This is a genomic window from Streptococcus cristatus, assembly GCF_003944225.1.
In the GTDB taxonomy this organism is placed as follows: Bacteria; Bacillota; Bacilli; order Lactobacillales; family Streptococcaceae; genus Streptococcus; species Streptococcus cristatus_K.
On sequence record NZ_RJPN01000001.1, the window covers coordinates 1 to 57,671 of the forward strand.

55 protein-coding genes, 4 pseudogenes and 1 riboswitch are annotated in these 57,671 nt (G+C 42.5%); of the genes and pseudogenes, 15 read left to right on the top strand and 44 right to left on the bottom strand.

Translation table 11 applies throughout. The features are described from left to right. The 8 genes from D8797_RS00005 to D8797_RS00045 form a co-directional block, all read right to left on the bottom strand. Positions 1–918: hypothetical protein (locus D8797_RS00005; RefSeq protein WP_142999727.1), on the bottom strand; the 918-nt coding region annotated here is incomplete at its 3' end. A 74-nt stretch (positions 919–992) separates the two neighbouring features. Beyond that, positions 993–3,644: a valine--tRNA ligase gene (locus D8797_RS00010; RefSeq protein ID WP_125378801.1), complete on the bottom strand. Its 2,652-nt coding sequence runs from the start codon at positions 3,642–3,644 to the stop codon at positions 993–995. Positions 3,645–3,935: 291 nt separating this feature from the next. Next, the gene (locus D8797_RS00020) at positions 3,936–4,346 is read right to left on the bottom strand and encodes a hypothetical protein (RefSeq protein WP_125378802.1); all 411 of its coding nucleotides are present in this window, start codon (positions 4,344–4,346) and stop codon (positions 3,936–3,938) included. A 6-nt stretch (positions 4,347–4,352) separates the two neighbouring features. After that, the gene (locus tag D8797_RS00025; RefSeq protein ID WP_125378803.1) at positions 4,353–5,243 is read right to left on the bottom strand and encodes an SMEK domain-containing protein; all 891 of its coding nucleotides are present in this window, start codon (positions 5,241–5,243) and stop codon (positions 4,353–4,355) included. After that, positions 5,240–5,818: a GNAT family N-acetyltransferase gene (locus D8797_RS00030; RefSeq protein ID WP_125378804.1), complete on the bottom strand. Its 579-nt coding sequence runs from the start codon at positions 5,816–5,818 to the stop codon at positions 5,240–5,242. Before D8797_RS00030 ends, D8797_RS00025 begins: the two co-directional genes overlap by 4 nt. A 245-nt stretch (positions 5,819–6,063) precedes the next feature. After that, a complete protein-coding gene (locus D8797_RS00035; RefSeq protein ID WP_125378805.1) occupies positions 6,064–6,318 on the bottom strand; it encodes a DUF1912 family protein in 255 nt (84 codons plus the stop codon). A gap of 26 nt (positions 6,319–6,344) precedes the next feature. Further along, the gene (locus D8797_RS00040) at positions 6,345–7,706 is read right to left on the bottom strand and encodes a DUF438 domain-containing protein (RefSeq protein WP_125378806.1); all 1,362 of its coding nucleotides are present in this window, start codon (positions 7,704–7,706) and stop codon (positions 6,345–6,347) included. A gap of 2 nt (positions 7,707–7,708) precedes the next feature. Beyond that, positions 7,709–7,939 carry a DUF1858 domain-containing protein gene (locus tag D8797_RS00045; RefSeq protein ID WP_061422459.1) on the bottom strand — a complete coding sequence of 77 codons (231 nt, stop codon included), beginning with the start codon at positions 7,937–7,939 and terminating at the stop codon, positions 7,709–7,711. 292 nt (positions 7,940–8,231) lie between these two features. Here D8797_RS00045 and D8797_RS00050 point away from each other — a divergent pair, with 292 nt between their 5' ends. Then, positions 8,232–9,164, top strand: coding sequence for a nitronate monooxygenase (locus D8797_RS00050; protein WP_125378807.1), 933 nt, complete (start codon positions 8,232–8,234; stop codon positions 9,162–9,164). 77 nt (positions 9,165–9,241) lie between these two features. Here D8797_RS00050 and rlmD read toward each other — a convergent pair whose 3' ends face one another. Then, positions 9,242–10,600: a 23S rRNA (uracil(1939)-C(5))-methyltransferase RlmD gene (gene rlmD, locus D8797_RS00055; RefSeq protein WP_125378808.1), complete on the bottom strand. Its 1,359-nt coding sequence runs from the start codon at positions 10,598–10,600 to the stop codon at positions 9,242–9,244. Between the two features lie 159 nt (positions 10,601–10,759). On the opposite strand from rlmD, the gene recX reads away from it, so the two are divergent. From recX to D8797_RS00070, 3 genes are all read left to right on the top strand, one after another. Then, positions 10,760–11,536 carry a recombination regulator RecX gene (gene recX, locus D8797_RS00060; RefSeq protein WP_125378809.1) on the top strand — a complete coding sequence of 259 codons (777 nt, stop codon included), beginning with the start codon at positions 10,760–10,762 and terminating at the stop codon, positions 11,534–11,536. Positions 11,537–11,622: 86 nt separating this feature from the next. Next, complete coding sequence (gene ntdP, locus D8797_RS00065; RefSeq protein WP_005590859.1) at positions 11,623–12,156, top strand: nucleoside tri-diphosphate phosphatase; 534 nt, start codon at positions 11,623–11,625, stop codon at positions 12,154–12,156. Between the two features lie 187 nt (positions 12,157–12,343). Further along, entirely contained in the window at positions 12,344–12,661 is a 318-nt protein-coding gene (locus D8797_RS00070; protein ID WP_125378810.1) for a DUF960 domain-containing protein, read from the top strand. A 55-nt stretch (positions 12,662–12,716) separates the two neighbouring features. On the opposite strand, the gene D8797_RS00075 is transcribed toward D8797_RS00070, so the two are convergent. Next, positions 12,717–13,151: a GNAT family N-acetyltransferase gene (locus D8797_RS00075; protein ID WP_125378811.1), complete on the bottom strand. Its 435-nt coding sequence runs from the start codon at positions 13,149–13,151 to the stop codon at positions 12,717–12,719. A gap of 62 nt (positions 13,152–13,213) precedes the next feature. On the opposite strand from D8797_RS00075, the gene D8797_RS00080 reads away from it, so the two are divergent. Next, positions 13,214–13,639 carry a MarR family winged helix-turn-helix transcriptional regulator gene (locus D8797_RS00080; protein WP_125378812.1) on the top strand — a complete coding sequence of 142 codons (426 nt, stop codon included), beginning with the start codon at positions 13,214–13,216 and terminating at the stop codon, positions 13,637–13,639. Positions 13,640–13,759: 120 nt separating this feature from the next. Here the strand turns inward: D8797_RS00080 and D8797_RS00085 are convergent, their stop codons facing one another. The 4 genes from D8797_RS00085 to D8797_RS00105 form a co-directional block, all read right to left on the bottom strand. Beyond that, complete coding sequence (locus D8797_RS00085; RefSeq protein ID WP_125378813.1) at positions 13,760–15,301, bottom strand: ABC-F family ATP-binding cassette domain-containing protein; 1,542 nt, start codon at positions 15,299–15,301, stop codon at positions 13,760–13,762. Positions 15,302–15,555: 254 nt separating this feature from the next. Next, entirely contained in the window at positions 15,556–16,212 is a 657-nt protein-coding gene (locus D8797_RS00095) for a CBS domain-containing protein (RefSeq protein ID WP_125378814.1), read from the bottom strand. Positions 16,213–16,489: 277 nt separating this feature from the next. After that, positions 16,490–17,344, bottom strand: coding sequence for a bifunctional methylenetetrahydrofolate dehydrogenase/methenyltetrahydrofolate cyclohydrolase (locus D8797_RS00100; protein WP_125378815.1), 855 nt, complete (start codon positions 17,342–17,344; stop codon positions 16,490–16,492). A gap of 139 nt (positions 17,345–17,483) precedes the next feature. Next, entirely contained in the window at positions 17,484–17,714 is a 231-nt protein-coding gene (locus D8797_RS00105) for a DUF1797 family protein (RefSeq protein ID WP_005592360.1), read from the bottom strand. Positions 17,715–17,954: 240 nt separating this feature from the next. On the opposite strand from D8797_RS00105, the gene D8797_RS00110 reads away from it, so the two are divergent. Then, the gene (locus tag D8797_RS00110; RefSeq protein WP_125378816.1) at positions 17,955–20,228 is read left to right on the top strand and encodes an ATP-dependent Clp protease ATP-binding subunit; all 2,274 of its coding nucleotides are present in this window, start codon (positions 17,955–17,957) and stop codon (positions 20,226–20,228) included. Between the two features lie 125 nt (positions 20,229–20,353). Here D8797_RS00110 and D8797_RS00115 read toward each other — a convergent pair whose 3' ends face one another. From D8797_RS00115 to D8797_RS00150, 8 genes are all read right to left on the bottom strand, one after another. Further along, positions 20,354–22,408: a cation:proton antiporter gene (locus tag D8797_RS00115; protein ID WP_125378817.1), complete on the bottom strand. Its 2,055-nt coding sequence runs from the start codon at positions 22,406–22,408 to the stop codon at positions 20,354–20,356. Between the two features lie 12 nt (positions 22,409–22,420). Then, positions 22,421–22,675, bottom strand: coding sequence for a hypothetical protein (locus D8797_RS00120; RefSeq protein ID WP_125378818.1), 255 nt, complete (start codon positions 22,673–22,675; stop codon positions 22,421–22,423). After that, positions 22,668–23,270, bottom strand: coding sequence for a tRNA 5-(aminomethyl)-2-thiouridylate-methyltransferase MnmM (mnmM, locus tag D8797_RS00125; protein WP_125378819.1), 603 nt, complete (start codon positions 23,268–23,270; stop codon positions 22,668–22,670). Before mnmM ends, D8797_RS00120 begins: the two co-directional genes overlap by 8 nt. Further along, positions 23,264–24,211 carry a tRNA modification radical SAM protein MnmL/YtqA gene (mnmL, locus tag D8797_RS00130; protein WP_125378820.1) on the bottom strand — a complete coding sequence of 316 codons (948 nt, stop codon included), beginning with the start codon at positions 24,209–24,211 and terminating at the stop codon, positions 23,264–23,266. The genes mnmM and mnmL overlap by 7 nt, the downstream gene beginning before the upstream one ends. A 62-nt stretch (positions 24,212–24,273) precedes the next feature. Continuing rightward, positions 24,274–24,573, bottom strand: coding sequence for an MGMT family protein (locus D8797_RS00135; protein ID WP_185780812.1), 300 nt, complete (start codon positions 24,571–24,573; stop codon positions 24,274–24,276). A 102-nt stretch (positions 24,574–24,675) separates the two neighbouring features. After that, positions 24,676–25,326, bottom strand: coding sequence for a phosphatase PAP2 family protein (locus D8797_RS00140; RefSeq protein ID WP_125378822.1), 651 nt, complete (start codon positions 25,324–25,326; stop codon positions 24,676–24,678). Next, positions 25,316–25,873 (bottom strand): ECF transporter S component, encoded by a 558-nt coding sequence (locus D8797_RS00145; protein ID WP_048766230.1) that lies wholly within the window; start codon positions 25,871–25,873, stop codon positions 25,316–25,318. The genes D8797_RS00140 and D8797_RS00145 overlap by 11 nt, the downstream gene beginning before the upstream one ends. A 144-nt stretch (positions 25,874–26,017) precedes the next feature. Beyond that, a riboswitch (FMN riboswitch) is annotated at positions 26,018–26,236 on the bottom strand. An 81-nt stretch (positions 26,237–26,317) separates the two neighbouring features. Further along, entirely contained in the window at positions 26,318–26,827 is a 510-nt protein-coding gene (locus tag D8797_RS00150; RefSeq protein WP_061910590.1) for a tRNA (cytidine(34)-2'-O)-methyltransferase, read from the bottom strand. 305 nt (positions 26,828–27,132) lie between these two features. Between D8797_RS00150 and trkA the strand changes: the two genes are divergently transcribed. After that, a complete protein-coding gene (gene trkA, locus D8797_RS00155; RefSeq protein ID WP_125378823.1) occupies positions 27,133–28,482 on the top strand; it encodes a Trk system potassium transporter TrkA in 1,350 nt (449 codons plus the stop codon). A gap of 4 nt (positions 28,483–28,486) precedes the next feature. Beyond that, on the top strand, positions 28,487–29,926 hold the full coding sequence (locus tag D8797_RS00160) for a TrkH family potassium uptake protein (RefSeq protein ID WP_125378824.1): 1,440 nt from the start codon (positions 28,487–28,489) through the stop codon (positions 29,924–29,926). 48 nt (positions 29,927–29,974) lie between these two features. Here the strand turns inward: D8797_RS00160 and tnpA are convergent. Next, positions 29,975–30,314: pseudogene (gene tnpA, locus D8797_RS00165) on the bottom strand (IS200/IS605 family transposase). A 209-nt stretch (positions 30,315–30,523) separates the two neighbouring features. Then, positions 30,524–30,766 (bottom strand): annotated as a pseudogene (locus D8797_RS00170) (hypothetical protein); the annotation flags it as partial. Between the two features lie 126 nt (positions 30,767–30,892). On the opposite strand from D8797_RS00170, the gene D8797_RS00175 reads away from it, so the two are divergent. Together D8797_RS00175 and D8797_RS00180 are read left to right on the top strand one after the other, a co-directional pair. After that, a complete protein-coding gene (locus tag D8797_RS00175) occupies positions 30,893–31,687 on the top strand; it encodes an ABC transporter ATP-binding protein (RefSeq protein ID WP_125378825.1) in 795 nt (264 codons plus the stop codon). A gap of 50 nt (positions 31,688–31,737) precedes the next feature. Beyond that, positions 31,738–31,944 (top strand): annotated as a pseudogene (locus D8797_RS00180) (hypothetical protein); the annotation flags it as partial. Between the two features lie 274 nt (positions 31,945–32,218). Here the strand turns inward: D8797_RS00180 and D8797_RS00185 are convergent. From D8797_RS00185 to D8797_RS00205, 5 genes and pseudogenes are all read right to left on the bottom strand, one after another. Further along, positions 32,219–32,995 carry an ABC transporter permease gene (locus D8797_RS00185; protein ID WP_125378827.1) on the bottom strand — a complete coding sequence of 259 codons (777 nt, stop codon included), beginning with the start codon at positions 32,993–32,995 and terminating at the stop codon, positions 32,219–32,221. Then, complete coding sequence (locus D8797_RS00190; RefSeq protein ID WP_125378828.1) at positions 32,982–33,935, bottom strand: ABC transporter ATP-binding protein; 954 nt, start codon at positions 33,933–33,935, stop codon at positions 32,982–32,984. Before D8797_RS00190 ends, D8797_RS00185 begins: the two co-directional genes overlap by 14 nt. Beyond that, entirely contained in the window at positions 33,935–34,531 is a 597-nt protein-coding gene (locus D8797_RS00195) for a TetR/AcrR family transcriptional regulator (RefSeq protein ID WP_125378829.1), read from the bottom strand. The genes D8797_RS00190 and D8797_RS00195 overlap by 1 nt, the downstream gene beginning before the upstream one ends. Before the next feature lie 239 nt (positions 34,532–34,770). Continuing rightward, positions 34,771–34,881, bottom strand: a pseudogene (locus D8797_RS00200) (SAM-dependent methyltransferase); the annotation flags it as partial. 98 nt (positions 34,882–34,979) lie between these two features. Further along, positions 34,980–36,593, bottom strand: coding sequence for a ribonuclease Y (locus D8797_RS00205; RefSeq protein WP_061422435.1), 1,614 nt, complete (start codon positions 36,591–36,593; stop codon positions 34,980–34,982). A gap of 277 nt (positions 36,594–36,870) precedes the next feature. On the opposite strand from D8797_RS00205, the gene D8797_RS00215 reads away from it, so the two are divergent. Next, positions 36,871–37,353, top strand: a complete 483-nt coding sequence (locus tag D8797_RS00215; protein ID WP_125378831.1) for an S-ribosylhomocysteine lyase — start codon at positions 36,871–36,873, stop codon at positions 37,351–37,353. A gap of 87 nt (positions 37,354–37,440) precedes the next feature. On the opposite strand, the gene D8797_RS00220 is transcribed toward D8797_RS00215, so the two are convergent. The 6 genes from D8797_RS00220 to D8797_RS00245 form a co-directional block, all read right to left on the bottom strand. After that, on the bottom strand, positions 37,441–38,130 hold the full coding sequence (locus D8797_RS00220; protein WP_125378832.1) for a response regulator transcription factor: 690 nt from the start codon (positions 38,128–38,130) through the stop codon (positions 37,441–37,443). A 9-nt stretch (positions 38,131–38,139) separates the two neighbouring features. After that, positions 38,140–39,564: an NADP-dependent phosphogluconate dehydrogenase gene (gene gnd / locus D8797_RS00225; protein ID WP_125378833.1), complete on the bottom strand. Its 1,425-nt coding sequence runs from the start codon at positions 39,562–39,564 to the stop codon at positions 38,140–38,142. Positions 39,565–39,726: 162 nt separating this feature from the next. After that, entirely contained in the window at positions 39,727–41,190 is a 1,464-nt protein-coding gene (locus tag D8797_RS00230) for a flotillin family protein (protein ID WP_125378834.1), read from the bottom strand. A gap of 181 nt (positions 41,191–41,371) precedes the next feature. Next, positions 41,372–42,055 carry a Bax inhibitor-1/YccA family protein gene (locus D8797_RS00235; protein WP_045498897.1) on the bottom strand — a complete coding sequence of 228 codons (684 nt, stop codon included), beginning with the start codon at positions 42,053–42,055 and terminating at the stop codon, positions 41,372–41,374. A 19-nt stretch (positions 42,056–42,074) separates the two neighbouring features. Further along, the gene (locus tag D8797_RS00240; protein WP_048766208.1) at positions 42,075–42,566 is read right to left on the bottom strand and encodes an HDIG domain-containing metalloprotein; all 492 of its coding nucleotides are present in this window, start codon (positions 42,564–42,566) and stop codon (positions 42,075–42,077) included. 44 nt (positions 42,567–42,610) lie between these two features. Further along, positions 42,611–43,351, bottom strand: coding sequence for a TrmH family RNA methyltransferase (locus D8797_RS00245; protein ID WP_125378835.1), 741 nt, complete (start codon positions 43,349–43,351; stop codon positions 42,611–42,613). Positions 43,352–43,492: 141 nt separating this feature from the next. On the opposite strand from D8797_RS00245, the gene D8797_RS00250 reads away from it, so the two are divergent. Together D8797_RS00250 and yidC are read left to right on the top strand one after the other, a co-directional pair. After that, positions 43,493–43,771 (top strand): acylphosphatase, encoded by a 279-nt coding sequence (locus D8797_RS00250; RefSeq protein ID WP_005590906.1) that lies wholly within the window; start codon positions 43,493–43,495, stop codon positions 43,769–43,771. Positions 43,772–43,853: 82 nt separating this feature from the next. Continuing rightward, positions 43,854–44,774, top strand: coding sequence for a membrane protein insertase YidC (yidC, locus tag D8797_RS00255; RefSeq protein WP_125378836.1), 921 nt, complete (start codon positions 43,854–43,856; stop codon positions 44,772–44,774). Between the two features lie 270 nt (positions 44,775–45,044). Here the strand turns inward: yidC and D8797_RS00265 are convergent, their stop codons facing one another. Continuing rightward, on the bottom strand, positions 45,045–45,980 hold the full coding sequence (locus D8797_RS00265; RefSeq protein ID WP_125378837.1) for a dihydroorotate oxidase: 936 nt from the start codon (positions 45,978–45,980) through the stop codon (positions 45,045–45,047). Between the two features lie 222 nt (positions 45,981–46,202). On the opposite strand from D8797_RS00265, the gene gdhA reads away from it, so the two are divergent. Next, positions 46,203–47,549, top strand: coding sequence for an NADP-specific glutamate dehydrogenase (gene gdhA / locus D8797_RS00270; protein WP_000199516.1), 1,347 nt, complete (start codon positions 46,203–46,205; stop codon positions 47,547–47,549). A gap of 97 nt (positions 47,550–47,646) precedes the next feature. Here gdhA and D8797_RS00275 read toward each other — a convergent pair whose 3' ends face one another. From D8797_RS00275 to D8797_RS00305, 7 genes are all read right to left on the bottom strand, one after another. Continuing rightward, entirely contained in the window at positions 47,647–48,291 is a 645-nt protein-coding gene (locus tag D8797_RS00275; RefSeq protein WP_125378838.1) for a TetR/AcrR family transcriptional regulator, read from the bottom strand. A 15-nt stretch (positions 48,292–48,306) separates the two neighbouring features. Then, positions 48,307–49,311, bottom strand: coding sequence for an NADP-dependent oxidoreductase (locus D8797_RS00280; protein ID WP_125378839.1), 1,005 nt, complete (start codon positions 49,309–49,311; stop codon positions 48,307–48,309). Positions 49,312–49,576: 265 nt separating this feature from the next. Beyond that, positions 49,577–50,209 (bottom strand): M15 family metallopeptidase, encoded by a 633-nt coding sequence (locus D8797_RS00285; protein ID WP_376739404.1) that lies wholly within the window; start codon positions 50,207–50,209, stop codon positions 49,577–49,579. Positions 50,210–50,313: 104 nt separating this feature from the next. After that, a complete protein-coding gene (locus tag D8797_RS00290; RefSeq protein WP_045498873.1) occupies positions 50,314–51,003 on the bottom strand; it encodes a histidine phosphatase family protein in 690 nt (229 codons plus the stop codon). Between the two features lie 116 nt (positions 51,004–51,119). Beyond that, the gene (locus D8797_RS00295; protein ID WP_125378840.1) at positions 51,120–51,812 is read right to left on the bottom strand and encodes a histidine phosphatase family protein; all 693 of its coding nucleotides are present in this window, start codon (positions 51,810–51,812) and stop codon (positions 51,120–51,122) included. A gap of 111 nt (positions 51,813–51,923) precedes the next feature. Beyond that, positions 51,924–53,261, bottom strand: a complete 1,338-nt coding sequence (locus D8797_RS00300) for a PFL family protein (protein ID WP_125378841.1) — start codon at positions 53,259–53,261, stop codon at positions 51,924–51,926. 11 nt (positions 53,262–53,272) lie between these two features. After that, positions 53,273–53,539, bottom strand: coding sequence for an ACT domain-containing protein (locus D8797_RS00305; protein ID WP_048766186.1), 267 nt, complete (start codon positions 53,537–53,539; stop codon positions 53,273–53,275). A gap of 244 nt (positions 53,540–53,783) precedes the next feature. Between D8797_RS00305 and D8797_RS00310 the strand changes: the two genes are divergently transcribed. Beyond that, positions 53,784–57,053 carry an LPXTG-anchored zinc carboxypeptidase gene (locus D8797_RS00310; RefSeq protein ID WP_125378842.1) on the top strand — a complete coding sequence of 1,090 codons (3,270 nt, stop codon included), beginning with the start codon at positions 53,784–53,786 and terminating at the stop codon, positions 57,051–57,053. A gap of 227 nt (positions 57,054–57,280) precedes the next feature. Here D8797_RS00310 and D8797_RS00315 read toward each other — a convergent pair whose 3' ends face one another. Beyond that, a complete protein-coding gene (locus tag D8797_RS00315; RefSeq protein WP_062006382.1) occupies positions 57,281–57,637 on the bottom strand; it encodes an inorganic diphosphatase in 357 nt (118 codons plus the stop codon). Between the last annotated feature and the right edge of the window lie 34 nt (positions 57,638–57,671).

Sequence of the window (57,671 nt, forward strand, 5' to 3'; positions counted from 1 at the left end):
ATTAAGTTCTGTTTCAGAAATTAAGGTTCCGTTCATATCTTTAACTTTGATCAATTCCCAGAAATCTCGTTTTTTAAAATAAAATTTATATTTATCATTATTTTTCCAATGAAGGACTATATCTCTATCACTATCTTCATCTTTAAAATAGGTGTTACATAGCATATGTGTCTCCGAGATAGTCGCAGGAATATAAATATTGAATTCATCTTTTGAACGAGTAACATTTATATTAAACAGAGGAATATTTTCATCTTCTAATTGAAAAATTTCGGAAGTTATATCGTTATTAAATTGTTCATAGTACCTAGAGAAGTCTTCTACAATAGCTTCCATTTGACTTTCTTTTGAATATTTTATAACATTTGAATCTTTGTCCATTCTAGCAAAAAACACTGTCAAAACTATACATATCAATAATAGGAGGATTGGAGGAACGATATTAATTAATAATCCTTTAATACCTGCAATCTCTCTCCAATAATTCGATAGAGTCTTCCATAGTTCAGATAAGCCATTTTCACCTAATAAACTATGTAATTTACTCAACTGTTCTATAAAATTACTAAAATTCGTGAGTCCGAAGAACACAAAAGAACCAGATAAAAAAGCAAAGAACGTATTGTTTTTTTTTAGGTTTATACTTTTATTAACTTGTTTAATTGTATCACTATCAATTTTTTGTTTTTGACATTCGATAGCCATAGCATTGTATATATGAATCAAACCAGGATAATTCCCTGACCCCTTAAGCCAATAAAAATATAACTTATAGTATTTAAAAAATATATTTTCAAATATTCTTATTCTAGGTTCCACATTTGATTCTCTATTTTTTCTTCTTTGATAAAAATAGAAAAATATAAATAACATAGCAATTTGAATATACAAACTACTTTCTTTAAACAAACTAATCATCTTCCAATATCCTTTTTACACTCTTATTAATACTATTATACCAAAAACCCCAGCAAATTGCCGAGGTTTATAGCTTATTTCACGAGTTTCTTCATCTCATCAATCCGTGCTACGGTCGCATCGTACTTCGCTTGGTAGTCGGCTTGTTTGTCGCGTTCTTTTTGGACGACTTCTGGTTTGGCATTGGCTACGAAGCGTTCGTTAGAGAGTTTCTTGCCGACCATATCCAGTTCTTTTTGCCATTTAGTCAATTCCTTGTCGAGACGAGAGAGTTCTTCTTCGACATTGAGGAGATCTGCCAGTGGCAGGTAGATTTCTGCTCCTGTGATGACACTTGACATAGCCAGTTCAGGTGCAGGGATGGTTGATGCGATTTCCAAGTGTTCTGGATTTGTGAAGCGTTTGATGTAGTTGACATTACTGTTAAAGAAGGCTTCCAAGTCGCTATCGCTAGTTTTCACGAGAATGGTGATAGGCTTGCTTGGTGCAACGTTTACTTCCGCACGCGCATTACGAACAGCGCGGATCAAGTCTTTGAGGCTTTCGACACCAGTGTGAGCCGCCAGGTCCTCAAAGGCTGGATTAACAGTTGGGTATTCTGCTGTGACGATAGAGCCTTCGGAGATTTGTCCAAAGATTTCCTCTGTCACGAATGGCATGATAGGGTGAAGGAGACGAAGGATCTTGTCTAAGGTATAAAGGAGAACAGAACGTGTGATGACTTTTTCATCTTCGTTATCGCTATAAAGGACTTCCTTGGTCAACTCAACGTACCAGTCCGCAAACTCGTCCCATATGAAGTTGTAGAGGATGTGTCCAGCCACACCAAACTCAAACTTGTCAAAGTTTTCAGTAACTTTGCCGATCGTTTCATTAAGGTTGTGGAGAATCCAGCGGTCAGTGACATTGCCAGCTTCCTTGTTAACAACTTTTTCCACATTGGCTGTTGCTTGCTCAAGGGTCAAACCTTCGTTATTCATGAGGATGTAACGAGAGATATTCCAGATCTTGTTAATGAAGTTCCAAGAAGCATCCATTTTCTCGTAAGAGAAGCGCACGTCTTGACCTGGTGCAGAACCGTTTGAAAGGAACCAACGCAGGCTATCTGTTCCGTACTTATCAATAACGTCCATTGGATCAATCCCATTTCCCAGTGACTTGGACATCTTACGTCCTTGCTCATCACGAATGAGACCATGAATCAAGGCATTTTTGAATGGCGACTTGCCAGTAAATTCCAAACCTTGGAAAATCATCCGAGATACCCAGAACGGGATAATATCATAACCAGTCACCAAAGTTGATGTTGGATAATAACGTTTGAAGTCTTCTGAGTCAACATCAGGCCAGCCCATAGTTGAGAATGGCCAGAGGGCAGAACTGAACCAGGTATCCAAGACGTCTTCATCCTGAGTCCATCCGTCACCTTCTGGAGCTTCTTCGCCGACATATATTTCACCCTCAGCATTGTACCAAGCAGGGATTTGGTGACCCCACCAGAGCTGACGAGAGATAACCCAGTCGTGGACATTTTCCATCCATTGAAGGAAGGTATCGTTGAAACGTGGAGGGTAAAATTCTACCTTGTCCTCTGTGTCTTGGTTGGCAATGGCATTTTTCGCCAATTGGTCCATCTTGACGAACCATTGGGTAGACAGACGCGGCTCAACCATAACGCCAGTCCGCTCTGAGTGACCAACGCTGTGGACACGTTTTTCGATTTTAACCAGAGCACCGATTTCTTCCAGTTTCTTGACAACCGCTTTGCGGGCTTCAAAACGGTCTAACCCAGCAAATTCGAAGGCCAAGTCATTCATGGTTCCGTCGTCGTTCATGACGTTGACTTGTGGCAAGTTATGGCGTTGACCAACCAAGAAGTCGTTTGGATCGTGAGCGGGCGTGATTTTCACGACACCCGTACCAAACTCAGGATCAGCGTGTTCGTCGGCAACGATTGGGATTAATTTATTAGCGATTGGAAGGATAACGTTTTGACCAATCAAATCCTTGTAGCGCGGGTCTTCTGGATTAACCGCAACCGCAACGTCCCCAAACATCGTCTCAGGACGAGTTGTCGCAACTTCAAGGGCGCGTGAGTCATCTTCCAGCATGTAGTTCATGTGGTAGAAGGCACCTTCGACATCCTTATGAATCACCTCGATATCAGACAGGGCTGTGCGAGCTGCTGGGTCCCAGTTGATGATAAACTCACCACGGTAAATCCACCCTTTCTTGTATAGATCTACAAAGACCTTGCGAACGGCTTTTGACAGACCTTCATCAAGGGTGAAACGCTCACGCGAGTAGTCTACAGAGAGCCCCATCTTGCCCCATTGTTCCTTGATAGTAGTGGCATATTCGTCTTTCCATTCCCAGACTTTCTCTAGGAATTTTTCACGCCCCAGATCGTAACGGCTAATACCCTCACCACGCAAGCGTTCCTCAACCTTAGCTTGAGTCGCAATCCCCGCGTGGTCCATACCTGGAAGCCAAAGCGTATCAAAGCCTTGCATACGTTTTTGACGGATGATGATATCCTGCAAAGTCGTATCCCAAGCGTGACCAAGGTGAAGTTTACCAGTCACGTTTGGTGGTGGAATGACGATTGAATAAGGCTTAGCTTTTTGATCTCCAGAAGGCTTGAAAACATCAGCATCAAGCCATTTTTGGTAACGACCAGCCTCAACCTCGGCTGGATTGTATTTAGGTGAAAGTTCTTTAGACATGTGTGTGCTCCTTAATATATTTTCAAATAATTTATTTGTTCTAAAAAATTTTTTTCATTTTCTTCATTTTCTGACAAAACAGTGATATCAATGTTTTTGTGATATTGCTTATACAAATAGTCTTTAATACTTCTTTTTAACATTAATATTTCACTTTGNTTGTTTTTTTCACTATTGTTATAGATTAACAATAAATCAATATCATTGAAAAATTCTTTATCTAACGAAGATCCAAACTGATAAAGTTCAAACCGAATCTTAATGTTTAATATTCTTTTTAATTCTAAATCATCAATCAAATTTATACCCATGATCTCCATACATCCTTTTTCCATCTTCTTCATCAATTCCAGTATAATATTGAGACGGATCTGGGTAGTTTAATGCGCCCATAAATTCACGAGACTTGAATAAGCCAAAATGGTTTTTCAAAGCATATTCTTTTGCTTCATATGTATAGTCATTCCACCCGCTAATAGTCACTAACGCATCAAAATTTTCATCAATTTTTTCAACAATATCATGAATAGATACAGTGTATTTATTTGTTAACCAAACTAAATATGTCTTACCACTATTAAGAAATAAGTTATAAACGAAATCTTCTAATTTTTCATATCTAACAATCTTAACATGACTATCCAATATCTGTTCAAAATAAACCACTGACTCTGGTCTTGGTACGTCACTATAATTTGACATATTATTTTACTCCTTGATTACTTTACTAACAATCTTTTCCAACATCTTAGGAAATTCTTCTGGAAATGGTTCATAAGCATTTGAATCTAATCTCTCTTTATTATTTTGTTCAAATGATTTCACATTTAATTCAAACTTATGAAATAATAACTTTTCTTCCCGACTAAAAAGCAACTTATGCTGTTGATATATATTTAATATTTTCTTATTATTGCCAATAATTTTCATCCTGGATTCACACCATATTTTAAATGAAGCTTCGCTCATTGGACTATTTAAAGCAACGTCTGACTTTGGACCATACTTATAAAATATTTGGCTATTTTCATCTAAAATTTCAAGTATCATTTCTGATATTTCTATTTTTGAAATACTATTATTTACTTTATTTTCTTTAGTTAGATAACTTCTAATAATATCAAGTATCTTATCTTGAGCACTTGGATTTAAATCTTGATAATATTTTATTAAATCATCTGTCAGAAGAATATTCGTGTTAGGATTAAAACTTAGTTGTGGAATACAGTTATATTTGCCTTTTTTTACATTACTATTTTGTTTGCCAATAAAAACAAAATAAAGCTCAAATCCTTTATAATCTTCTTTCGATAATTCTTTTTTGGAAATTGTACTATGTATTTTTTGATTCTCACATGTACAAGAAACTTGAACAAGAATATTATTAGATTTATCAATTAAATCAATTGCTTCAAAGTTAGACTGAGCTATGTTTAAATTTTTTAATTCCCAAGAAAACAATTTATTCAAAATTTCTTTATAAAATGACTCAGCTAATACAGCTTTATCAAGTAAATTAAGCTTTGCTCTTTTCTCAATAATCTCATTTAAATCTCTTAATGCTAATATGAAGTCATCAATATTATCACTTGTATTCATATATTCCACTCCCACTCACTCCTCAGCAATCCATAAGCCAACTCTGCACAGCGATTGCCTTGGGCATCTTTGCGGTCTCGGATGCGAGCTTCAAGGGTGAAACCAAGTTTCTCAGCGACTCGTTGACTTTGTTTATTGTAATCAAAACATCGAATTTCAACCTTGTGGAGTTTAAGAATGGTAAATGCAACTTCTATCAAAGCACTGACGGCTTCTGGTACATAACCCTTCCCCCAATAATCTGGATGCAGGAGGTAGCCAATTTCAAAGACATCTTCCTCATGACGATGATTGAAGTCACAAGAGCCAATAACTCGGTCATCCCCCTTAACTGTAATGCCATAGCCAGACGGAAGTTCCTTCTTTTCTAAATTTTCAAAATAGCGATTTTCAAAATATTCACGCTCTGCTTCCAAGCTATCTACAGGAGGAAATCCAGCTGGATAACAGACTTCAGGCAGACTAGCATAAGCAAACATATCCTCCACATCATCTGCCGTTCTCTGACGCAATATCAAATGCTCAGTTTCCATCTTTGGCAACTCTTTACCATTATAAGATTCAAGAAGCTTCATTCAACCCTCCTTTCCGCTATATAAAAATAATCCCTTCCTAGTCAGACTAGAAAGGGACGAATGTGTTTATCCGCGGTACCACCCAATTTCGGGCAAGCGCCCGCTGCTCTGTTTATTTCATTTTTTCATCTCATCAGCAACCAGTTTTGACACATCTGTGGACTTCTCAGCGCCGCCACTTTCTGTAAAATGCTTGACTCAAAACACCTCTGATGAACCTATTCTATCACCTTTCCAGCGAAAAATCAATAATTTCTCTCACCGAAAAGTCCATCTGGCAGATCGTGAAATCCTTTGCCCGCCTGATAGTTGGCGAATTTCCCTAAAAGGAACTGGTAGGCATCTAGACGACTCTCATAGCGAATGGCTGCTTCCTTGGCCCTCTCGTCCTTGTCCGCCTCGTAGACCGCCTGACTCTCCTTGAGGGCCATCTCGTTAATCATGATCTGGGTCTTGACCCAAGCTTCAAACTCCTGTAAAAATTCCTGTTCGTAACTCATTTTTCTCACTTTCTAACTGCAAATACCTAGTCCAAATCTCGGTAAAAATCACTGTCAATGTCACGGAAGGGCTGAATGTCCTGTACATACTCCAGCACCCCCTGAAATTCACCGGCCTCATCCCGCACCGCCGCATAGGTCACATGGACAAACTTGCCCCGCGATTCCGACTTGAACCACATCTCAAACTTGTCCCGCTCTCCCTCACGCAGAGCCTTGAAAATCCGACGCACCTTGTCCAAAAGCTTGGGCGGGTGACAGAGCTCAACATTGCGTCCTATCTGAGAAGGCGTTCGCTTGAAAATCATCTCGTCCGCCGGCACACTGTCATTATAATACTGGAAAATATCATCCTTATTGACAAAGGTAATCTCCATGGGTAAATGGTCCAAAATCAGATTGGCTTCCGCCACCGACAGATAGCCATGACCAAAAGGCTGCTGAGAGTCCCGATTAAAGGCTTGCTCCTTCTTTTCCTTAGGCTTAAAGGAAATAGTGACCTGACCATCCGGCGTATCAATGACCTGTTGAAACCTGCCATCACTAGTCTGCTCCGTGCTGGCTGGCGCTTCGCTTCCTTCATCAGCAGCGTCCTCAGCTTCCTCCTCCGAGAATGAGTGCCGCGCAGGAATCCATTTTTCCGTCGGCTTGATGATGGCATAGCCGTAAGCATCACTCTCCTCAGCAATCTTGAGCCAGTCATCCTGAGTAAAGGATTCGAGGAGTATCATGAGAAGGATGGACTCTTCCTTAAAAATCATAGCTTCAAACTCAGCTGCAAAAGACTCAAACTTGTCCTTGACTTCTTGAATCGAAGTATCCGGCAACTGCTCAGCAGCAGCCTTAGCCTCTTGGAAAAGGTCTCGAATCTGATCGTCTACGCCCCACATGACCTTGGGCGGCGAATCGTGGCCGTAGCTCTCCATGATAGGAAACATGAGCTCTTCCTTACGCTGATAGTGGATATCAAACTGTCCCACCAAACCCAGCTGGCGCTGGAGTCCCTTGCGGATTTCAGGAAGAAGCTCCTCATCTTCTGTGCTTTCATAGGTAGATAGGAGCCTGCGAACCCGCATGAGGGCAGCCCGCAGCGCTAGATTTTCCTGCTTGAAGATCTGAACCGGATGGCCTGGATGGTCGGTATCAACCACCTCCACATTCTGAATGGCACCTTTAAAGAGGTTGGCATGGACATTGCAGAGGGACATGACATCTTCGAAGGTCACTCCCGTATCTGAGTTCATCAGCTCATGCTCCATCAGGCTGATCTCGATAGCAGACACACCAGCAAAATGCTCGTTGAAAAGCTCCTGAACGGACTCTGCAGAAGCTCCGTTATGTAGGTCCAACAAGATAGACTTGAGGACCTCAATGCGTTCAGTAGCCATTCCTAAATCCCCACCACTTCATAGCCGTTTAATTCCAGCGTTTGCTTGATTTTATCCAGGTCAATGCCATTCATGCTGGCTCCTTTTTTGATCGAAACCACGCGCCCGACTGTATTGCGCATGACAGGATTGGCCAGAGGCTTAAAGCCCAACTCGACCAAGACATCTAAAACTTCAGGCTGCTTCTCAATCACTTCTGCCACTGGAATAGACAAATCAATCACATTATCCATATGCCCTACCTCCGTGTATTTTATATTATTATATCACAAAAGATGCGTCCAATAAAAATCCTTTCCACGCTTGCTCAAATTCGATCTTAGAGAATATAACAAATTCTAATAGGCTATAAGTTATTTTTATAAGGACACTGATAAATTTAGTTTCACAAGGAAAAGCCAGTCCTATCAAGAATTTCTGAGATTTCTTTCACAAACTCCTGCCTTTTGCCAGATCACAGCTTCATTGAAAACGCTTTATTATAGTGATATAATGATTTTAAATACAGAATAAAGGAGATGCCCTATGTCTATTACAAAATTGTTGAACATCAAGTACCCTATTTTCCAAGGAGCGATGGCTCAGATTTCCCACTACCAACTGGCGGCAGCTGTTTCAGAAGCTGGCGGACTGGGAATCATTGCTTCAGGAGGAATGACGGGTGAGCAGTTGCGCGAAGAAATTCGTGAACTGCGTAAATTGACTGACAAGCCATTTGCCGTCAATGTTATGCTCATGATGAAAAATATCAAGGAGATTGTGACAGTCATCATTGAAGAAAAAGTTCCTGTCGTAACGACTGGGGCTGGTACACCAAAATTCATCATGCCTTATCTGAAAGAGGCAGGTATCAAGGTTATCCCTGTTATCGCCAGTGTCAAACACGCGCAAAAAATGCAAGAGCTCGGAGTTGATGCCGTGATTGCCGAAGGTTCTGAAGCTGGTGGCCACATCGGTGAAACCAATACTATGGCTCTCATTCCTCAGATTGTTGACTCAGTTGATATTCCAGTCATCGCTGCAGGTGGAGTTGCCGATGGTCGTGGTCTCGCTGCCGCTTTTGTCCTCGGTGCGCAAGGTGTTCAGATGGGAACTGTCTTCCTAGCTTCTGAAGAATGCCCAATTTCAGCAGGCTACAAGGATGCCATTGTCGCAGCCAATGACACTGCTACTGCCGTTACTGGTCGTATTGCTGGTGCGCCGGTTCGTTGTATCCGCAATGAAATGACTGACCACTATATCGAACTAGAAAACAAAGGCACCAATCGTGACGAACTCGAAGAAATCACCATCGGTTCTCTTTCTAAAGCTGTTTACGAAGGAGATACCGTGCATGGCTCTATGATGAGTGGCCAAATCGCAGGCTTAGTCAAGGAAATTCGTCCATGTAAAGAAATCCTCGACACAATCGTTTCCGATGCTCAGAAGGTTCTCCAAAACACTGAAATCAAGCTATAATCCTCTAACTCAAAAACCTGCAGAATTCTGCAGGTTTTTGCTGTTCATTTAGGCTTGTTTTTCAACAAATTGCTCTTTTACTTGACTTTTTTGACCAATTTCACCACCGCTTCCGTCCGAGCGGTATGGGGAAACATGTCAACTGACTGGATGTAGTGGACATCGTAGACCTGACTGAGCTTGACCAAATCCCGAGCCAGAGTTGAGACATTGCAGGAAACGTAAACCATCTTCTCAGGTGCATAGCGGACAATCGTCTCCAACAACTTATCGTCCAGACCAGTTCGCGGCGGATCGACAATCAAGGCATCCGCCCGATAACCCTCAGCGTACCAGCGAGGAATAATCTCCTCTGCCGTCCCAGCTTCGTAGAGCGTATTGTCAAAACCCATCCGTTTCGCATTGCGCTTAGCGTCTTCAATAGCCTCAGGGATGATGTCCATGCCCCGCAGAGACTTAACCCTTTTAGCAAAGGCAAAGCCGATGGTCCCCACTCCGCAATAAGCGTCAATCAAATGGTCTTCTTTCGTCACATCCAGCGCTTTAACCGCCTCCCCATAGAGCACCTCTGTCTGTTCAGGATTGAGCTGATAAAAAGCCCGAGGCGAAAGGGAGAACTCATAGTCCAACACTCCTTCTTGAATAGCTTCCTCGCCCCAGATAATCTCTGTCTTATCCCCATAAATCTCACTGGACTTGCTCGTATGATAATTGACCGCCACTGTCTCCAGCTCGGGAAATTCAGCCACCAGGTCTCGGACGACTGGAGAAAAGTCTAGCTTGCGACCTGTTACAAAAATCATCTGCACCTGACCCGTTTTTCTGGCCCTGCGAATCATGACCGTGCGTACTCCAGTTGTCTTGCGCTCATCGTAGATGGGCAGCCTGTATTTACCTAAAAGCCGAGCCACCTTATTTATGATCTGTTGTGTCACCTTGTCCTGAACCAGACAGTTTTTCAGCGAGACCAGATAGTGGGAATTCTGAGCATAAAGCCCCGCCTTGACCTCATCCTTAAATTTCCGAGTCTGAAACTGCAGCTTAGCCCGGTAATAAAGGGGCTCCTGCATGCCAATGGTCGGACGGATTTCATAGTTTTCATAGCCAGCTGGCGCAAACTTTTTCAGAGCCTGACGCAGCAAATCTTCCTTAAACTCCAACTGCTTGTCATAGTGGAGATGCATGATTTGACAGCCTCCGCAGCTTTCATAAATCTCACACGGGGCTTCCACCCGAAATTTTGACCGCTTATTGATGGTCAAGAGCTTGGCTTCAATAAAATTCCGCTGCACCTTGGTCACCTGACAGTAGACTTCCTCGCCTTTCAAAGCACCGGGCACAAAGACCAGCGTTTTCTTATAAAATCCAATCCCTTCACCATTAATCCCCATTTTCTTAATTTTCAAAGGGATTCTTTGTTTCACTTTTACATTCATGCCTCTATTATACCACGCTAGAGTCGATTCGTTGAGAATATGTTACAATAAAGATGAGAAAATAGTCTAAATCATAAAAATCTCTCGGCAACTGCGAATAGAGTCAGAGAGACGATGAATGACTCTACACTAAAATATCGTCCAAGTGAAAGGACTAGTATGAAAATCACAAAAATCGAAAAGAAAAAACGGCTCTACCTCTTGGAGTTGGACGACAGCGAAAAGCTCTATATTACAGAAGACACTATTGTCCACTTCATGCTGTCTAAAGGAATGGAAATCACGGAGCAGGAACTAAAAGAAATTCAAACTTACGCCCAATTTTCCTATGGAAAAAATCTAGCCCTCTACCATCTCTCCTTCAAGCAAAGGACTGCCAAGGAAGTTAAGGACTACCTGACCCAGCACGATATCCAGCCAGACATCATCAGCCAAGTCTTGGACAATCTAAAAAAGGATAATTGGATCAACGACAGAAAATATGCCAATTCTTATATCCAATCCAACCTTCTCACTGGTGATAAAGGCGCTTTTGTTCTCAAGCAAAAACTCAGTCAAAGAGGGATTCCAAGTACTATCATAGAAGAGGAATTAAACCAGTTTGATTTCACTGAAGTAGCCGAGCGAGTTGCCGAAAAGTTGCTCAAAAAATACCAAGGAAAACTGCCCAGCAAGGCCTTGCAAGATAAACTCCTCCAAGCCCTGATAAACAAAGGATTTTCCTATAGCCAAGCCAAAACTGCCTATCAGCATTTGGAAATCGAAGAAGACCAGGAAAACCAACAAGAACTGCTCTATAAAGAGCTAGACAAGCAATACCACAAGTACTCCAAAAAGTACGAGGGCTACGACTTAAAACAGCGTCTGACCCAAGCTCTGGCCCGCAAAGGCTATGATTTTTCGGACATTACCAGCGCTCTGAGAGAATATCTTTAAGATTTTCTATGAAAACTTAGGCATTTTTATGAAAATATGTTACAATAAAGAGGATAAACTTAAAAATTGTAGAAAGTTGGTAGGTTATGAAACTTCCCAAAGAAGGCGACTTTATTACAATTCAAAGTTATAAGCATGATGGGAATCTTCACCGCACTTGGCGAGATACCATGGTACTAAAGACAACAGAAAATGCCATTATTGGCGTTAATGACCACACACTGGTAACAGAAAGTGATGGCCGGCGCTGGGTAACACGAGAGCCTGCCATTGTCTATTTTCATAAGAAATATTGGTTTAATATCATTGCCATGATTCGTGATAATGGCACCTCATACTACTGCAACCTTGCCAGCCCCTATTATCTGGACAATGAAGCCCTTAAGTATATCGACTATGATTTAGATGTCAAGGTCTTCACAGACGGGGAAAAACGGCTGCTTGATGTGGAAGAATATGAGCGTCATAAAAGGCAAATGAACTATTCGGATGATTTGGATTTCATTCTCAAGGAAAACGTCAAGATTCTGGTTGACTGGATCAACAACGAACGCGGTCCCTTCTCCGATGCTTATGTGAAAATTTGGTACAAACGTTATGTTGAACTAAAGAATCGATAAAGTTGTCAAAGAGCGCAAGCTCTTTTTTCTTGCTTTCTTTTCCAAAAATCCTTTGTCCAGCAAGGAAGCAATTTCTTGCAATTCCTACTTATTTCTTGTATGATAGAACCATCAATGCTGCTAGTAAAGCACTAGAGGACCAATTTCTGGTCCTCCACAGCAAAATTTCCAGAAAGGAGTGAGTCTCATGGCTTTTACCAATACTTGTGGTCGCTATGCCAGCTTTGGCGCTATCACTAGCCTTCCAGATGATGTGATTGACACTTTCTGGTACATCATCGACAACTTCCTTAAAGATGTCTTCCCTTTGAATAATCTGATTCGCTTCGAGTTGATCAATAACGAAGGAAAGCTGACTTTTCGTTTTTCTGAGGACCATCTCGATACACTCATCTCCTTTGATTTCACCTATAAATTTGACCCATTCTACCCTCGCATGATCTACGTTGTGGATAATGACGGCAGAGAGACGGTCATGTTAGCCGATGAATACTCTATGTTTTAAAAATAAAATCCAGTTGAGACACCGTCATTATGAGCGGTTCTTCAACTGGATTTTGTTATTTTTTGTAAATCATTTTGATATGAGGCGTCGATTCAAAGATAAAGGGCTCTCCTTGACTTACAAAGCCGAATTTTTCATAAAGCCCCACGACTTGCTCCTGAGCCTCAATTTCAATCATTTTTCCCGGCCAATTTTTTTCGCAAAGAATCAATATTTCCTCTACCAATCTATTCCCTAGGCCCTTTCCCCGGGCTGACGGGGCCGTCACAAGGCGACCAAAAACGACTTTTTCATCTTCCTCAAACACGCGGGCATAAGCATCTATTTCCTCTTGCTCATTTACATGGAAAAGGTGCATAGCTGTTAGATCCTTCTCATCCAATTCATGATAGATTCGCTCTTGCTCGACGACAAAGGTATCGATCCGCAGTTTTAAAATCTTGTAAAATTCTAGTATATCCAACTCTTGCAAATATTTTTTATGCCACATGCTTGTTTCCGTCCTTGCTTTATTATATAATCATTGTAAATGCAACTATCAAAGGAGTTCTTATGGATTATCGTCAGTTATTTCGTCAAATGGGTTTCATCTCCCGTCAAGCCATGATGAAAATGAACCAAGAAGCTAGCCAATACGGGCTTGATAATAATCTCTTTCTCATTCTTACTCGCATTGTCGAACATCCCGCTATCCATCAATCTCAGCTGGCAGAGCTGCTTCAGATTGACAAGACTACTCTAAGCCGCTCCCTAAGAAAGCTGGAAGAAAGAGGCTTGATTATCAAGAAAACCAAGGCTCAAAACAAGAAATTCAAGGAGCTCTATCCACTGACTCCTGCACTAAGAGTATATGATAAGCTGATTGGCTACGAGAACAGATATATTCAGGCTAGTCTGCATCAACTGACTTCATCTGAACTCTTTCAGTTGGATCATATCTTACAGAAAATCCAAAACTCCCAACAAGAAGAAGTATAACACAACATAATTGCATTTGCAACTATGTGATATTAAAAACTAAAGCTATTAAAAGCGGATGCTTGCAAGTGACTGAGAAGACACCCTCGTCTCTGCATGCAAAACCGCCTTAATAGCTTTTTAAGTTAGTTGATTGAAGTCCCAGATTTGATCCATCCAGCCTTCATAAAAATCGGGCTCGTGGCAGACCATAAGGATGCTGCCCTTGTATTCTTTCAGAGCGCGCTTGAGCTCCTCTTTGGCATCTACATCCAAGTGGTTAGTCGGCTCGTCCAGAACCAGAACATTATTTTCTCGGTTCATGAGGAGGCACAGTCGGACCTTGGCCTGCTCGCCACCTGAAAGAACCTGGATCTGGCTCTCGATATGCTTGGAAGTCAATCCACATCTAGCCAGAGCCGCTCGGACTTCTGCTTGATTTAGAGCTGGAAAGGCATTCCAAACCGCTTCGAGAGGTGTCTGACGATTGCCGCCCTCTACTTCCTGCTCGAAATAGCCCAGCTCTAGATAGTCCCCACGTTCGACCTGACCTGCGATAGGCGGGATAATCCCCAGCAAACTCTTGAGTAGGGTTGTTTTCCCAATCCCATTTGCCCCGATGATAGCCACCTTCTGATTGCGCTCAAAGGTAAGATTAAGAGGTTGAGTTAGAGGCCGGTCGTAGCCAATCTGCAAGTCCTTAGCTTGGAAGATAAAGCGGCCAGGTGTACGGGCAGGCTTGAAATCGAAGGATGGTTTTGGTTTCTCGCTTTGCAGCTCAATAATGTCCATCTTATCCAGCTTTTTCTGGCGGGACATGGCCATATTACGGGTCGCTACACGGGCTTTATTGCGAGCTACAAAATCCTTGAGGTCTGCAATTTCCTTCTGCTGGCGCTCGTAGGCTGCTTCCAGCTGAGATTTTTTCATCTCATAGACCTCTAGGAACTGATAATAATCACCAGAATAACGAGTCAGTTGCTGATTTTCCACATGGTAGACGATATTGATCACGTCATTCAAGAAAGGAATATCGTGCGAGATCAGGACAAAGGCGTTTTCATAGTTTTGGAGGTAGCGCTTGAGCCAGTCAATGTGCTCCGCATCCAGATAGTTGGTTGGCTCGTCCAAGAGCAGGATATCTGGTTTTTCCAGAAGCAGCTTAGCCAAAAGAACCTTGGTCCGCTGCCCACCAGATAGCTCTGTCACATCGCTTTCCATACCGTAGTCCATGACACCTAGTGCTCGTGCAACTTCGTCAATCTTGGCATCTAGCGTATAGAAATCCCGGCTCTCCAAGCGGTCCTGCAGTTCGCCTACTTCTTCCATCAGGGCATCAACATCGGCCCCTTCCTCAGCCATGCTCATATAGATTTCATTGATACGAGCCTCGGTCTTGAAAAGCTCGTCAAATGCCGTACGCAAAACATCACGGACAGATTGACCTTGCTCCAAAACTGCATGCTGGTCCAGATAGCCAGCCGTCACATACTTGGACCACTCGACCTTCCCTTCGTCCGGCAGCATTTTGCCCGTCACAATGCTCATAAAGGTTGACTTCCCTTCACCGTTGGCACCGACTAGACCGATATGCTCTCCCTTGAGCAGACGGAAGGATACATCCTCAAAAATAGCCCGGTCCCCAAAACCGTGGCTGAGATTTTTTACTTCTAAAATACTCATCTTTTCTCCTCTACATTGATTGCAGTTTCTTGATTATACCATCTTAGGAAGCCAATTGGCAAGAAAATAAAAGAGGCTGGGACAAAGGTCCTAGCCTCTCAATTGTCTTTGGATTGTCGAGCAAGACGCAGTGGTTGAGTGGGCTCTACTACGCTGATTTCATCAGCTTTTACAGCCCTACTCAACTGTGCGGAGGTGGGACGACGAAATCGAATTCTAACGAATTACCGATTTCTGTCCCACTCTCTCTAACTTTATAAAACTTTTGCGCTAGTGCGGGTAATATCTTCTACTTTTATATTGTGTGCTTCAAACTTGGACTTCAAGGAAACCAAGTCAATATCTCCGTCAATTTGTACCTCAATGACAACTTTACCGTCCTTACGAGGAATATTGACTGTGTTTGAAATATTGAGGTTTTCTTCGACAAGTAAGGCGATAATATGCGATAGGACACCAACCTCGTCTTCTGTGACAAAACGCATCCGAACGCCCTTTTCGCCATAACCAGACACTTCTAGAAAAGCCTTGAAAATGTCGCGATCCGTAATGATTCCATAGACCTGCTCATTGTCAACAACTGGTAAGATTCCAATTTTATTTTTCAGCATCAAATAAGTCGCATCTTCCACACTAGCATACTGGGAAATCGTAACAACATCATGAATCATCACATCTTTTACCTTGGTTTTATTCAGAAGATAGTTCATTTCATAAATAGATAGGCTCGTTGCCTTTGATGGACTTGCTTCTGCGATTGTTCCTTCTGTCACAAGACCCACCAGCTTATCATTTTCAATCACGGGCAAGCGGTGCAATTTTTGGTCGCGCATAATATCTGCCGCATGCGCAATCGTTGTGTCTGGGCTAATATATACAACCTTGCGTGTCATAAAATCTTTTACTGCCATGAGAAGCCTCCTCTAGTTTCTTTTTCTAATCTTATTATACTGTATTTTCCAACTAATTTCAAACGCTTTCACAGTTTTCTCTCATGTTTTCAAAATTTAGAAAAATCAGGCAGGCTACCTATAAAAAAGCTTGATTCGCCTATGAGAAAACGAGGGGAAATATTTGACCCAACCTCGCTTTAGCCTATCTCTATAGTTTCTTGTCTAATACCACTAGCGACAAGATGACCAAAAACAATTGAAAGAAGAAATAGATCAGCCAAATGCTATTTTTCTATTATTTCTCAAAACTTCTGACAAAGGCTTGGTAGGTCTGCTCCATCAGCATGGTAATGGTCATCGGTCCAACTCCCTTTGGAACTGGAGTAATGAGACTAGCCACTTCTGCCACTTCGTCAAATTTAACATCACCAATCAGCTTGCCATTTTCATCTCTGTTCATGCCGACATCAATCACGACAGCTCCCTCTTTGACAAAGTCCTTGGTTACAAAGTGTCCTCGTCCGATCGCCACCACTAAAATATCAGCTTTCTTTGCAATTTTTGCTAAATGATGGGTCCTCGAGTGCGTCAAAGTAACGGTCGCATTTTTAGACAACAGAAGCTGAGCCATGGGTTTTCCGACAATATTACTACGACCAATCACCACCGCATTCTTGCCTTCCAAGTCCACCTTATATTCGCGGAACATTTCCATGATTCCTGCTGGTGTAGAAGGAATCATCAAGGGATGTCCTGACCAAAGTCGCCCCATATTGGTTGGATGAAAGCCATCTACATCCTTGTCTGGATCAATGGCTAATAAAACCGCTTCATCATCAATATGGGCTGGCAAAGGAAGCTGGACTAGGATTCCGTGCCAAGCTGGATCCTGATTATATTTAGCAATCAAGGTCAGTAATTCTTCCTGACTTGTTGACTCAGGCAGACGCACAACTTCACTGCGGAAGCCTGCAGCTAGAGCGGACCGTTCTTTATTTCTCACATAAACCTGACTGGCTGGATTGTCGCCCACCAGAATCACCACTAAACCAGGTTCCTGACCTGTCTCTGCTTTTAGTTTTGCTGTTTTTTCTGCAAGTTTCGCTTGAAGCTTTTCTGCTAAAGCTTTCCCGTCAATAATGTTTGCCATTCTTTTCTCATTTCTTTTTCACTATATTTATTCATTATATCAGAAATCCTTCTGTCCCACTTATACATTTTTCTTATATAAAGTTATAAGATTAAAGACTGAGCTTGACGAGCAAAATAAAAAAGCAGAAGCCTGCTTTTTAGTATAATAATTCATAAATTTCCATGGCAATCAAGTCAATACTATCGAAAGTATAAGTCTCACGCGCTGCCACATCACGCAGAGTAAAAATTGGTCCATTTTCTTCGTCGTAGCTGTACGCCACTTCGGCAACAACTACTCCTTCACGTTCAAAATTACGTTTTAAATTTCCACCATCTTTGGCCATAGCTTCCAAACGATTGATGATTCTAACTAAATGTGATTCCATTTTATTTCTCCTATTTACTTGCTTCTCTCCTATTTTACCATAAAAAGAAACTGAAATACCAGTAAAAGACCATTTTTTTCTCTTTTCGCGCTATAATTTCTCAAAAAATCAGTCTCAGGGAGGATTTTGTAGTAAATTCTTGCATTGTGTAAGAATACTGATATAATGAAACTATAATACTTTGACTATTTTTGACCATTTAAAAATAGGTGGATCTACGGCCAAAGAAAGAGGTAGAATATGCTTTGTCAAAATTGTAAAATCAATGAATCAACCATCCATCTCTATACAAATGTAAACGGAAATAAGCAGCAGATTGACCTTTGTCAAAACTGCTATCAAATCATGAAGACAGACCCTAACAATAGCCTTTTCCGAGGACTGACTCAGGCTAACAACCAAGGAATTGATCCTATTGATGATTTCTTTAACAGTCTTGGTAATTTTCAACAACCCCAAGAACCAAATCCAAATATCCCGCCAACTCAATCTGGAGGAGGCTACGGTGACGGTGGCTATGGTGGCAATTCCAATCATGGAGGCGGAGCACGCCAACAGGCTCCGCAAAAGCCAAAAGGTCTCCTAGAAGAGTTTGGTATCAATGTGACTGAGATCGCCCGTAAAGGAGAAATTGACCCTGTCATTGGTCGGGACGAAGAGATTACTCGTGTCATTGAAATCCTCAACCGCCGCACCAAGAACAATCCTGTTCTCATAGGAGAGCCAGGAGTCGGAAAAACAGCCGTGGTGGAAGGCTTGGCCCAGAAAATTGTGGATGGGGATGTACCTCACAAACTCCAAGGCAAGGAAGTTATCCGCCTAGACGTTGTCAGCCTAGTACAAGGGACTGGTATCCGTGGTCAATTTGAGGAGAGAATGCAGAAGCTCATGGACGAGATTCGCTCACGTCAAGATGTCATTCTCTTCATTGATGAAATCCATGAAATTGTCGGAGCGGGTTCTGCTGGCGATGGCAATATGGACGCTGGAAATATCCTAAAACCAGCTCTGGCTCGTGGTGAACTCCAAATGGTTGGGGCTACTACCCTCAATGAATACCGTATCATTGAGAAAGATGCAGCCCTCGAGCGCCGCATGCAGCCGGTCAAAGTAGACGAGCCGACAGTAGAGGAAACGATTACCATCCTCAAAGGGATTCAGAAAAAATACGAAGACTACCATCATGTCAAGTACACAGACGCGGCCATTGAAGCTGCGGCACTTCTCTCCAACCGCTACATCCAAGACCGCTTCCTGCCAGACAAGGCTATCGACCTCTTGGATGAGGCTGGCTCTAAGATGAATCTGACCCTCAACTTTGTTGATCCTAAAGTCATTGACCAACGTCTGATTGAGGCCGAAAACCTCAAGGCTCAGGCAACCCGTGACGAAGACTTTGAAAAAGCAGCTTACTTCCGCGATCAGATTGCCAAATACAAGGAACTCCAGAAGACAAGCGTGCTAGATAACGATATTCCAATTATCAGCGAGAAAACCATTGAGCATATCGTGGAGCAAAAAACCAATATTCCAGTCGGCGATCTCAAAGAAAAAGAACAGTCTCAACTAGTCAATCTTGCCAGCGATTTAAAGGCTCATGTCATCGGACAAGACGATGCCGTGGATAAGATTGCCAAGGCCATCCGCCGCAATCGGGTCGGACTAGGAAGTCCTAATCGCCCAATCGGCAGCTTCCTCTTTGTCGGACCAACTGGTGTCGGTAAGACTGAGCTGTCTAAGCAACTAGCCATTGAGCTCTTTGGCTCGGCTGACAGCATGATTCGCTTTGATATGAGTGAATACATGGAGAAACACAGCGTGGCCAAACTGGTCGGTGCCCCTCCGGGCTATGTCGGCTATGATGAAGCTGGTCAGTTGACTGAGCGTGTCCGTCGCAATCCATACTCACTCATTCTGCTGGATGAGATAGAAAAGGCCCATCCCGATGTTATGCACATGTTCCTGCAGGTTCTAGATGATGGCCGCCTGACCGATGGTCAGGGTCGGACTGTCAGCTTCAAGGATACCATTATCATCATGACATCCAATGCTGGAACTGGCAAAGCTGAAGCCAGCGTTGGCTTTGGAGCAGCGCGTGAAGGTCGTACCAACTCCGTCTTGGATGAATTGGGCAACTTCTTCAGTCCTGAGTTCATGAACCGCTTTGACGGCATTATCGAATTCAAGCCACTCAGCAAGGACAATCTGCTGCAGATCGTCAACCTTATGCTAGACGATGTTAATCAACGTTTGGCAACCAATGACATTCATCTGGATGTTACGGAGAAAGTCAAAGAAAAATTGGTTGATCTGGGCTACGATCCGAAAATGGGCGCTCGCCCACTGCGCCGCACCATTCAGGATCATATCGAAGATGCTATTACTGACTTCTATCTGGAAAATCCAAGCGAAAAGGAACTCAAAGCTATCATGACCAGCAATGGCAAGATTCTCATCAAGTCAGCCAAAAAGGCTGAAGCAGAAAAAACTAAGCTGGATGAAAGCCAAAGCTAACTGACTTTAACTCTGCGTCTTGATAAACTTTTTAAAACAAAGCAAAAAGAGAACGGATAAAGTATTCCGTTCTCTTTTTGAATTCTATTTAATTTTTAGTGGAGCTCACTGGATAGCCTTATCTTCTAGCGCTCTCTAGCGTAATTAACCATGTCGTAGGGCAGGGTATTGGCTCTTTCTTTCAGTGAGTAATTTTCTAAATTATTGACATTTTGGCGCAGGCGTTTAGCATAGCTACTTGAGATCAATTTCTTTTTCTCGTATTCAAAGATAATTTTTCTCTCTAGGTAGTAACCCCAGATCATTTCTGAGATGTTATTGGGCTTGAATCGCGCAATAACACGCTCGACGAAGGCACCACTACCGATGATCTCCGTTTCCCTTAGTCGAGATTCCTGCAAAAAAGTAATTAGAGAAGGCTTATAGATGCCCTTTAGATGTTCCAAACTTTCGATAATGACTTCGGTATTGGACAGATAAAGCTCTGCTATATCCTCCATATCCTCAGCAGTTAGATGCTTAGCTCCACCTTGCCTCCAAGAGCGCCATCTAGCACCAAGTGTGACGATTTCATGGAGCAACATGCGCAATACGCGCAGTGTAACGAGAAACATATAGGTAAAACGAGAAACTAAGTTTCGATTGATGCCCTGCTCGATATTATGTAGGTAACGCTGATAAAGGTGATAGCTACGGTCGCTGATTTTTCCTTCCTCAAAAGCCTGCTCCAAGCCATCATTTTCGATACTCAAAATCAATAATTTCAGAGCCGCCAAGTCTCGCTGAGTGGCCTTGTCTTCCTGTTCAAGGATTAGGTTTTCGATACGACCATGGTAATTGTCAATAGCCGCATAGAGAGGGGCCTTAGCCTTGGTTTGCTTGAGGCCTGCTTCTAGCTCACTCACCACTTCATTTAAAATAGCAATGTGCATCAGGTGCTCATTTTCCTCTTCTCTTTCCTCAGACAGATGAGGAAGTGTGAGTAGCCCCGTCAGAAAGCTAAGAAAGGTCACACCTGCTACCAAAAAAAGTAACAAAGGATGATCTTGCTCCAACTGACTCGGAATCAAAAGAATAGTCGCAATGGAGACAGTTCCTTTGACACCTGAAAAGGTCAGCAGCAGCATTTCCTTCAGGTAGTTTCCAACATTCTTGTGCAATCTTCTGATTCGAATGAAGTAAAAAGTGAACAACATGACAAACCGAAGGGCAAAGAGTAGGAAAGTCAGAAGGACAATGCTCATGAGTAGCAAGAGATTATCGTAAATCGGGCTCTTTAAGATTGGCTCTGCAATCATCTCCAGTTCGATCCCTAAAATGATAAAGACAGAGCCATTGAGCATAAAGTTCACTGTATTCCAGATGGTTTCTGTAACCGAATCCACCTGGGCTTCCAGAAGCGTTATCCGCTTGAAGCGGCTAGCCTTAAAGATACCTGCAACGACCACTGCGATAATCCCTGAAACATGGATTTCCTCTGCTAAAAAGAAGGTAACCAAGGGTAGGCTCAGCTCCAGCAAGAGCTCACTAGCAATATCTGATACTTGGGCACTCATCAACAGTTTATGCAACCAGCGATTAAGAGCTGCGCTGACCATCCCGACGGCAAAACCACCGATAATGGAAAGAACTAAGGAAATACTAGCTTTTCCTAGGGAAAAACTTCCTGTAGTCCAGGCCAAAAGAGCCACACGAAAAGCAACCAGACCAGAAGCATCATTGAGCAAGCCTTCTCCTTTTAGGATATTTTCCACCCGCTTGGGGAAGGAAAAACGTTCTGATAGGGAAGCAAAGGCAACCAAGTCTGTTGGACCCAAAGCGGCTCCTACGGCAAGGCAGGCAGCCAAGGGCAAGGCCCCCCAGAGAAGATGAGCCAGATAGCCCAAACCAAGCGTTGAAATAAAGATAACTGGAAAAATCAAATACAAAATGATTCGCCAGTGCTTGAGAATACTGGTAATATTACTTTCCTCAGCCTCCCGAAAGAGCAAGGGCCCGATAACCAAGGCCAAAAACAGCTCTGTATCCAAGTGAAATTTCTCCTGAGGAAGGAGAAAACCAAGCGAAATTCCCAGCACAATTTGCACTAGAGGTAAAGGAAGCTGGGGCAGCAAGCGGTTGGTCACATTCGATACAACCAACAGGAGTAGAAAAACAATCGTGTAGAGAAGGATTTCCACTTTGAACCTCCTTTATCTTTGCTGGCAGCACTCTTTAAACAATTCTTTTTGCGCTGAAATCTTTTGATCAATTTTGGATAGGTCGCGGTGCTCAATCATCTTTTGGCAGCGCTCCATTTCTAAATTCACCAATTTTTTCTTGATTCGCAGCATTTTTTTATTCATTTTGGCCTCGTCCAAAAGACCAACAGTCGTTTCTTCATTGGCAGATTCGACGTATTTGTTTCGTAAGCCAGCTAATTTTTCATGCAAATATTGTTTATCCATTTTTCTCCAAATGATTCCCCAGAAAGTTTTTAGCAACTTTGGAATCCTTATTTTCTTTTAATTTCTCAATCATAACCAAAAAAGGCGGATTGTTAATCTGATTGATGGTCTTGTAGAGGGCAACAGTGAAGTCCTGCTGAGGCAGCTGACTGACAAAGTCCAGCACCGCATCTTTTTCAATTTCGCCACCTTCATGCCCATAGTAAATCATGATAGCTGCACGACCGCCTTTTACTAAACCTTGGCAGACCTTTTCCAAAGCCTCCAGCGTCGTAGCGGGTCGGGTAATGACAGACTTGTCCGCCGAAGGCAAGTAGCCAAGATTAAAAATAGCAGCCTTGAAATGGTCCGTGTATTGGTCCAGACTCTCATGCCCAGACAAGATTAGCTGAACATTGTCCAAGCCAGCTTCTGACAAGCGCTGGCGGGTCTTTTCCACAGCCTGCTCCTGAATGTCAAAAGCATAGACCTGCTTGGCCAATTGAGCCAGAAAAAGGGTGTCATGCCCATTCCCCATCGTAGCATCCACTACGGTATCTTCCTTGGTCACGACTTCAGCTAAAAAGGCATGGGCCATCTGTAAGGGTCTTAACATACGAATCTCTGCTCCTTTGCTTTACAGCCTTGCTTGCTGCCACGACGACGCATTTCTGCCTCAATGGCATTGAGAACTTCCCATTTATTGAGGCTCCACATAGGGCCAATCAACATATCTCGCGGGGCGTCGCCAGTGATGCGGTGGATGACGATATGCTCGGGGATAATCTCCAGTTGGTCGCAGACGATAGAGACATACTCCTCCTGACTGAGCAGCTGCAGCCGCCCTTCGTGAAAATCCCGCTGCATACGGGTATTGGTCATTAAGTGGAGTAGGTGAAGCTTGATCCCCTGAATGTCATTGTCCGTCACACAGCGACGGACATTCTCCAGCATCATCTCATGGGTTTCCCCCGGCAGACCATTGATCAAGTGAGAGACAATCTCCGCCTTGGGAGCCAGCTTACGGACTCGCTGGACCGTCTCCACATAGAGCTCATAAGAATGGGCACGATTGATGAGGTCCGAGGTTTCCTCATAGGTAGTCTGAAGGCCCAGCTCTACAGTCACATGCATACGCTCAGACAGGTCAGCCAAGTAGGCAATGGTCTCATCAGGCAAACAGTCCGGTCGAGTCCCGATATTGAGTCCAACGACACCTGGCTCGTTGATGGCTTGTTCATAGCGCTCACGGATTACTTCAAGCTTCTCATGGGTATTGGTGAAATTCTGGAAATAAACCAGATACTTACGAACATCAGGCCACTTGCGGTGCATAAAGTCAATTTCCTTATAGAACTGCTCGCGAATGGGCGCGTCTGGTGCCACAATGGCATCACCAGAACCCGAAACGGTACAGAAGGTACAGCCTCCACGCGCCACCGTACCATCCCGATTGGGACAGTCAAAGCCCGCATCAATGGGTACCTTAAAAGTTTTTTCTCCAAAAAGTTTTCGATAATAATCATTCAAAGCATTGTAAGATTTCATACCTTTCATTCTACCACAAAAAAGGGATAGATAGAAACAAACATTCCCTCTTTCACAAGGAAAGAAGGAAATCACCGCTCCCACTGATAACACTTGAGGTCTACACAGCCATTGGCCTTCAAGTCCACTCCCTCTGCCCAAAGCAAGTGTCTCTGGTCTTCCCAGCCGGGTGCGAGGCGCCCTGACGCATTGACCACCCGATGGCAGGGATGCTTGCCGCCATAAAGCTCCGACTGACTGAGGATCTTTCCCACCAAGCGGGCATTTTTTGGCCGATCAATTAAACAAGCAATCTGACCATAGGTTGCCACGCGCCCAGCAGGAATCTCATCTACAAGAGCTAAAACCAACTTGATGACTTCTGGATTCAAAACAGACAACCTCCTCTTCACCTCACTTGCTCCTATCTTAAAAGAAGAAGCCTCCTTTGTCAAGATAAAAAGGCCGGCAAAGCCAACCTTTCTCATCTCTATTTATTTCTGCTTTCCCCTGAAGCGCCATTGAAAACGCAGCTTGTCATAAAAGGGAAATTCTATATTGAGAATGGCAAAGCCCAGCAAGGCTCCTCCGATCACATCTGTCGGATAGTGCACGCCCAGATAGACTCTGGATGCCATAATGGTCAAGATAAAGAGCAAGAGCAAGCCCTGTACCAGACGCTTGATTTGTTGATTCTGCATCCGTTGCTGGACAATGATAATCAAGGTGCCTATCACAATAGCTGTCGCCATAGAATGACCACTTGGGAAAGAATAGCCACCCTCTTCAACCAAATGCAAAATGCTAGGTCGGCTTCTTTGGTAAACGACCTTAATCAGCTTAATCAAAATCCCATGTAAGACCAGATTTCCAGCTAGCAAGGCAGCTTCGAGCTTCCATTTTTTATAAATGAAAAATAGGACAAAGGCAGAAACCCAGATAATAATCCCTAGCGGGTCAATGAAACTAGTAACCAGTTTGAAAAATGTCGTCAAAGCTGTGGGCAAGTCACCTCGTAGCCAAGTCTGAATCGGGCTATCAAAGGCAACCAGCTGCTCTGGATAAAACTTGACCATGTAGCCTAGTATGACGAAAAGTAAAAGGGCAAAAGAGCCCTTTGTTAGATAAGATTGTTTATTTTTCATAGCGTTTTAGAACGGGCGTCAAAAGCGTGTAAATCAGCCAGAAAGCCACCGCCCAGATTACTCCTTCTAATAGGTTAAAGGGAACAATCATGGTCAGTAGATACTTACTTACACCAATGATCTGACCGATATCAAAGTTTGCAAAACGAGCATAAAGCGGAATGGCATAAAAAGCATTCAGCGCCAGCATACTTGCAGTCAAGGAAAGAATTCCTAGGAATGATGCAAGCAGATAGCTCATCAAATCTCTCTTCTTTTCCCAGAAAAGAGCAAAGAAGATGACATAGACCAGAATCGCCACAATATTGATTGGCAAACCGATCAAGGTTTCCACTCCATGACCATTTAAGGACAATTTTAAAACAGAGCGGATGAGCAGAACTGCTACAGAACTCTTAAAATCCAAGAGAACCAAGGCTAATAAAATCGGAATAATCGAAAAATCCAACTTTAGAAACTCGGCTACCAAAGGGATTTGATAGAACATGAGCAGGAATGATAGTGCAGATAGAGCCGCAACTATCGCCATTTTGCGCGTATTTGTCATAACAGGTTCCTCCAATTTATAAAAATTAGAGAAGCTGGAAGGCTGCTAACACAAGGCCCGAAAAATCCTTTCAGAATTTATAAGAGTATATAAAATACCCCTTAAAATAAAATTAAAACGACCAACCGGCCAGGCAATAACGCCTTTCGTCTTCTCCCATCCAGACTATACTGTCGGTTGTGGAATCGCACCACATCAGCTTTCGCTCGCGGACTTATTTGGCTAAGATATTTTAGATTTATCTAGGCGTCGCAGTCGAAGATAATACTTAAAGTATATCGCGACAAGACAACGACGAGAAAGCTAAAATAGCTAGTCAAATTTACCGCCGGTCGGGAATTTCACCCTGCCCTGAAGACACTCTTATCATAACAAAAAAAGCCTGCCAGAGCAAGCTTTTTGATTGATGTAATCAATAGTATTTTAACTTAAGTATTTTTCATTTCATTTCAACTTATCCGCTTCGTATTCGTGCACCAAGTCCAGTCCTGCAAAGTTCTGTTGTCGTAGGGCTTCATAGACAATCATGCAGACCGTATTAGAGACATTCAGGCTGCGGACATGCTGGTCATTCATGGGAATGCGCAAGGCCTTTTCTGGATGCTGGCGCATAAATTCCTCAGGCAAGCCTTTATCTTCACGACCAAACATGAAATAGTGCGGCCCTTCGGCTGCAAAATTCTCCTCCGAGTAGACCTTCTCAGCAAACTTGGATATCAGATAGAGCCGTCCGTCCATCCGCTTCATAAAGTCATCCAGACTCTCATAGAAGCTAATATCCAGCTTATCCCAATAGTCCAGCCCTGCCCGCTTCATCTTACGATCGTCAATAGGAAAGCCCATGGGCTTTATGATATGGAGGGGAGAATTGGTCGCTGCACAAGTACGAGCAATATTGCCTGTATTCTGCGGAATTTGTGGTTCAAAAAGGACGATATGATTTTGCTGTGACATGATTTTTTCCTGATTTTCATTAGAATAAAAAAATAGCCACACTGCCCGGAGTCAAGCTCAGCAAACAGCGTGGTTAAGGCATCATTAACTTACATCACAACAGGTTTGATGTAAATCAATGAGGGTACCTTCCTAGTATATCATTTTCTTCCGACAAGTCAATAAAAATGACTTCAAAAAGTGAGATTTTTGTAGGATTTCTTTTGAAACAGCTTACTATTCTGTAAAAAACGACTTTATTGAGATTTATAGATGAAATTTTATATAAAAAAAGGTATTATAGATACATATTTGGGAGGAATAATATGAAAATTATCGTCGTCGGAAGCGGGAAAGTCGGAGCCGCCCTTTGTCGCTCGCTCGTTGCTGAAAAGCATGATGTCGTTTTAATTGAACAAAATGAAGCTGTTCTAAATCATATTACAAAACGTTACGATATTATGGGCATCGTTGGAAATGGTGCGAATTTTAAAATCTTGGAGCAGGCAGATGTTGCCCACTGCGATATCTTTATTGCCATGACTGAGCAGGATGAGGTTAACATGGTTTCAGCCGTTCTCGCAAAGAAAATGGGGGCCAAAGAAACCATTGTCCGTGTGAGAAATCCTGAATACTCAAATGCTTATTTTAAAGAAAAAAATATTCTAGGCTTCTCTCTGATGGTCAACCCTGAACTCCTCGCTGCTCGTTATATTGCCAATATTATTGATTTTCCTAACGCTCTGTCATTGGAGCATTTCGCCAATGGTCGAGTGACCTTGATGGAGTTTAAAATCAAGCCAGAAAGTCATCTCTGCCAAATGAATCTCTCGCAATTTAGGAAGCACTTCCCTCACGTTATCATCTGTGCTATTGAGAGAGAAGGAAAACTCAGCATTCCAGATGGTGATTTCACCTTGCAGCCATCTGATAAAATCTTCCTGACTGGAAATCGTTCAGAAATTGTCCGCTTCCACAATAAAATCCGACCAAGAGTCATCAAGAGCCTCATGATTATTGGGGCAGGTAAGATTGCCTATTATCTCTTAAACATTCTCAAAAATAGCAAGATTGAGCTCAAGGTCGTCGAGATCAATCGCCAGCGTGCAGAGTTCTTCAGCCAAGAATTCCCTGAGCTCTACGTGGTCAATGGAGACGGTACAGCCAAAGATATTCTACTCGAGGAAAGAGCTGCGCATTACGATGCAATAGCTACTTTGACAGGCGTCGATGAAGAAAATATCATCACCTCAATGTTCCTCAATAATCTTGGCGTTCAAAAAAACATTACCAAGATCAACCGGACAAGTCTCCTCGATATTATCGACAATCAAGACTTCGCAAGTATTGTCACGCCAAAAGGAATCGCAGTTGATACCATTATGCACTTCATCCGCGGGCGGAATAACGCGCAATTCTCCAGCCTAGAAGCCTTGCACCATGTAGCAAATGGCCAAATTGAAACACTCCAATTTCAGATCAACGAAGGAAATAAAATGATCGAACAGCCTCTTTCTCAGCTCAAGTTAAGGAGCGGGGTGCTGATTGCTGCTATCATTCGTCAAGGTGTAGCCATCTTCCCAAGTGGAGATGACTATTTGGAAGTCGGAGATAAGATCATCGTGACAACCTTGATTCAAAACATCGATAAGATTTACGATTTGTTAGAGAGGTAGCCCCATGAATAGATCTATGATTCGCTTTCTCCTCTCCAAACTCCTGCTAATCGAAGCAGCCCTCTTGTTGGTTCCAACAATCGTTGCCCTGATCTACCATGAAGATCTTGAAGTCTTCCTTTCGATCGGCGCGACAATGATTATTTTAGTGATTTTGGGTGGATTAGGTTCAGCCTTTAAGCCTAAGGATGCCCACATTTACACCAAGGAAGGGGTCCTGATTGTTGCCCTTTGCTGGATTCTCTGGTCCTTCTTTGGCGCTCTGCCTTTTGTCTTTTCTGGCCAAATTCCTAATCTGATTGATGCTTTCTTTGAAGTCAGCTCTGGCTTTACCACTACTGGTGCTACGATTTTAAATGATGTATCTGTCCTTTCCCACTCCCTCCTCTTTTGGCGTAGTTTTACCCACTTGATCGGAGGAATGGGGGTGCTGGTCTTTGCCTTAGCTATCATGGACAATGCCAAAAATGGCCACTTAGAGGTTATGAAAGCAGAGGTTCCTGGACCAGTTTTTGGCAAGGTTGTGTCGAAACTAAGAAACACTGCCCAGATTCTTTATATTATCTATCTAGCGCTCTTTGCACTTTTTACTTTTCTTTATTTCCTAGCTGGCATGCCACTGTTTGATAGTATCGTCATCGCAATGGGAACGGCTGGTACGGGAGGCTTCACTGTCTTTAACGACGGAATTGCCCACTACAATAGTTCTCTAATCACCTACCTTGTCAGCTTCGGCGTTCTGACCTTTGGGGTAAACTTCAATCTCTACTATTATCTCTTGATTCGAAGATTTAAGGCCTGTTTTCATGACGAGGAGTTGAAAGGCTATCTCTGGATTGTCCTCACTGCCACTATTTTGATTAGCTTCAATGTTCTCCATATTTACGGGGAATTTGCTAAAAGCTTAGAAATTTCATTTTTCCAAGTTTCCAACATCATTACTACGACAGGATTCGGCTATGGAGATACCGTAAAGTGGCCCCTCTTCTCACAAGTCATTCTGCTGCTGCTCATGTGTCTAGGTGGTTCTGCTGGCTCCACTGCTGGCGGTTTCAAAGTGATCCGTGCCATTATCATCGGTCGCATCGCTAAAAACCAAATCCTTTCCACGCTTTCGCCAAACCGCGTTCTAACCATGCATATCAACGGCGCTGTTTTGGATAAAGATACCCAGCACAAGGTTCTCAAATATTTGGCTGTTTATATTTTGATTATCGCAGCTTTGATTTTCATCATCAGTCTGGACAATAACAATCTAATGACTGTTACCAGTGCTGTCATCAGCTGTTTCAATAATATCGGACCAATGATTGGGACAACCGAGACCTTCTCTATCTATAGCCCATTTTCTAAATTTCTCCTCTCTCTTGCCATGATTGCAGGACGTTTAGAGATCTATCCTATCCTGCTTCTATTCCTACCAAGAACCTGGTCTAATAGATAGCAGGAAAATAGCTATCGTTACTTAACTAATGCCCGTAACAACGGGCTTTTATCTTGTTCTAAAACCACCATCTAAGAACGCTTTGACACTTAACCTTTCAAGGACAAGGTTATTTTTTCCCAATCCCGAATATATTTGGCAGCTGCCTTTCCGTTTAGGCCAACGGTACTTACATATTTATCAAATATCCTGTGAAATCAAAAATCAAAAGTTTTGGAAGGATCAAGACAAGTATGTGAACATGATCTGGCATCATCTGTCCCTCAATAATTTCCACACCTTTGTATTGACATAAATGACGAAAAATCTCAATGAGATCTCGTCTTATTTTGTAGTAAATGATTTTTCTGCGATACTTGGGGGTAAAGATGATAGGATATTTGCACATCCATTTGGTATGTGATAAACTGTGACTGATTTTAGCCAATTCTTTTTCCTCCTTTGTCTTACCTGAACAAGTAGATTCTACCAGGAAAAAGAAATGAAAGCTCAAAGCCTTGGCAGCCACCAGCTTAGCTGATGTTTTTCTTGTTTTTATCGTAGAGAAAAACTGGCTTGAAGACATAATGAAATAAGACGGAAGCCCCTTCTTCCGTCTTATTTCTGATCTCGAGAATCTGGAATCAATCGATTCCCAAACTCTTCCTTCTTCTTCTGCTGCTGGATTTCCTTGTGATTATCATAGTGATTAACCAAGAACTTAGCGATTTATTTGAGGATAGAATAAGTCGGGATTGCCACAATCATCCCTAGAATGACATATATATCAATGTATAAGAGCAAGAGTACCATAATGGTAATAGGATCGACCTTCATCACACCGCCAATGATAAGGGGATAAAAGAAGATCATCGTTAGCAAAAGGACCACATCAGCTTACTTTTATAAAGCATCTGCCTCCTCCTATCAGTTATTTCTCATAAATTTTGTTATAATAAAGGAGTTTTAACGAAAGAGAGAGTAAAAATGGAAAAAATTATCAAACTGGAAAATGTAAGCTTGTCTAAACAAGGCCGAACCATCTTAAGAAATCTCAACTGGCAGGTGAAAAAGGGAGAGCATTGGGCCATTCTCGGTCTCAACGGCTCAGGAAAATCTACTCTCCTGCGCTTGCTTATGGCTGAACATTGGAAGACTCAGGGCAAGGTGACGGTTCTCGGTACGGAATTTGGTGCTGGAGACATTCCTCAGCTGCGAACTAATATTGGAGTAGTTGGCTCCTTCATTGCTGAGCGCCTGCCCAGCCATCTCACTGCTGAAGAAATCGTCCTGACAGGAAAGTATAAAAGCAGTATTCTCTATGCTCCTTACGGACAAGAAGAACTGGACCAAGCTAGGGAAATGCTGGCTTCCCTTGGCGGGCAAGATTTGATTGGCCGAAGCTACATCAGTCTGTCTCAAGGGGAAAAGCAGCTCTTGCTGATTGCGCGCAGTCTCATGGAAAAGCCAGAACTACTTATCCTAGACGAAGCGACCAGTGGTCTGGATCTCTTTGCCCGCGAGCGCCTGCTGGATCAGATTGGTAAGATTACACAGATGGACCAAGCTCCAACCATCCTTTATGTCACCCACCATGTAGAGGAAATCACTGCTGCTATGGATCATGTCCTGCTCCTAAAAGAAGGAGAAATCACAGCCCAAGGTCCTAAAGAAGACATTCTTCAAAAAGAGGTCATGGATCGATTTTATCCTCAGCCAGTCGAGCTGATCGAGCTGGGAGAAGACCGTTATTTCATCAAGGTGGAGAACAGGCCCTCATGAAGCAATTTTCTAACACCATCTTTAATCTGGGCTAGTTTCTGATTCTGAGCATGACTGCGATTGCCTTGCTTGACCTGTCTGGGCAGAGTCTGCTGTCCTACACTTACATCCCTTTAAGGATTGCTGAAGGGGTCCAATTCGTCAGTAATCCTTGGTATTTCTACCCTATCCTCCTGTTCTCTCTCCTCAGCCTCTTTTTAATCCAGCCCCTGTTGGAAAAGGTTCAGACCAAGTATTTTTTTCGGATTTTGTCCCTCACCTGACTAATACTATGACAACGGGATTTTACCTTGTGCTAAAACTACCATCTGAGAACGATTTGACTCTTAGCTTTTCAAGGACAAGGTTGTTTTTTCCCAATCACGTATATTAGAAACTATCTTTTCATTTAGGCCAACGATACTCACATAGTCTCCTCTCGCCCAAAACTCTCGATTATCATAATATAACCCCTCTTGTTCTTCAATCTGAACAGGAGGGGTTGTTTTGAATAGCTTAGTTTTGTGTTATTAGCATTTTCATCACTTCATTTTAATCGTAATCAGCGTACCTCCACCAAGCTATTGTTGCGATAAGACCTAGAATACTGACCCCAAATAAACTGACAATGCTCCCAAAATTCAATAGTGCTTTTCCTGCAATACCACTTGCGAGTGCAGGAATCGCCCATGGAATGTATTTCCCAAAGTTAAGAGCAGAACCAAGCTGAGAAAAAATAATAGTAAAAATGATAAATGCCAATGGAGACAAATATCCCCGGCCTAAACAAGCAAAAAAGGCCACTGGAGTAGAGAGTACGATCGTAAGAGTAGTACAAAAAACAAAAGTAAGTATACCTTTGAAAATCACCGTTAAGCTCCCACCCTCAAGTCCAATCAGATTGCCAGCTAATAATCCTAATAAAAGAGCAAAAATTGATAGAATATAGCTCCACAAAGCGATAACGATAAACTTGGATAATACGATTGTATCTCTTTTTATCGGGAGCGCTAATAGGTCTATCATCGTTTTATCAGAATATTCTCTACCAAAAACCCAAGATGCTGTAAATCCAAAAATGAGCAATCCTCCAACAGAAATGACTTGTGATGCAGTTATTAAGTACGACGACCAGTCTGTTATCCTCATCATTTCCATTTTTGCAGAAATCAAACCAAGATTTTTGAAATTCTCTGGATATTTCATCATACTTGCAAACAACCCAACAATAAAAGGAACTAAACAGATAGAACAAGCAGTTACGATGGAAAGTTTTGATTTTATTAACTTTTTCCATTCAATTAAAATACAGGAACTAAGCTTTTTCATTCGAAATACCTCCACTATAGTCATTCAGTATTCTTAAAAAATAATGCTCCAAATCTTCTTTTTCAACAGCCAGCGATTTGGGTGGATACCCTGCATGGACTAGCAATGTAGCAACATCTTCCGGGCATTCCACAGATTTTGTATCAATTAGTTCTAAGAAATTGATATTATTTTCTGTGTCTGATTGAATGTTTACATGATAGCCCTGGTTAGATAATACTTCTTTCATAGCCTTATTATTAGAACCACTTACTAGTAACTTCTTTTCTAAGTACTGCTCTAATTCATTGCTTTCAACTTCTCTTATAAGTCTGCCCTCATGTATAATGACTATTCTAGTAGCAATTTTAGATATTTCCTCTAGATTATGACTTGAAATAAGAACAGTTGTACCCAGATTATTCGCCAATTCCTTTAATAATTCTCTCACTTCAATAACTCCAAAAGGGTCTAATCCATTTGTTGGCTCATCAAGAATTAGGATTTTAGGTTTATGGATAATCGCTTTTGCAATTCCTAAACGCGCAACATTTCCTAAAGAAAGATGCTTCTCCTGTTTATGTTCATATTGCTTTAGTTTTAATTTTTTAATTACCCAGTCAATATTATCTTTATCAACTCCTCTTAATTTACTAACGATTTCTAAATTTTCTCTCACCGTTAAATCCGGATAAGAATAAGGCGTCTCAATAATATAACCTATTTCGTTTCGAAGTTCTAAATTATTCAGATCTAACTTTTTTCCTTGAATATAACACTCTCCTGATGTAGATTTTATCAATCCTAGCATCATTCTCATCGTTGTTGTTTTACCCGCACCATTCAGTCCTAAAAAACCTACTATTTCACCAGGTTTTATTGAAAGATTCAAGTTGTCGACAACATTTTTTGTTCCATATCTTTTAGAAAGATTTGCGGTTCTAATTGCTTCTTTCACCATTACCTATCCTCCTTAGTAATTTGTTCCACAACTCCTTGTATGACTAACTTCAATATAGTATCAAATTGTTTTTCACCGATTTCCTCGATGTGTAATATAGTCATAGCAATCGTTCTAAATAAAGCAGAGACGATTTCTACCGATACATTTTCTATAATGTTGATTCGGGATACAATTTCTTTAACCATCCTATCATCTACCAGATGATGATTTGTTATCGCCTCTTTTGGTAATTTTCTTATGAGTAATTCCATTTCATTATTTTTAAATATGGTATACATAAATGAGTATCGAAAATCTTGATAAAAATCATAAAGTAACTCTACCAGACGATTTGTATCTATCTTGGTTTCCATACCTAATTGTTCTGTCAGACGATTCATAACATCTATTTGATATTCTTCTAAGACCGCAAAAAATAACATTTCTTTTGAGGAATAAAAATTATAAAAAGAACCTTTGGAAATATCTACCATGGCTGCCATTTGGTCAACTGTGGTTTTCTTAACCCCATATCTTTGCAGACATTCCCTTGCAACTTTATGTAATTTCTTTCTAATAACTTCTTTTTCTTCAGTAGTAAAAGCAGTAGCCATAACTTCCTCCTAAAAACGCTATGACGTTTTTTGTTTTTTCAGTCATAGATTATCATATATACTGAAAAATGTCAAAAGTCTTATATCTTCTTTGTAAGAAAATATAAAGCTTTAAATTAACAAACACCTTAATTCTCTTCTTTTAGAGCTAATTATTTGATTTGCACGATTTAAAAAATAAGGATACAGTACTGCAAGCTCCTATTATCTGGCTTTTCTCTCTATATCCTTATTGTGTCTCAAGCTCCTTCTCTCAATTTCTCAATCATGATCAAGAAAGGCGAGTTGTTAATCTGATTGATGATCTTGTAGAGGGCAACAGTGAAATCCTGCTGAGGCAGGTAACTAAGATTAGCTGAGCATTGTTCAAGCCAGCTTCTGCCAAACGCTGACAGTTTACTACTTCATTTAAAACAAATAAAACGATTGAGACAATGTCTCAATCGTTTTATTTAGCATAATCAACTGCTCGCATTTCGCGAATAACTGTGACCTTGATATTTCCTGGATATTCCAAGTTGTTTTCAATCTTTTCACGCACGTCATGCGCCAAGATTGTAATCTTATCATCCTTGATTTTCTCTGGACTGACCATGATTCGGATTTCACGACCTGCCTGAAGGGCAAAGCTTGTCTTAACCCCTTCAAAACTGTTCGCAATTTCTTCCAAATCTTGCAATCGCTTGATGTAGCTTTCCAGCGATTCACTGCGAGCTCCTGGACGAGCTGCACTTAGGGCATCAGCTGCTGCAACGATGACTGCAATAACGCTCTCAGGTTCCACATCTCCGTGGTGGCTAGCAATCGTATTGATAACAACCGGATGCTCCTTATACTTGCGAGCTAACTCAGTTCCAATTTCTACGTGGCTGCCTTCTACTTCTCTATCGATGGCCTTACCAATATCATGGAGGAAACCAGCACGACGAGCCAAGTTAACATTTTCACCCAACTCTCCAGCAATAACTCCAGCCAGTTTGGCAACCTCAATCGAGTGACGGAGAACATTTTGCCCGTAAGAAGTACGGAACTGCAAGCGACCCATAATTTTCATCAAATCAGGATGCAAGTTTGGTGCTCCAATTTCATAAGCTGCGGCTTCACCATACTCTCGAATACGGTTATCAATCTCTAAGCGATTCTTTTCGACCAATTCCTCGATACGAGCCGGATGAATCCGACCATCCTTGAGAAGAGCTTCCATAGTCATCCGAGCAATCTCACGGCGAACTGGATCGAAACCTGAAAGAGTAACTACTTCAGGCGTATCATCAATGATAACATCAATCCCTGTCAAGCTTTCAAAGGTTCGAATATTGCGACCTTCACGTCCGATAATCCGTCCCTTCATGCTGTCATCAGGAAGATGAACCGTTGAATTGGTCTGCTCAGCCACATAGTCACCAGCAATCCGCTGCATAGCTTGAACCAAGATATCCTTTGCTACCTTGTCCGAACGCTCTTTGATATCCTGCTCTGCTTCCCGAATACGAGTTGCAATCTCCTTGGACAGCTTGTCCTCGGTCTTGGTCAAGATAATCTCACGCGCTTCCGTCTGAGTCAAGGACGCTACCCGCTCAAGCTCAGCTTCTTTTTGCTTCTCTAGCTCAGCTACTTGTGCTTCACGCGCATCAATGTGTTTAGCTTTATCAGTCAGACTTTGTTCTTTATGCTCCAAAGTCTTTTCCTTGTTGGTTAAATTATCATCTTTGCGGTCAAGACTACTTGCGCGCTCTGTTAAGCGGCTTTCAATTTGTTTTAACTCTTGACGCTCAGACTTAAATTCTGCATCAACCTCTTCACGATATTTTCTGGCTTCTTCTTTTGCCTCCAAAAGTGCTTCTTTTTTAAGCGAACTGGTTTCGCGCATCGCTTCTTTGACAATCAAATCCGCTTCGCGTTCTGCCTGACCGCGTAAATTGGTTGCTTCTTGTTCAGCATTTAAAAGAGTAAGTTCCGCGGCTTCTTTAGATGCTTTCATCTTAACCGCGATTCCTACATACCCAATCACTAAACCAATGATGGCAGCAAAAACAAAAGCAGCTATCGTATATAAGCCCATGTTTTTACTCCAAATCTATTTAATTATTGAATTCAAAATTCCTTATTATTCTATCATAAATAGCAAAAATTCACAAATCAATTTTTTGAAAAAGAAGGCCGTTTTTTGCCTATTATTGGGCGAAAAGGCGCTAAATCAAAGAATTTAATATATAAAATTTTTTTATTTCCTAACTCTTATTTTTTTATGCTATAATCAAAAGGAAGTGTTTGAAATGTCGCTTTTGAAACCTGATCTCATTTTCAGGTTCCAATTTTAAAATTTTAAAGGAGAAATCATGTCTAAAGAAGTTATCGTTGAAAGTTTTGAGCTTGACCATACAATCGTAAAAGCACCCTATGTTCGTCTCATTGGCGAGGAAACTGGTCCCAAAGGAGATATTATCTCTAACTTTGATATTCGCTTGGTTCAGCCAAATGAAGACGCTATTCCGACGGCTGGCCTGCATACCATCGAGCATTTACTAGCTATGCTCATTCGCAAGCGGATTGACGGTATGATTGACTGCTCACCTTTCGGTTGCCGCACAGGCTTCCATATGATTATGTGGGGACAGCACTCAGCAACCGAGATTGCCCAAGTCATCAAATCTTGCTTAGAAGAAATCGCTGAGACGACTACTTGGGAGGATGTCCCTGGCACTACTATCGAATCCTGTGGCAATTACAAGGATCATAGCCTTTTTTCTGCCAAAGAATGGGCGAAACTCATTCTCAGCCAAGGAATCTCTGACAATGCTTTTGAGCGCCATGTCCTCTAAGCAGAGGGATTTTAATCTTCTAGGATTTTATTATTTGCGCTAAAAATTAACCCGCCCTTCTGGAGACAGAGGGCGGGTTTGTTCTTATTATTCCTGCATAGCATAGCCGATACCACGGACAGTTTTGATATAGCTGGTCTGCCCAGCAACGTCAATCTTACTCCGTAGGTAACGAATATAGACATCTACTACATTAGTCTCAGTGGCACCTTCATACTTCCAGACACGTTCTAGAAGCTGCTCGCGGCTCATGACCTTTTGGTTGCTCATCAGCGTCACTAGTAGATCATATTCCCGTCGTGTCAAGGCAATCACTTCCTCTCCACGATAGACGATATGATTTTTCAAATCAACTCGTAGATTGCGGTAAGCAGTCGGTGTTTTTAGCTTGCTACAATGCTGGTCGATAAAGTCCCGACCTCGAAAGATATCGGATACTTTCTCAACCAAATCACTGATAATAAAAGGTTTGACGGTATAGGAAACAGCAAAGCGCTGAATCTCATCTGCATGTTCTTTGATTTCTTCACGGCTGGCTAAGACGATAATGACTGAAGCCGGCTTGAACAAACTCAGTTGCCTAGCAAACTCACTAGCGGTCATATCCTGCAGGTCATAATTAAGCAAAAATAGATCATAGTCATTTTCTTTAGCTAGTGCCAAACCTTGACTTCCTGTCTCAACCACATCCAAAAGAAATGCTTCCTTTTGCAGTTCCAAAGTCACAAATCGTGCAAGATTCTTTTCATTTTCTACTAATAAAATTCGCTTTGCCATAGGCCTATCCTATTTTTCGTCATACCAAGAGTAGTGGAAGGTTCCTTCTTTGTCTTTACGTTGATAGGTGTGAGCACCGAAGTAGTCACGTTGTGCTTGGATCAAGTTAGCTGGAAGATCCGCTGAACGGTAGCTATCAAAGTAAGTGATGGCTGCTGAGAAGGTTGGTACTGGTACACCTGCTTGAACAGCAAGAGCTACGATATCACGTACTGCTTGTTGGTACTTAGCAGTAACATCCAAGAAGTATTCATCCAAAAGAAGGTTAGCAAGATCTGCATCGCGGTTGTAAGCATCTGTGATCTTTTGCAAGAAACGTGAACGGATGATACAGCCATCGCGCCAGATAGATGCGATATCTGCAAACGGCAAGTTCCAGTTGTTTTCTTTAGAAGCTACACGCAATTGGGCAAAACCTTGTGCGTATGAGATGATTTTTGAGAAGTAAAGAGCTTGACGAATCTTTTCGATCAACTCGGCCTTGTCACCTTCAAATTTGAAAGTAGCTGGTTTTGGAAGCACCTTGCTAGCATGTACACGCTCTTCTTTGTATGTAGAGATGTAACGCGCAAATACTGACTCAGTGATAAGTGACAATGGCACACCAAGGTCAAGTGCTGATTGGCTAGTCCATTTACCAGTTCCTTTGTTTCCTGCAGCATCGAGGATGTAGTCTACGATTGGCCCATCTTGGCCTTCATCGTCTTTACGGCTCAAGATATCAGCTGTGATTTCGATCAAGTAGCTGTCCAATTCACCCTTGTTCCACTCAGTGAAGATTTCAGCCATGTCTTCTGCAGAGAGACCGAGCAAGTGTTGCATGAGGTCGTAGCTTTCTGCGATCAATTGCATGTCACCATACTCGATACCGTTGTGGACCATTTTTACATAGTGACCAGCTCCATCAGGACCGATGTATGTCACACATGGTTTGCCATCTTCAGGGGCTTTAGCTGAGATTTCTTCGAGAACATCCGCAACCAATTCGTAGGCTTCTTTTTGGCCACCAGGCATGATAGAAGGACCTTCAAGGGCACCTTTTTCACCACCAGAAACACCAGTTCCGATAAAGTTGATACCTGAGTTTGCCAATTCTTCGTTACGACGGATTGTATCTTTGTAGAAAGTGTTTCCTCCGTCGATCAAGATATCGCCCTTGTCAAGGTGTGGAAGAAGAGCTTGGATAGTTGCATCTGTACCAGGTCCAGCTTGAACCATGAGCATGATACGGCGAGGTTTTTCGATAGATTGAACGAAAGACTCTACATCGTAGCTAGGTACAAATTTCTTTTCTGGATGGCAAGCAATCACGTCTTCTGTTTTTTCTTTGCTACGGTTGTAAATGGCAACTGTATAACCACGAGATTCGATATTTAGGGCAAGGTTACGACCCATTACGGCCATACCTACGACACCAAAGTTAGCTTTTGTCATTTTCTACTCCTATAATCTTAGTTGTTTAATCTGTTATATTTTAACATTTTTACATGGTAATGAAAAGTATTTAGCTGATAGAAATGCTTTTCTGATGGATGATAAACAAACAGCCAGAAGTTGCAACTCCCAGCTGTTTGGATATCATAGATACATTTGGATTTATTTCTCATCAACTTCGATGACAGCTTGTTCATCTTGTTTGAGCTTGTTAACAGTCATATTGACACCAAGTGCTCCAGCTAGGAGTTGACGAATGTCAAAGCCTGCCCCTTGAGAAACTTGGTCAATACTCTGCATGATGTCGCCGACCATTTTAGAAGCGTTGCCTTCACCATACATGGTGATCTTGTCTACCTTGGTCAATGGCTCTGCCACCGCACGAGCGATTTCTGGCAATTTATCGACAATCATCTCCGTAATCGCAGCTTCCTGCATCTTCTTCATGGCTTCTGCTTTCTTGTCCAAACCTTGGGCTTCCGCTTCTAGTTTAAGACGAATGGCTTCCGCTTCGGCACGTCCTTTGGCTTCAATAGCTTCTGCTTCTTGCAGTTGCGCAAATTTCTCAGCCTCGGCTTGAGCCTTGCGGGCTTCGGCTTCTTTTTGTGTTTCAAAGAGTTCCGCTTCGGCCTGACGCTGACGTTCAATCAATTGCGCTTCTGCGGCCTGTTGACGGGCATATTTTTCAGCTTCGGCTTGCTTGCGGATATTGGCATCCAATTCCTGCTCACGAACCTTAACTTCCCGTTCTTTGACTTCCGCTTCCTTTTCCTGCTTCATGATGTTGGCTTCTGCCGCCACACGTTCTTGTTCACGACGCTGGATTTCAGCCTCAATCCCTTTAGCCGCATCAGCTTTAGCTTGCGCAATATCTGCTTCCTGCTTGAGGGCAGCTTGTTTCAGTTTGAGTTCATTTTGCTTTTGAGCAATTTCCAAGTCAGCAGCCACGCGCTTGTCGTTAGCCAACTTGTCCTGCTCAGCTTCAACTTCCTTACGCTCACGTTCAGCCTTAGCCTTGGCAATCAGGGCGTCTTTCTTGATCGTTTCAACATTTTCAATACCGAGGTTGTCAATAACACCACCTTCATCAGAGAAGGATTGAACGGTAAAGGCAATGACTTCCAGACCCATCTTAGCCAAATCTGGTGCCACATTATCTTGCACTTTAGAGGCAAATTCCTGACGGTCATTGACCATCTTGCGCAGTTCCATCTGGCCGATTACCTCACGAAGGTTCCCTTCGAGAACATCTTGGACAGAATTAGAAATATCTGTTGTATTCCAATTAAGGAAGTTTTCTGCCGCACGCTCAATCATTTCATCCGTAGTACCAATCTTCAGCTTAACAGCCGCATCGGCACGAACGTTGATAAAATCAAGTGTTGGCACAGACTCAGAAGTACGGACGTCTGTAGAAAACTGCTCAATATCCAGATAAGAGCGCTGCTCTACAAAAGGAATCATGAAGCCAGCCTTACCTCTCAAATGACGCTGCTTACGCAGACCAGTAATAACGACTACTTCATTTGGCTTAGCATTGACATAGCCCTTAGCCAAAAGAATAATAAGCACAATGGCTGCAACGATTGCAAAAATCAACCAGCCTGGGATAAATAACATATCCATAGAAACTTCCTTTCTTTTCCAGAGCAATAGACGAATGCATTGCCCAAATATATTTTTAGTTAGTATATCAAAAAATTAACAGTTTGCAAAACTTTTACTGCTACTCCTATCCAACTTCCAAAATCCCTCCTAAAACAAAAAAGATAGCTCCTCATTCATTGAGGAAACTATCCATGTTTTATTAGTCATTTCTTCCAAAGATACGAAGGATACTGAGGAAGAGGTTGATAAAGTCAAGGTAGAGGCTCAAAGCTAGAGAAATAGCCCAGCCAAGACCTGCCTGTCCACCCGTTTGCTCATAAACGTAGCGAATTTTTTGATTGTCCCAAGCAATCAACCCTGCGAAAATGACAACACTGACATAGCTGACAATATAGTCTATCATATCGCTACCAAGGAAAATATTGACAAAACTTGCGATTACAATCCCAATCAGGCCTGCAATCATAGCTCGGCCCATGCCAGATAAATCTTTTTTAATGATGACGCCCATGGCTGCCATAACAAGGAAAACAGCCGCACTAACTGCAAATGCTTTGAAGACCACGCCTCCTGTGTACATGGCCACAATGAAACTCATGGTAAATCCGTTTAGGGCTGAGTAGCTCAAAAAAAGCGGAAGAGCAGCTGGACTATTGCGGAGGCCTCTGCTGGAAGCTGACCAAACCAAGGCCAGCTCAATGAAGATAGCTCCATAGTAAATCCAGCTATAATGGAGCAAAATCTCAACTAGAGCTGTCTGGAAGGTCGTCAGCATCAAGCCTGAAACCAGAGCAGAGATGGCAATTCCCATCCCAACAAATCCGTAGACCTTAGAATAAAAACTAGAAAGTCCACTGTTTTCTTGAATAATTGTATTGTTCATAATGTCTCCTTTTTACATTTTAACTTTTCATCATCTTTCGATGATACTTTTTACGCCCACTCAGCTTTTGTCGCCAAGGCGCCGTCGCTTCTTTGATCGCCCAATACTTGTCCACCATGGTTACAACGAAGGACTCCTTGTAGCGGGGTGGTGCTAAGGTCGCTCCCCACATGTGCTTGATGATAATATCTTCCTCAACTCGATTGAGCTTGGTAATCTTGCGGGCATTTCGGACTGCTAGGCGGGGATGAACCCAGGCATGACTCTTTTTAAACTTGGTTTCGCGCCAGTCATAATAAAATAGATCATGCAGAAGAGCACCTCGTGCTGTACTGCGGGCATTCCAGCCAAATTTTTTAGCAATCTTATAACTAGTATAACTGACATTGATCGAATGTTCAAGCCGATTAGAATGAATATGATGGGTAATTCCTTTTAAGCGTTGGACGCTGGGCTTCTCGATCAAATGCCCCACATAGGCCATAAATTCATCATCTTCTCTGTAAGGCATATCATCACCTCCATTTAGTTTTATTATAGAGAGATTTCTAAAAGCTAGCTTAAAGCAAACATCAGAATGCCGGCTGCCACAGCAACGTTAAGACTTTCAGCCTGCCCCTTCATGGAAATGTGAACCAGAACATCAGCCGTATCCGTCATTTCTTGGCTGATTCCTTGCCCTTCATTACCCATGACTAGGAGAAAATTCTCATTTTTTTCAATCTTTTGATAATCCACAGAATCTTCTGATAAAGTCGAAGCCAAAATTTGCAGGTCACTTTGACGAGCTAGGGCCAGCATATCCTCTCTGCTCACGCGATAAATGGGCAGATGAAAATGGCTACCTTGCATAGAACGCAAGGTTTTGAGATTGTAAATGTCAGCGGAGTGACTAGAGATGAAAACTCCTTGATAACCCGCCGCATCCGCTGTTCGGATGATGGTTCCGACATTACCAGGATCCTGCACATCTTCTAAAAAGAGATAGGCACCTTCCAGCTTTTCTGGAATAGTTTGCTCCTCAAAGGCTAATTCTGCAACGATTCCCTGAGGTGTCTTACTATCTGCCAAATCACTCAGAATCTCAGGACTGACAAAAATCGTCTGAGAAAATGCTGCCAAGCGCTCTTCGTACTCTGCCAAGGCAAAAATTCGCAGAATACGTGCCTGACTAGCCAGAGCCTCCTCAAAAAGATGCCAGCCCTCAATCAAATACGACTCGCTACGATATTTTTTTTGATGCAGCTTTTTAGCTTTTTTTACCACATTATTGGCTTTTGAGGTTATAATATTCATAAGTACATTATAACACAATCTAGCAGTTTTGAACTCATCCTCTAGACTTAGCTTCAGAGAAATTCTTGTCTCCAGCAAGCAACCGCTCGCTGCGCTATATGCTGAGAAGCGAGTTTCAAACCGCTACAAAAGGAGGTAACGATGCAAAAAGTAAGAATGATCGCGCAAGGACGAGTCCAAGGTGTCGGCTTTCGTTGGGGCGTTTACTCCCTCGCTCTGCAAATCGGCGGGATTACAGGTCGTGTCTGGAATAATGACGACGGTACAGTCGAAATTTTGGCTCAAGCTGAAAGCTCTGCCCTCATGGCCAAGTTCATTCAAGAAATCCGCAAGGGACCAACTCCTTTTTCAAAAGTCAGCTATTTAGATGTCACCATGGCCAATTTTGATTCCTATACTGACTTTAAAATTGCAAATTAGGTCTGGAGAACTATTGTATATTTCCTTAAAAAACAGTAGAATAGATAGGTATTATTTTTTTAGAAACAAAGGAAATGAACTCGTGAAAACATTTAAACGTATTTTATTCTCTGGAATGAGCTTGTCCCTCCTTCTATTATTGACAGGGTGTGTCGGACGAGACAAGGCAGGTAATCCTTCTGGTATTATTTGGGACGTGCTTGGTCGGCCTATGGCAGATAGCATCCAGTTCTTTGCCAAGAATTCAGGTCTTGGTTATGGTCTAGCGATTATTATCGTTACACTCATCGTGCGGCTGATTATTTTCCCATTGGGAATCTATCAATCTTGGAAGGCTACTCTTCAATCAGAAAAGATGAACTACTTCAAGCCCATCTTTGCTCCTATTCAAGAACGAATCAATAATGCCGAAACTCAAGAAGAAAAACTAGAAGCGCAGCAAGAACTTATGGCTGCTCAAAGAGAAAATGGTCTGAGTATGTTTGGCGGTATCGGCTGCCTCCCCCTACTCATTCAAATGCCTTTCTTCTCAGCCCTCTTCTTTGCTGCCCAATACACAAACGGTGTAGCCAGCAGTACATTCCTTGGCATCAATCTTGGAAAACCTAGTCTAGCCTTGACTCTCATTGTCGGTGTACTCTACTACATCCAGTCACTTCTCTCCCTACATGGTATCGAAGATGAAACCCAAAAAGCGCAGATGAAGAGTGCAACTTACATGAGCCCGATTATGATCGTAGTCTTCTCTTTCATGTCACCAGCAGCTGTGACGCTCTACTGGGTAGTCGGTGGTTTCGTTCAAATTATCCAACAATTCATCATTAACTACTTAATGCGTCCTCGGATCAGAAAGCAAGTAGCTGAAGAATACAAAAAGAATCCTCCGAAAGCCATGAGCAATGCAGGTCGCATCAAAGATGTGACACCAAAAGCGAGCCAAGCAGTCACTCAAAACAATAAAAAGAAAAAGAATCGCAACGCTGGTAAACAACGTTCTAGATAAATAAATTATCCATATCCCTCCAAGATTTCCTATCTAATCTTGGAGGGCTTTTTTTCTACTCGCCCTAAAAATACTAAAAGAGAGGCTGGGACAAAAGTCCTAGCCTCTCAATTGTCTTTGGATTGTCGAGCAAGACGCAGTGTTTGAGTGGGCTCTACTACGCTGATTTCATCAACTTCTACAGCCCTACTCAACTGTGCGGAGGTGGGACGACGAAATCGAATTCTAACGAATTAGCGATTTCTGTCCCACTCTCTCTTTCTTAAACGTTTAATCAATATACTTCAGCTTTCCACGGAAGTCTTCCAGGCTTTCATAGCCTTTTTCTTCCATAATGGCCTTGAGTTCTGCGGTAATGCGCTCAAAGGCTGCCACTCCTTCTTTATGAAGAGTCGTTCCTACCTGCACCATACTAGCTCCACAGAGGATATGCTCAAAGGCATCGCGCCCCGTCAGGACACCACCAGTTCCAATAATTTGGATTTCTGGTTTCAGGCGTTGATAAAAGGCATGGACATTGGCCAGAGCGGTCGGCTTGATGTACTGTCCTCCGATACCCCCAAAACCATTTTTGGGACGAATGACCACTGACTCATCTTCTATATAAAGACCGTTTCCGATTGAGTTTACACAATTGACAAACTTGAGCGGATAGTTGTTGAAAATCGCAGCAGCCTGATCAAAATGCACGATATCAAAGTAAGGAGGCAGCTTGATACCCAGGGGCTTAGTGAAATAAGCAAAAACTTCTGACAAGATCTTATCCGTCGTTTCAAAATCATAGGCAATCTGCGGTTTGCCAGGGACATTGGGGCAGGAGAGATTGAGCTCAGTAATACCTTTAAAGTCGCTTGCCTGCACTTTCTTGAGAATGGTGTAGGTTTCTTCTGGCGACATACCAACCAAAGAAAGGAAGAAGGTGCGATTTGGCTCGCTTTCTTGCAGCTCCAGCAAGTAGTCAAGATAATAATCTAAACCATTATTGGGCAGGCCCATGGAATTGATAGAGCCCAGAGGAACATCCTGATAGCGAGGCTCTGGATTGCCCTGACGAAATTCCAGCGTTGCCGTCTTAGTCACAAAAGTTCCTGCAGCAGAATTTTTGACTTCTTCTAACTCTTCCACTGTCATACAAGCCACCCCTGCTGCATTCATCAGACAGTTATCAAATTCAAAACCCGCAATTTTTGTCTTGGTTGTTGTCATTATTTTGACCTCTTATTCCTTAATTTTCTCTATTATATCATTAAAATTCTTCCTATAAAGGATTTCTCCTAATTTTCTAGCAAAAGGTTCGGCATTTCCACCTAGAATCTTCAAAAAAATATTATGGAAATTTTCAGAAAATTCAACTTTTTTCTTTACACCCTAAAAAAATTCTGCTATAATGGCTCATGTAATAAAATATAACAACAAAAGGAGAACGATATGACATCTGCTAAAGACTATATCCAAAGCGTGTTTGCAACTGTGAAAGCTCGTAACGGGCATGAGGCCGAATTTCTCCAGGCGGTTGAAGAATTCTTCAGCACTTTGGAACCTGTATTTGAAAAACACCCTGAGTATATCGAAGAAAACATCTTGGCACGTATCACTGAGCCTGAGCGCGTGATTTCTTTCCGTGTTCCTTGGGTTGACCGCGATGGAAAAGTCCAAGTCAACCGTGGTTACCGTGTTCAATTCAACTCAGCTGTTGGACCATATAAAGGCGGACTTCGTTTCCACCCAACTGTAAACCAAGGGATCTTGAAATTCCTCGGATTTGAACAAATCTTTAAAAACGTCTTGACTGGACTTCCAATCGGTGGAGGTAAAGGGGGATCAGACTTCGATCCTAAAGGAAAGACTGATGCTGAAGTGATGCGCTTCTGCCAAAGCTTCATGACTGAATTGCAAAAATACATCGGACCATCACTTGACGTCCCAGCTGGTGATATCGGTGTTGGTGGACGTGAAATTGGTTACCTTTACGGACAATACAAACGCCTGAACCAATTTGATGCTGGTGTCTTGACTGGTAAACCTCTTGGATTTGGTGGTAGCCTGATTCGCCCAGAAGCTACTGGTTACGGTTTGGTTTACTATACTGAAGAAATGCTCAAAGCTAACGGTAACAGCTTTGCTGGTAAAAAAGTGGTGATTTCCGGTTCTGGTAACGTAGCTCAATACGCTCTTCAAAAAGCGACTGAACTTGGCGCTACTGTTATCTCAGTATCTGACTCCAACGGTTATGTCATCGACGAAAATGGTATTGACTTCGATCTTTTGGTTGATGTTAAAGAAAAACGTCGTGCTCGTTTGACTGAGTACGCAGCTGAAAAAGCAACTGCTACTTACCATGAAGGTTCTGTATGGACTTACGCTGGTAACTACGACATCGCTCTTCCATGTGCGACTCAAAACGAAATCAATGGTGAAGCGGCTAAACGTTTGGTTGCTCAAGGTGTTATCTGCGTATCAGAAGGTGCCAACATGCCGAGTGACCTTGATGCGATTAAAGTCTACAAGGAAAACGGAATCCTTTACGGACCTGCCAAAGCTGCCAACGCTGGTGGTGTGGCTGTATCTGCCCTTGAAATGAGCCAAAACAGCCTTCGCCTCTCATGGACTCGTGAAGAAGTGGACGGCCGTCTCAAAGACATCATGACCAACATCTTCAACACAGCTAAAACAACGGCTGAAACATACGGTCTTGGTACTGATTACCTTGCAGGAGCAAATATTGCTGCCTTCGAAAACGTAGCAAACGCTATGATTGCGCAAGGTATTGTTTAAGATTCATTTGCTTAATCCTCAATCGCTCCGATTGGGGATTTTTATATTGGTTTCAAAAAAGCTCACTATTTTTAATAGTAAGCTTAAAAATCAAGATTTATTTTACTTCTACTAAGGCAGAAGATAGGCATTCAACAATTTCGTTTACTGCTTCATCTATGTTCACATCTTCCTTATCATTTAACATCATTGGAATAACATAAGAAAGACTCAAAGCTAAAATATAACGAACGATTCTTTCATTTGACCAATCTCGGATAACACCATTTTCTTTAAACTGATTCAGAACTGGACTAATTGGCTTAATGATAGAGTGAACAATAACATTCCCTAACTGACTAGAAATAGTTTTATCAATAAAAGAACGGCTCAAGATAATTTTAACTTGCATTTGATTCTCCTGAATGAAAACTAGTCTATCTCGAACAATGCTTCTCAAAAACACTGGAAAACTCTCTTGGTTTGCTGTAAATTTCTTCTCAGAAAAATCAGCAATCACATCTGGAATAACTTGTTCGAGAAAAGTCGACAGAATAGCTTCTAATATTCCTTCCTTGGTTTTAAAGTAACTAAAAACGGTCCCCTCTGAAACCCCAGCCTCCTTAGCAATAAGGCTGGCTGTTGTATTTTCAAAGCCAATTTCTGAAAATAACTTTAGACTTGATAATAATACTTGACGTTGTTTTAAACTCAAGGTGCTATTTTCTAATGTCTGAGCATACTTTTGTTCTAAACTATCCATTGCTACACCTCTCTTCTACTCTCTTACTTTTACGACTTTTTTGCCTCGAGTGTGCCCCAACTTCAGACTACGATATGCCTCTCTAACTGACTTTAGAGAAAAATCATAAACCTGATCAATATTCAGCCGAACCTTCCCATCTGAGACCATTTCCGCTAGAACTTTAAAATCATCATATGTGGAATGTCTCGGACCTGTGAACTGGGCACCTTTTATCATAACATATGGTGAAGGTACTAGCGTTCCAATATCCGTGCCCTTCAATCCCAAACTGAAAGCTAATTTAACATAATCACTTCCATAGCAATCCAAGAATTTTGTAATCGGCTTTGGACTTGCTGATAGAAGAGCATTCTGGATGTTCTCTTCGTAAGCTACTGGTATGGCGCCTAAGGACTTCAGATATTCTGAATTTTTCTTACTTGCAATTCCGATAACCGTTGCCCCCTTAGCAACTGCATACTGTACTGCAATACTTCCAATACCACCTGCCGCTGCTGAAATAACTACAACATCTTTAGAACTTAACTCAATTTTTCTAAAAGCACCTCCCACTGTTAGAGAGGCTACCCCCATAGTAGCAGCATGATTCATATCAATCATATCTGGTTTCAAAACAATTTCCGATTCATTGACACAAATTTCTGTTGCCAAAGCTCCCCTCTTGGTGCCTAATCCAGGGTCACTGATCATTGTTCCAAAAACCTTATCGCCTACTGCAAACCGACTTACTCCTTCACCAACTTCTGTGATAACTCCAGCAAAATCCCGACCAACACCTCTTGGAAAAAGAGATGATTTTGACTCAAACCAACGACTTGGTTGCTTTAGTTTCGTCATAAAAGATAGAAATCGGAGTGGCTTTGCCCCCTCAAAAGTCTTATAATCAATAGGATTTAAACCAACTGCATAAACTTCTATCCTCACTTGATTCACTTTCAAAGAATCAGATTTAATGTTCACTAAATCTAACACTTCTTCATCACCGAAACGACTATATTGTATTGCTTGAACAACCATTTCATGAACTCCTTTTTTCGTCTACAAATTGAGTGAGCACTCAATCATATTGCGATTATACGCTCATTTCCCAAATATGTCAATCTACGCACTTGTATTTCTATAGATTGCTTAAATAATCAGGTTCTTAATTAAAGCGAGATTACTTTTTATCTCTTAACATGTATTAAAAGCATTAGACCAAACTCCAGAACTATTGTTTATTTAAAAATCAGCTTGCTCATTTGAGCAGCTGATTTTTTGTCTATCAATGGATTGTAACGATTTACCGAGCTGACTCTTTCAAAAGGGCCAGATATTCCTCTAAAACTAGATGATGTTTTTGCATATATTGGGCCGACTCTAGGCCAACATAACGATAGTGCCAATTTTCAAAATCCACACCAGTAATATCGCTTTTCCCTTCAGGATAGCGCAGAATAAAGCCGTATTTAGGGGCAATTTCCGCAATCTTATTTGCTACTTCATCATTCTGACCTTTTGGCTCGCTCATATCAATCGCCAAGCCTGTCTGATGCTCACTGGCACCTGGCAGCTGGATCCGCTTTTGCACTTCTTGCTCCGCTTCTTGCCGAGACAGGCCTTCTTCTTCGGCCAAAGCTAGGGCTTCTTCATAGAGCTCTGTCTGCTCCGCTCGGCTACGATAGCCCGAAATCAAAGTTTCCTCTGGCGCAATGACCCGAGCTGCAGCTAAAAATTGTCTGGTATTTTCAGCAATCCGACTATCTACCTGAATATCATCGATTTGGGTCAACTTAGGATGAGACTCTTCCTGTAAATGGCTACGATTAATTAAAGTCAACTCCCAATCATCAACTGACACCTTGGGCAAGTCAGAGGTCCAGACTCCCAAACCACGACTAATAAAAGTTAAGAAGTCTTCATCCATGTCTTGCACTCGCAATAGAGCAAACAGCAAACTGATCCCAATTCCTAGAAATAAGAGCCTATTTATTAGTCGAAACAGAGAGAGTTTTCTCTTTCTTTCATGGCGACCTCGTCTCAAGACTTGTCCTCCAGCTCTTTCGCTCCAACTTCACGATAGGACATATCACCGATGGAAACAACTGAAAATTGTCCATCTTCATAGTCTACGATGGTCACACTACCATTGCCTAGGCCATGAGGTTGCATGCGATTAATTAGATAGACAAAGGTTCCGATGGTCATGCCATGACTAACTACCAAAGCATTGCCACCACCCGCAGCCTCCAGCTCCTCAGCAATCTCTGAGAAGCCTTGCCAAATTCGGCCGCTGAGTTTTTCCCAATTCTCAGCCCATCCAGCCGTGTCGACTTCTACTAAGCCTTCTGCCAGCTCGGCATAGCTGAGTTGATGGACATGGTCAATATTAAAGACCCTAGGCATGACCCCCATAAAGAGCTCGCCATCATAGCCACCATCAAAGCTGCCAAAACACCACTCTCGAATGCGCTTGTCAAACCGATAAGGAATCTTTCCAGTCAAGCCCAGCTCTTCCAGAATAATTCCCATGGTCTGAATGGTTCGACCCGAATCACTGGATCTAGCTAGTTTAAAATCAATACCCGCTTTTCGCAAACCAATTCCTAATTCATGGATGCCACGTTCGCCTTCTGCTGTCAACGGACTATCACTCCAGCCCTGAGCTCGTCCGATTGTATTAAACATCGTTTTACCATGCCGGATCAGGTATAATCTTGTTTTTGCCATACACTTCCCCCTTATTCTCCTCTCATTATATCACGTTTCTGAAAAAAAGTAGTTTCTAAGATTGAGAGAAAGCAGCTCAAGAAAGCTCAATTATTGCCATATTTTCTTTCAACCGTTTATTTAGCGTCCAATATTTTGGCACCAACTTCACGGTAGGACACATCTCCCAAGATCTGAATCGTAAATTGTCCTTTTTCATATTCGACGACTGTCACACTGCCGTTGTCAACTTCAGGATTTTTGCTAATGGATTTATCGAGCAGATAGGCAAAAGTCCCAATGGTCATACTATGGCTGACGACCAAAGCATTGCCTCCACCAGCAGCTTCCACTTCTTGAGCAATAGCTGTAAATCCAGCTAAAATCCGCCCACTGAGTTGCTCCCATGGTTCAGCCCAGCCAGCCGTATCCACTTCAACCAAACCGTCAGCCAATTCTGGGAGAGTCAGCTCTTTATAATTGTCAGTGTCACGTACCCTTGGAATCACTCCACGGAAAAGATCGCCACCATAAGCCCCGTCAAAGCTCCCGAAGCACCACTCTCGAATACGCTTGTCAAACTTATAAGGAATCTTCCCTACCAAATCCAGCTCTTCTAGGATAATCCCCATGGTCTGAATGGTTCGACCAGAGTCGCTCGAGAAAGCCTGGGTAAATTCCAAGCCAGACTCTCTTAGCCCAATCCCTAGTTCACGGATACCACGTTCGCCTTCTTCAGTTAAGGGAGTGTCCGACCAGCCCTGAGCTCGACCAATAGTATTAAACATGGTCTTACCATGCCGGATGATGTATAATTTTGTTTTTGCCATGAATATCTCCTTTTTTCATCAAGGCCACTCGTCTAAGAGTGGCTTATTTGCCTCGCACTTGACTGAGCAAGGCAGAGGGAAAGGGTCTGTCTAAACAGACCCCCTATTTACTTAGTTTTTAAAACTGTGAATCGGTGCTGGAATCTGGCCGCCACGCGCGATAAAGGCAGCTGACGAAGCCTGATTGACCTTCATGACCGGAGCTGTTCCCAAGAGCCCGCCAAATTCAATCATATCACCTTCCTTGCCCTTCGGAATAATCCGAACAGCTGTCGTCTTTTGATTGATAACGCCAATCGCCGCTTCATCCGCAATCATGGCTGCGATGGTTTCAGCTGGCGTTTCCTCTGGAATGGCAATCATATCCAAACCGACCGAGCAGATTGCTGTCATAGCTTCTAACTTTTCTAGATTGAGCGAGCCATTTTGCACAGCTGAAATCATGCCCTCATCTTCAGAAACAGGAATGAATGCACCAGATAGTCCGCCCACTTGATTGCAGGCCATGACACCGCCTTTTTTGACTTGGTCATTGAGCAGGGCAAGCGCCGCTGTCGTACCGTGGGTACCGACTGTTTCCAAACCCATTTCTTCCAAGACACGGGCCACTGAATCCCCGACTGCTGGCGTCGGCGCCAAACTCAAGTCAACAATCCCGAACTTGACGCCCAGACGCTCGCTGGCCATCTGACCGACCAACTGGCCGATACGGGTGATTTTGAAGGCCGTTTTCTTGACCGTTTCAGCCACCACATCAAAGCTCTCACCACGGACCTTTTCCAAGGCTCGCTTGACAACACCTGGCCCAGAAACACCGACATTGATGACCACATCCGCTTCACCGACACCATGAAAAGCGCCCGCCATGAAAGGATTGTCCTCTACCGCATTGGCAAAGACGACCAACTTGGCCGCCCCCATGTCAGAAAGCTGGGCTGTTTCCTTGATAATCCGCCCCATATCCGCAACTGCCGTCATATTGATGCCAGTCTTGGTTGAGCCGATATTGACAGAGGAGCAGACTTTGTCCGTCTCCGCCAAAGCACGCGGAATGGAATTAATGAGGATTTCATCGCCTTTTTGATAGCCCTTTTGGACCAAGGCTGAGAAGCCGCCGATAAAGTCAACACCGATTTCTTTTGCTGCCCGATCCAGAGCATGAGCCAGAGGCAGATAGTCCGTAGCGTCCGTAGCTGCCCCAATCAGAGAAATCGGAGTCACGGAGACCCGCTTGTTGACGATAGGAATCCCGAGCTCTGCTGCAATCTCATTCCCGACTGAAACTAAATCTTTCGCTTTTGTCGTAATTTTTTGGTATACCTTGTCTGCCGCCCGATCAATATCTGTGTCGATGCAGTCTAAGAGAGAAATGCCCATGGTAATGGTCCGAATATCAAAATTCTGCTCCTCAATCATGGCAATGGTTTCTGTAACTTGTCTAATATCCATGTGCCCTCTCCTTAGATATTGTACATAGCGTCAAAAATCGCTGCGCTTTGAATATTGATTTTGACATTAAGCGTCTGACCAAAGGCCACAAATTCACTACGAAGTGCTGCAAAATCCTGCTTTTCGTCGCTAGAAACGACAGCCATCATGGTAAAAAACTCATCCAAAACCGTTTGTGAAATATCGTCAATATTGAGCCCCAGCTCGGCAATTTTACTAGCTACACCAGCCACAATCCCTGCCTTATCTTTTCCAACAACCGTAATAATCGCTTTCATCGTTTGCTCCAATCATCTTTATTGCTAATATTGTAGCATAAATGCTTGTTTTTTGCATGAAATTGCAGAAACCCAAACTGCGAATATTACGGGCTGTTTCAATATCAGACTCAAACACTCTTCAGAAATTACACATATCTCTTTCTTTTGTTAGAAGTTTATTTTTTATCTATGTTTTTAATTGTAAACGGTTTCAAACTCTGTTATACTAAACTTAAAGAACACATTAAAAAGGAGGTTTCTTATGAAAAATTCTTATAAGAAACGCTTATACACACAAGCCCTCAGCCTATCCGCTGCGGTTCTATTGGCCGTTTTAGCTCAAGGAAATGCGGCGGCTGATACGCTTAACCCTGCTGAACTTCCGCAAGACAGCAGCAAAATCAGTTCTCTGGTGGAGCAGCCTATACCTGCAAGTACAGAGAAGGCTGAAGAACCCTCAACTACTCCACAAGCTGATTCACTAGAGAAAAGTAGCCCATCTGAAGCTACGGACAGCAAGTCTCCAAGTCTTCCTTCTACAGCCCTAGATGAAAAAGCAGCTGATGCTAGCCAAAAACTGGATACTACGACTAAAACAGAAGTCCGCGCAGCTATGCCCCAAGAAAACAAGGTTCAACTTGCCGACAGTAAGGTTTACATGTCCGAAAAAGCCAGCATAGAAGAAACTATTCAAGAGCGAGGAGCTCAAGCTGGTAAAATCACTTGGACACTGGACAACAAGCCTATTAGCGAGTGGAAAACTTGGAAGATGGATGATGGAAGCTTCACAGGCGATCCATTTGTCACTGTTGAAGAAAAAGCTGATGGAAATGACCTCAAAGTTTCCCTAAAATTTAATGAATTATTTGGGCAAGACTTAAGCCTGCGGACACCAAACAATATCCGTAGAACCTACCGCAACTTTATGGGAACTCATGAATTAGTCGGAACCAGCGAAGATCTTGGCCTGACTATTCGCAAGAATATTGTCCTTCGTCCCTACGAAGATTTCCATACCCACGATGAAATGCTGGCAGCTATCGAAAAGAGTCGACAAGATGCTAAAACGGATCGCTTGGTACAGATTGAAAACATCGGAAAGAGTGCTCAGGGTCGCGATATCAAGTTGGGTATCATCAGCTCCGACCAAAAGAGCATTGACGACTATCTCAATACAACCAATAAAGTCGCCCTTACTAAACCAGCTGAAATGTTAGCTGCTCTGAAAAATGGTACGCTGGACTATAAACTTCCAGTCCTTATCAACAATACCCACGCCGATGAACAACCTGCTATCGATATCATCACTGGACTCTTCAATACTTTTGCGACCAAAGATCAAATTTCTTTCCAAACCACTGATGCTAATGGCAATGCTAAGACTGTCACACTCAGTGTCAAAGAACTCCTCAAGAAATTCATTTTCCTCTTTGATTTTACTGAAAATCCTGACGGAGATGTTGCCAATACCCGTGCCCTAGCTAACGGAATTGATCCAAACCGCGATACTAGCTATCAGGCCAACCCAGAAACCCGTACTGTAGCTGGACTCATTAACAAATGGAATCCAATTGCACTTTATGACATTCATGGATTCGTTAAAGAATTCTTGATCGAGCCAGCGACACCGCCGCACGATCCAAACTTTGAATATGACCTTCTGTCAAAAAATATGTTGGAAAATGCCCACCACATGGGCCGCGCCGGTGTTGCCAATTCCAAGTATGACCACTACATCATTCCTAAACTAGACTGGGGCGATGGCTGGGATGACTCCTTCTCTGGCTACACAGGCGTTTATGCTATGTACCATGGAATATTAGGACATACCGTTGAAATCCCTGAGGGCAATCAGGAATCCTACAAGGCTGGCTATCACGCCGTCCTTGGAGGTATCTCTTACCTGTCCCAAAATCCTGACAAGCTCATGGAAATGCGCCTTAACTTCTATCTCCGTGGCATCAACAAGGTTGAAGATCCAAAAGCTGAAAATGAGTTGGTCGGACCTGACGGCAAGGTTGTTGGACGGGTGAAAAATGGTCAGAAAAAATTCTTCCCTGACTATTATGTTATCCCAATGGGACTCGACAAAGACAATGATTCCCAACAAGCCTTTAACATGATTGAATACTTCAAGAGAAACGGTGTTGTCATTCAAGAATTGAAGGAAGATGTTGGCAACTATAAGAAGGGTGACCTGGTTGTCGATATGTCTCAAGCTAAGCGCGGCTATGCCAACCATATCCTCTACAAAGGATCAAACGAATCTGCCTGGGCTGCCATGTATGCTGAACTTTTGGTCAACTTCCCAGATATGAGAGGCTTTAAAGCTGAGCCTATCTTTAAAGATAAACTCTTTGATGGCAAACTCGGCGAAGTCACTGCTCTCCGTGCTACTCGGACGCGCGATATCAACTACTCAGCACCTTACTATGTCATTGCTAATACATCTGATAGCACGGTCAAAGCTGTCAACCAAGCCATTCGCCAAGGTAAGAAAGTCTATCTGACAGAAGATGGCTATATCGTTGATACATCAACCTTTGCAAATCTCTTAGGTGATTATGCTATTTATGGAGATGCCTTGTATAAGGTTCCGGAAGGGCCAAGCTTAAAAGCACTGAAGGTCTATGCACCCCCTCATCAATTCTACTGGGCAGGAGTGGACTCACCTACTCATACCGCTCTGGCACTGAAAAATCTAGGCTTTGATATTGTCGATACGCCTGATGAAGCTGATGTCATCGTCCTTGAAAGCAACAAATTTGACAAGTCTATTCTTGGTCGCAAACCAACCATTGTAGTGGGTGGCTCTGCTATGCAACGCCTTGAAAAACTCGGTGTTCTAGATGGATTTGATGCGGAAAGATTCTCTGGCGGCAGCGATTTTGAAGGGCTGATGAAGGCTATTATAGACGATAAAGATCCATTGACTAGCGGCTATAAGAAGAATGATCTCTTCTATTCTAATTCTGGAAACTGGATCGCAAAAGCCCCTGCCAACTTCAAGACTTTGGCGACTATTGCAGACAGTGACTACTACATTGCAGGCTGGTGGCCAGGCAATGAAAAATTAGCCAATAAAATCGTTGCTATTTCTGGTAATTACAAGGAACATCCGCTCTTCGTTTATGCTGGAAACCCAACCAACCGTCTGCATACCATTCACTTCTACCGTTGGGTATCGAACGCTGTCTTTGGAAATCAATTGGTTGAGCTGAAAGATATGCCTGTCACTCACAAACCAAGTGTCGAAATTGTTGAAATTTTGAACCAAAAACCTCAGCCAAAACAAGCAGGCAAACCAGCTGACAAACCGACAGCTCCGAAAGCAAGAGAAGAGCAACTAGAAAGCCTCGCTCAGAAAACAAGCGAAGCACAGCCTACCGCTACAGCCCAAAAAGCAACAAATACTCAGCAGGCCCAGCTCCCTCAAACAGGAAGCAAGGAAAACTCTGCTCTCTTTACAGTCGCAACGATTCTTCTGGCTACAAGTGGTGGTCTCATCTTGCTCAAAAAGAAAGAAGCGTAAACATTTCTATTCTGCTAGATAAACCTTTGCTCACGATAGTTCCTTAAATATAAAAATCGCATGGACAAATCATTTTAGATTCATCCATGCGATTTTTTTCGTGAATTACCGTCTTGTAATTTTATCCGATATTTAGGAAAGCTTAATCGAATATAGACTTTCATTATTAAGCTAAACCATTTAGAACAGCGCTCACAAGAGCCGATTTCTGGTCTTTATCATGGATATTAAGGATTTGAATCATTGCTCTCTTCCACCATCTCAATCCAAGAATCAAAATACTGCTCCATAAATTGAGTCTGCTCCGCTATCAAAATTTTGTCAATCTCCTCATTAGCAGGAGCCAAGACCCACTTGTCTTCTATATCATCACGCCGATGGATGATAGCAACCAGCTTTCCTGTAAAATTTTCCAGAGGCTGCTGCGGGTCACGGGAAATAATATACACATCCTGCTCTTCGCCATCTCCACCCATCAGCTCAGGGATATAACCATAATTAATCAGATAGACATTCCCAAAAGAATCTTTAAAACCGACCGGCCGATCAATGACAGCACTAAATATCTTTTCCTTGCATTTCAACCTTTCTTTACCTCCATCAGCTACTTTCTAGCTT

Bases quoted from the DNA above. Each gene is read 5' to 3' on its own strand.
- D8797_RS00010 (WP_125378801.1), bottom strand. From the start codon at position 3,644: ATGTCTAAAGAACTTTCACCTAAATACAATCCAGCCGAGGTTGAGGCT.
- D8797_RS00020 (WP_125378802.1), bottom strand. From the start codon at position 4,346: ATGTCAAATTATAGTGACGTACCAAGACCAGAGTCAGTGGTTTATTTT.
- D8797_RS00025 (WP_125378803.1), bottom strand. From the start codon at position 5,243: ATGAATACAAGTGATAATATTGATGACTTCATATTAGCATTAAGAGAT.
- D8797_RS00030 (WP_125378804.1), bottom strand. From the start codon at position 5,818: ATGAAGCTTCTTGAATCTTATAATGGTAAAGAGTTGCCAAAGATGGAA.
- D8797_RS00035 (WP_125378805.1), bottom strand. From the start codon at position 6,318: ATGAGTTACGAACAGGAATTTTTACAGGAGTTTGAAGCTTGGGTCAAG.
- D8797_RS00040 (WP_125378806.1), bottom strand. From the start codon at position 7,706: ATGGCTACTGAACGCATTGAGGTCCTCAAGTCTATCTTGTTGGACCTA.
- D8797_RS00045 (WP_061422459.1), bottom strand. From the start codon at position 7,939: ATGGATAATGTGATTGATTTGTCTATTCCAGTGGCAGAAGTGATTGAG.
- D8797_RS00050 (WP_125378807.1), top strand. From the start codon at position 8,232: ATGTCTATTACAAAATTGTTGAACATCAAGTACCCTATTTTCCAAGGA.
- rlmD (WP_125378808.1), bottom strand. From the start codon at position 10,600: ATGAATGTAAAAGTGAAACAAAGAATCCCTTTGAAAATTAAGAAAATG.
- recX (WP_125378809.1), top strand. From the start codon at position 10,760: ATGAAAATCACAAAAATCGAAAAGAAAAAACGGCTCTACCTCTTGGAG.
- ntdP (WP_005590859.1), top strand. From the start codon at position 11,623: ATGAAACTTCCCAAAGAAGGCGACTTTATTACAATTCAAAGTTATAAG.
- D8797_RS00070 (WP_125378810.1), top strand. From the start codon at position 12,344: ATGGCTTTTACCAATACTTGTGGTCGCTATGCCAGCTTTGGCGCTATC.
- D8797_RS00075 (WP_125378811.1), bottom strand. From the start codon at position 13,151: ATGTGGCATAAAAAATATTTGCAAGAGTTGGATATACTAGAATTTTAC.
- D8797_RS00080 (WP_125378812.1), top strand. From the start codon at position 13,214: ATGGATTATCGTCAGTTATTTCGTCAAATGGGTTTCATCTCCCGTCAA.
- D8797_RS00085 (WP_125378813.1), bottom strand. From the start codon at position 15,301: ATGAGTATTTTAGAAGTAAAAAATCTCAGCCACGGTTTTGGGGACCGG.
- D8797_RS00095 (WP_125378814.1), bottom strand. From the start codon at position 16,212: ATGGCAGTAAAAGATTTTATGACACGCAAGGTTGTATATATTAGCCCA.
- D8797_RS00100 (WP_125378815.1), bottom strand. From the start codon at position 17,344: ATGGCAAACATTATTGACGGGAAAGCTTTAGCAGAAAAGCTTCAAGCG.
- D8797_RS00105 (WP_005592360.1), bottom strand. From the start codon at position 17,714: ATGGAATCACATTTAGTTAGAATCATCAATCGTTTGGAAGCTATGGCC.
- D8797_RS00110 (WP_125378816.1), top strand. From the start codon at position 17,955: ATGCTTTGTCAAAATTGTAAAATCAATGAATCAACCATCCATCTCTAT.
- D8797_RS00120 (WP_125378818.1), bottom strand. From the start codon at position 22,675: ATGGATAAACAATATTTGCATGAAAAATTAGCTGGCTTACGAAACAAA.
- mnmM (WP_125378819.1), bottom strand. From the start codon at position 23,270: ATGTTAAGACCCTTACAGATGGCCCATGCCTTTTTAGCTGAAGTCGTG.
- mnmL (WP_125378820.1), bottom strand. From the start codon at position 24,211: ATGAAAGGTATGAAATCTTACAATGCTTTGAATGATTATTATCGAAAA.
- D8797_RS00140 (WP_125378822.1), bottom strand. From the start codon at position 25,326: ATGAAAAATAAACAATCTTATCTAACAAAGGGCTCTTTTGCCCTTTTA.
- D8797_RS00145 (WP_048766230.1), bottom strand. From the start codon at position 25,873: ATGACAAATACGCGCAAAATGGCGATAGTTGCGGCTCTATCTGCACTA.
- D8797_RS00150 (WP_061910590.1), bottom strand. From the start codon at position 26,827: ATGTCACAGCAAAATCATATCGTCCTTTTTGAACCACAAATTCCGCAG.
- trkA (WP_125378823.1), top strand. From the start codon at position 27,133: ATGAAAATTATCGTCGTCGGAAGCGGGAAAGTCGGAGCCGCCCTTTGT.
- D8797_RS00160 (WP_125378824.1), top strand. From the start codon at position 28,487: ATGAATAGATCTATGATTCGCTTTCTCCTCTCCAAACTCCTGCTAATC.
- D8797_RS00175 (WP_125378825.1), top strand. From the start codon at position 30,893: ATGGAAAAAATTATCAAACTGGAAAATGTAAGCTTGTCTAAACAAGGC.
- D8797_RS00185 (WP_125378827.1), bottom strand. From the start codon at position 32,995: ATGAAAAAGCTTAGTTCCTGTATTTTAATTGAATGGAAAAAGTTAATA.
- D8797_RS00190 (WP_125378828.1), bottom strand. From the start codon at position 33,935: ATGGTGAAAGAAGCAATTAGAACCGCAAATCTTTCTAAAAGATATGGA.
- D8797_RS00195 (WP_125378829.1), bottom strand. From the start codon at position 34,531: ATGGCTACTGCTTTTACTACTGAAGAAAAAGAAGTTATTAGAAAGAAA.
- D8797_RS00205 (WP_061422435.1), bottom strand. From the start codon at position 36,593: ATGGGCTTATATACGATAGCTGCTTTTGTTTTTGCTGCCATCATTGGT.
- D8797_RS00215 (WP_125378831.1), top strand. From the start codon at position 36,871: ATGTCTAAAGAAGTTATCGTTGAAAGTTTTGAGCTTGACCATACAATC.
- D8797_RS00220 (WP_125378832.1), bottom strand. From the start codon at position 38,130: ATGGCAAAGCGAATTTTATTAGTAGAAAATGAAAAGAATCTTGCACGA.
- gnd (WP_125378833.1), bottom strand. From the start codon at position 39,564: ATGACAAAAGCTAACTTTGGTGTCGTAGGTATGGCCGTAATGGGTCGT.
- D8797_RS00230 (WP_125378834.1), bottom strand. From the start codon at position 41,190: ATGGATATGTTATTTATCCCAGGCTGGTTGATTTTTGCAATCGTTGCA.
- D8797_RS00235 (WP_045498897.1), bottom strand. From the start codon at position 42,055: ATGAACAATACAATTATTCAAGAAAACAGTGGACTTTCTAGTTTTTAT.
- D8797_RS00240 (WP_048766208.1), bottom strand. From the start codon at position 42,566: ATGCCTTACAGAGAAGATGATGAATTTATGGCCTATGTGGGGCATTTG.
- D8797_RS00245 (WP_125378835.1), bottom strand. From the start codon at position 43,351: ATGAATATTATAACCTCAAAAGCCAATAATGTGGTAAAAAAAGCTAAA.
- D8797_RS00250 (WP_005590906.1), top strand. From the start codon at position 43,493: ATGCAAAAAGTAAGAATGATCGCGCAAGGACGAGTCCAAGGTGTCGGC.
- D8797_RS00265 (WP_125378837.1), bottom strand. From the start codon at position 45,980: ATGACAACAACCAAGACAAAAATTGCGGGTTTTGAATTTGATAACTGT.
- gdhA (WP_000199516.1), top strand. From the start codon at position 46,203: ATGACATCTGCTAAAGACTATATCCAAAGCGTGTTTGCAACTGTGAAA.
- D8797_RS00275 (WP_125378838.1), bottom strand. From the start codon at position 48,291: ATGGATAGTTTAGAACAAAAGTATGCTCAGACATTAGAAAATAGCACC.
- D8797_RS00280 (WP_125378839.1), bottom strand. From the start codon at position 49,311: ATGGTTGTTCAAGCAATACAATATAGTCGTTTCGGTGATGAAGAAGTG.
- D8797_RS00290 (WP_045498873.1), bottom strand. From the start codon at position 51,003: ATGGCAAAAACAAGATTATACCTGATCCGGCATGGTAAAACGATGTTT.
- D8797_RS00295 (WP_125378840.1), bottom strand. From the start codon at position 51,812: ATGGCAAAAACAAAATTATACATCATCCGGCATGGTAAGACCATGTTT.
- D8797_RS00300 (WP_125378841.1), bottom strand. From the start codon at position 53,261: ATGGATATTAGACAAGTTACAGAAACCATTGCCATGATTGAGGAGCAG.
- D8797_RS00305 (WP_048766186.1), bottom strand. From the start codon at position 53,539: ATGAAAGCGATTATTACGGTTGTTGGAAAAGATAAGGCAGGGATTGTG.
- D8797_RS00310 (WP_125378842.1), top strand. From the start codon at position 53,784: ATGAAAAATTCTTATAAGAAACGCTTATACACACAAGCCCTCAGCCTA.